This is a genomic window from Pseudobutyrivibrio sp. 49 (genome assembly GCF_900100545.1).
Taxonomy (GTDB): Bacteria; Bacillota; Clostridia; order Lachnospirales; family Lachnospiraceae; genus Pseudobutyrivibrio.
This window is the reverse complement of sequence record NZ_FNDP01000004.1, coordinates 115343-172530: the sequence shown is the minus strand read 5'-3', so window position 1 is coordinate 172530 and position 57188 is coordinate 115343. Positions and strand designations below refer to the sequence as shown.

The window sequence follows — 57188 nt, the reverse complement described above, 5'->3', positions numbered from 1 at the left end:
GATAAGCTTTCACAAGAGATTATAGACTTAGAGCATAATATTGAGATTGAAAAGAATAATATCTCACAATATGACTTACAACTTGAAACTTCTAATTTAGATAAACTTAATGATATCTTGCAGTCTATTGAAATGGTAAAAGAAGCCTTTGACCTAAACAGTGAGATATCTCTTAAGGAATGGCTGCTAGTGTACAATTCTGCTTCCGATAAAATTGATTTAGAGGTTGAAAGATTAGAACGTGCTAGCATGGTTGAATTTGAAGAACAGCAATTACGTGATTATACTGCGGCTGTTAATCGATTGACACCGCAGTTAGAACGTTGTTCTAAAGCAGTTGCTGCATTTGAAAAAATGCCTTCATTATCATCATTTGTTGAGGGAAAGATTAAAGATAATATAAGTAATATAAGTACTTTCTTTACTCAAATGCACCATTCAGACGATTTTAGGGAGCTCGGAGTGGATGAAGAAGGTATATATGCTATTCGTGGTATTAATGACTCCATGGCAAGAACATATGAAATGAGTACAGGTCAAAGAGCTACTATAGCATTTGCTACAATGCTTTCATTGTACATAGCCGCAGATACTGCTCCTAGATTTCTTTTGTTAGATGAACCTCTTGCAACCATGGATAAAGATCAGGTAAGGCATGTACTTAAGATGTTAGCTGATTTTGCTAAAGGTGGTACTCAGATATTCTTTACAACTGCAAACGGCGAGATGATTGCTGAATTTAAAAATGCATTCAGTAAAACTGATTTTGACTATAAAGAGTATGAATTCCAAAAGAGAAGCAACACATCGGTCCGAATTATAGAGCATTCAATTAATGATGTGCCTACTATAGAAGATTTATCTAGAGATGATATCATCTTAGATTTCTCTCAGATGGAAGAAATTAGAAATATTCTTACTAGAAATCAGAAAAAGCTTTTATCTACAGAAGAACTTGAAGAAATGCATTCATTAGCACAAGATAATAATAATCTAAACGATGCTCCAACCGCAGATAATATTTCATCCTTTAAACAAATGTTAATAGGGGATGAGTTAAATGTATTAAATGCTGTTTTAGAAGCAACAACTGTATCATCTGATAAGTTGGGAGCTTTGGCATCTGCATATAATATTCAGGAGATAGTTGATGGCATAAATAGTAAAGCTGTAGATTTTTACGGTGAGACTATTATTGATGATAACAACGATACTCCGGTTATTTATGAGGATTATTTGCAAGACATTAAGAGTTTATTAAAGTAAGGATGGAAGTCTGCTATGGAAAATTCCAGAGGACCTATTAGGACGTACAAAAATATAATGAAATCTTTGGGACAGGGAACTGTTCCTACAGAGGGGCTTGGCTATATAGCTGTTGGAAGAGAAAAGGAATTAGAAACCCTTCTAAGAGATATGGAAGACTTGGCTGATGGAGGAACTTCTTTTAGATTTATAGTTGGTGGTTATGGAAGTGGTAAGACTTTTCTTCTACAAACGATTAAAGAGAACGCTGTAAAGAAGAAAAATATGGTTGTCGCAAATGTAGATTTGTCACCAGAGAGAGGTTTGCTAGGAAATAATACGAGAAAAAAGGGTTTGGCAACCTACAAAACTTTGATGGAAAATGTTTCAAATAAAACTAATCAAAGTGGTCACGCCCTCAGAAAGATTTTAGATGAGTGGGTTTCAAAAACTATAAGTCGAGCAGTTGTAGATTATTCTGAACAACGAATAACTGAACTAAACCCTGAGGAATATTCTTATCAATTCATGCTAAAGGAATGTGATTTATTCCAGGACATGAAAGAAGGATTTGCTTTCTTTGCAGCATTAAAGCTTTATTGGCAGGGAGTACGTGAAAATGATTTTGACAAGAAAGAATGTGCATTAAGATGGTTTTATGGTCAGTATGCAAATAAACAAGAAGTTAAGAAAATGACTGGAATTAGCTCTATGGTCGATGATGAAAATTGGTTTGATATCATCAAATTATGGGCAAAGTTGTTTACGCTTGCTGGGTATAGTGGCTTTTTAGTCCTTATAGATGAGTTGGCCTATGTTTATAATACTTCATCCAAAACAGTTCGTCAGAAAAATTACGAAAAAATCCTGTCGATGTACAATGACTTATTGCAAGGCGGAGCTACAAATCTAGGAATAATAATGTCTGGAATTCCAGATAGTATCTATGATAAAGATAAAGGATTATATAGCTACGAGGCATTACGCTCTCGATTAAGTACAGGGTCATATATTGGTGGCGATGTAGTTAACATGATGACTCCTATTGTAAAGGTTATACCTTTGACAAAAGAAGAAACTTTTATTTTGATGGAGCACTTAGTTTATATTCATTCACAGATATATAATTATACTTCAGATATTTCTGATGATGAGTTGCTTGATTTTATAAAGTATGCTTATATGAAAAGGGAAACTATAGCAATAACCCCAAGAACAATGATACGAGATTTTGTAAATATTCTTGATTCTCATTTGCAAAATAAAAATGAAGATTGGCATAGTCTTATTACTAACTATCAATTTGTGGCAGATGATCAAATTGAGTTTGAAGAGGTATTTGATTAGTTTTTAGGCGATGCTAGGAGGCTTGAAGATGTTTGATTTTATGAAAAAGAATGGCACACAAGAGGATGACCTTTTTCCAGTGGATAATTTTGTTGGAACCATTGAAACTGAATCTGAAACAGCAGTAGAACCTGAGGCTGCAGCAGAAGTGGAAGAGGCTGATGATAAGGTCGATAATGACATTCTTAATGCGAAACTTAGAAGATGTTTTGATGGAAAGATAGTGCGTAAAGATTTAACAAAACACATTAAGGAAGGTGCAAATGTACCAGTTTACGTATTAGAGTACCTTTTAGGTCAGTATTGCAATTCAGAAGATGAGAATATAATTAGTGAGGGAGTGGAAAATGTTAAAAGAATACTTGCTAATAATTATGTGAGACCAGACGAGGCACAAAAAGTATTATCAGCACTTAGAGAACGAGGTGCATATACTGTTATTGACAAAATCTCAGTTAATTTGAATATTAAAAAAGATAGATATGAAGCAGAGTTTTCAAATCTTGGAATAAAAGGAATTCCTATTGAAAATGAGTATCCTAAACTTTATGACCGTTTGTTATGTGGCGGTATTTGGTGTATTGTTCAGCTTGATTATGATTATGTGGAAGAAGATAGAGAGTATGGTCCAATTCAAATAAGAAAACTCACACCTGTTCAGATGCCACATATAGATATGGATGAGCTTAAAGAAGCCCGCAAGTCCTTTACGAAAGATGAATGGATTACTGTGCTTCTTAGATCCACAGGTATGGAAGCAAACAAATTGCCAGATAGAGCTAAGTGGTTGCTTTTAGCTCGTATGTTACCTTTGGTTGAAAATAATCTTAATATGTGTGAGCTAGGACCTCGTTCTACAGGTAAGTCACATTTATATAAAGAAATTTCACCAAACTCTATACTTGTTTCAGGTGGACAAACAACAGTCGCAAACCTTTTCTACAATATGGGAACAAAAACTGTTGGTCTTGTAGGAATGTGGGATTGTGTTGCATTTGATGAGGTGGCCGGAATTACATTTAAGGATAAAGATGGAGTCCAGATAATGAAAGATTACATGGCGTCTGGTTCTTTTGCACGAGGTAAAGAAGAAAAGGCAGCTTCTGCGTCTATGGTTTTTGTTGGTAATATTAACCATGATGTATCTGTGCTTCTTAAGACATCTCATTTATTTGAGCCATTTCCTGATGCAATGGCCTATGATACAGCGTTTCTAGATCGTATGCATGGTTACATTCCAGGTTGGGAAATTCCAAAATATAGACCAGAGCACTTTACAGATGACTATGGTTTTATTACTGACTACCTTTCAGAATTCATGAGGGAGATGAGAAAGGAATCTTACGGTGATTCATTAGATAAGTATTTCCATCTTGGCTCAAATTTAAATCAGCGTGATACTATAGCTGTTAGGCGATTGGTAGATGCATTTGTTAAGCTTTTATATCCTAATGGTGATTATACTAAGGATGATATTGCAGAAATATTAGATATATCTCTTGAGTTACGTCGTAGAGTAAAAGAGCAATTGAAGAAAATTGGTGGAATGGAATTCTACGATGTTAATTTTTCATATATTGATAATGATACATTCGATGAACATTTTGTAGGTGTAAAGGAATCAGGTGGTGGAAAAATTATCCCAGACGGAATCGTTAATGCTGGTCATATTTATACGATAGCTCGTGGTAAAAATGGTATTATCGGCGTCTTCAGACTTGAGAGTCAAATGTTACCTGGAAATGGAAAATTTGAGAAGAAAGGTTTTAGCCTTGATAAGGATAGTAAGAGTTCTGCAGATACAGGTTTTTCTTATTTAAAACTCAATGGTAATAAAATTAGTCATTCAATCAGTACTACCACGAAAGATTATATAATTGATTACCAGGATATTCAGGGATTAGGCATGACAAAAAATATTGCACTGCCAACATTAATTGCTATATCTTCTATAGCCCTTAACAAGCCTACAGTAGCTGGCTTGGTTGTTATTGGCGAAACAACAATCTCTGGAACTATTAATAAAGTCGAAGATTTGGCAGCAATATTACAGGTATGTGTGGATTCAGGAGCGAAGAAGGTGCTTATACCTATTAGTTCCGCCGCAGATTTTGGTGCTGTACCAGCTGATTTATTATCTGCTGTTCAGCCAGTATTTTATAGTACACCGGAAGAAGCAGTATTTAGAGCGTTAGGGGTAGACTAACATGAATAATAATTATCCTGTTATAACATTATGTGGAAGTACCAGGTTTAAAAATGAATTTATAGAAGTTCAAAAGAGGCTTACATTAGAGGGCAACATTGTTATCAGTGTTGGCCTCTTTGGTCATTCTGGGGATCAAGAAGTCTGGGAAAATATGGATGAGGGAACCCTAACTAAGACCAAGGAAATGCTTGATGATATGCATAAGCGTAAGATAGACATGGCTGATTCTATTTATGTTATTAATGTTGGTGGATATATAGGAGAAAGCACCAGATCCGAAATCGAGTATGCAAAAGTTCACGGCAAAAAAGTAATGTATTTGGAGGAAATGTAATGATTGAAGTCGTGACGGATGAACATTCCGAAACTATAACGTCTTTGTTTAAAGAAGCAAAGAAAGAAATAAAGATAATAAGCCCTTTTTTATCAAATAAGACAGCTGACTTTTTATGTGAGGCTGCTAACAAAGGGATAGCATGTTCTTTTATCACAAGATTTTATCTTCAAGATTTTTTAGACGGATCTAATACACTTGATGGTTTGCAAAGTATGTTAGATTCTGGGGTAAAATTATATGCTGTTATTGGTTTACATACAAAGCTATATTTATTTGATGAAGATGACGCAATTGTAGGAAGTGCTAATTTTACCGAAAGTGGCTTGTCCAGAAATATTGAACTATCAATACATTTTAACGAAGAAGCAGCTATTGAAGACTTGCAGGAATATTTTGATGATATTTCTACTAGAGTAAATGTTGCTGAAGATGGATGTATTACACAAGAAATGCTTGATGACTTTAAGTTAAGATACCAAAATCAGAAAGAATCAAAATCAAAACTGGATGGTGGAAAACATATCGTTGCTCTTGTTAAGGGGGCAGCCCTTGATAAAAGAGCAAAACAAATAAAAGAAGATATCAACGAGGCATTTAGGGAAATTGATAATAATACATCAGAACGACTTACAGATCCCGTTTATTCTGCACTGGGTGGAGAAACTTCTATAGTATCGCATAAAAGTCTAAGAAATATAATTTTAAAATTCTCAGCATCAGCAAAAAAAAGAGCGAATGGTGATGAACCTATGTATATGCACGCTTTTGTCGATAATGGAAAATCTGTATATATTTCAAATTTTTCCGTAACAAGATTAAAGAGTGCTAAAACTATAGAAGAAGGTGACGAAACTTTCTTCTGCGTTCACTCTTATGACAAGACAGGCAAAGAATGTCCTGTAATTGTAGGTAAAGGGTATTTTAGAGCGTTTAGTTCAAATAATGATGCACGAAAAAAAGCATGGATTAAGCAATATGATTGGCTTGAGGAATATCCAATTTATTGTGTTATTTCAGAAGCAAAAGTTATAGATGCTCCGGTTAATTGTGGTATTCCTCTTCGTGAAGTGATAGATAATCTAGGATATAAGACATACATGCACACTAGAGATAATCCGGATAAGTATCCAAAAGAAAGAGTAGCAAAAGCTCATGGGCAGCAAGCTATGCTTGCTTTGTCTCCGGAAGCAAAGGAGTACATTGATGAACGTTTAGAAACACTAGGAATGCAATATGGATGGAAAATATATAAATCTGAATAAGTAAAGAATATAGGTACACGAATGGAGGATACTGTTGAGTGTCCTCTTTTTTGTTATTAAAAGATTAGTCACATTAATTTGTTAATATAAATGTATCCGTTACTGAAGGTTAAAATGGGGTAATTGTTGTATGGATACTAATTCTGAAGTTGGATTAATAATTGATAAGTTTAAACGTGATGTATTACGTGAAAAATACTATCTTCAGGAAGAAGGTGGCCGTAGGTATAAGCTTGTCAATGGAAGGCTTATAGGTCAGAAGAACGACTATAGTACATATAGTTTTGAGATGGAGGCTGAATTAAATCTTCCAGATGATGCGCCTATTACATTGACTGTGGGAAAGGAAGTTGTAAAAGGCGTTGTTTTCTTATGTGAAGGATTCCAGATTATTGTTAGTATCACAAAGAATTTTGGAAATGCAATTGGGCAGGCATTCGTTGGTGTTGAGCCTTGGGCATTACTTGAAGGCATAGTAGATCAGCTAGAGACTATAACTACAGCAGATAAATTAGTTATCAAGCTGTTGCAAGAAGGACCAGAGTTGGCAACAAATAAACCTATATCTATGGTTCCCAAGGGACAAGATGCTGCTGTAGAGATGGCAATTGATAACGATATAACTGTTATTTGGGGCCCTCCTGGCACAGGTAAAACCTATACTATGGCACAAATTGCAATTCATTCATTGTTGAACAGGGAAAGAGTTTTAGTTGTTTCGCATAGTAACATTTCAGTGGATGGTATTGTAAAACAAACAGCTTCACTCATTAGAGATTTGCAAGGTGATAAGCTCTTAAAAATGGGTGCTATTCTTAGATATGGTTATGTAAGGGATGAAGAGCTAGCAAAAGATAATGATGTTGTGGCCTACAATTATGCGGTAGAAAATAATCAGACTTTAAAAAATGAATATGAAAAACTAAGGAAAAAACGAGATCATCTGGTTTTATCGGGAAAATATAATACTGCTGAAGGGGTTAAAGTTGAGCAAGAACTAAAGGATATTAGGAAAAAGATTCGAGAAGAAGAAAAGCTTTATGTTAAGAATGCTCTCATGGTAGCGACTACTATTTCAAAAGTCACTATGGATAAGCTATTCGAAGATAACAAGTATTCTGTTGTTATGTTTGATGAGGTGAGTATGGCTTATATGCCTCAGATTCTCATAGCAGCAAAACATGCTTATTCAAGACTAGTCCTCGTTGGAGACTTCAGGCAGTTGGCTCCTATAGTTCAATCTAATGTTAAGGAGACGTTAGGAAAAGATGTATTTTCATATCTTGGGATTGAGGATGACAGATCTATGCATGCGCATCCTTGGCTTGTCATGTTGAATGAGCAGCGACGTATGTACCCTGATATCTCGGCATTTGCCAATGAATATGTTTACAATGACTTGTTAACTGACCATGAGTCTGTAGTAGAGAATAGGCAGGAAATAGTTGATAATCCTCCATTTAACGATGAATCAATAAATCTAATTGATTTAGCTGGAACATATTGTGCCTGCATGAAGAATAATGACAACTCCAGATTCAATATTGTGAGTGCGATTATTTCGTTCCTTTTGGCATTGGAAGCAGAAAAATATAACACAAAGTCAGTTGGTATCATTACTCCTTACGCTGCTCAGACAAGATTAGTTAGAGCAATGATTCAGGATTACAGAGAATCAAAAGAAACAGATATTTCTTGTGCAACTGTACATCAATTTCAAGGATCAGAGCGAGATGTTATTATTTTTGATGCAGTGGAAAGCTATCCGTCTACAAGGGTAGGTTTTTTACTCGGCAAGAGCTTTAATGCGGTTACCAGACTAATTAATGTAGCAGTTACCAGAGCTCGAGGAAAGCTTGTTGTTGTGGCAAACGCAAAATACTGGAACAAGCGCTTCGGAAAATCTGATCATGTTTTATATAAGCTTATAGAGTATTTGCAGAAGAAAGGTAATGTAGTTTCATCTAATGAGCGTAGACTTCAAGATTGCCTAAGTCGATTACCTGAGACTAAGCAGATTCAAAACTATATGGATGCTGTGTATGCCATGGATGATTTATGCACAGATATTGCAAAAGCAAGGAAACAAATCGTTATTTCTATTCCTGATGGTGAGCTTGATATAGAAACTGAGGCAAATATATTTGATGCGCTAATCGATGCAAAGATGAATGGGATTAAAATACTATGTAAATCGAAAGATATTGATTCTTTACCAGATAATTGGAAGAAAATTAGTGTGCCTTCGGATAATGCTGTATTTCCATTGATTCTCATCGATGACAAAGTAATGTGGTATGGATTGCCTAAGTCTAAAGGTACTTTCAGAGATGGTACATCTGAATCTTATGTTGTGTGTCAAACTATTTATAGAATATCAGGAAGTCATACAATTGAATTAATCAAGGCGTTTTCTGATTTAGAATTGCAAGTCTATGATGGATCACGAACTGCTATTCAAAATGCAAAGAGCATTAAGAATACAACAAGTACAGATGGAGTTAATGTAGTATATGTTGAAGACGAAGCGGGTATGGCTGACTATGTACATAATAAGCTTAGATGTGCTAAATGCGGTTCACCTATGAATCTTACTAGAAGCCGTTCAGGTAAATGCTTTTTGAAATGTTCATCTAAGGGATGTGGCGAAACTGCTTTATTAGATAAAGATGTAGCTAATGCTTACTTGAATAAAAATAATGTTAAATGTAGCAAATGTAATTGCATGCTTCAGGCCGGAGTGAGTAAGTATGGTTTGTATGTAAAGTGTAGTAATGGGCATTTCTTCAAGCCAGATGAGGTTTAGTGGAGGTGTATTATGCTTGATTTTTGGGATAGAGCTTGGTTAGTACGTTCATCGTTGATTCATGAATATTACGAACAGAAGAGAAAAGAAGAATCTAGATGGGAAGAATATTGCAGTAAAACTGTACAAGAAATTCTTAGCGACTGCACTATAATGACCAAAAAGTTGGATGATTTATTAAAGCCACAAACGGGTATACATTTGCACCCAGATTTGAAAACGGGGATAATTTGTCTACCATTATATGGATTTTACTTGGTTATGGGCGATGGAAAAAAGCTTACCCAGGATCAAGATTATATAGTTCAAAGTATTTTTAGCAGTTTCAGAAGAGATATACCGTTTTCATATTCAGACTATATGGATGCGATTAATTCGGATAATAAAGCGCGCCAGGAGCTTTTAGATATTGTTGGTGTTTCTGAAGATAAGGCAGGGAAATTCTGGATTCAATTTTTTAAAACTGTGTATCGAACTGATGCTGATGAAAGTGTTTTAAGTGATTTTTTACATCCATTTGATGACTTAACAATGAAATTCTCTGCATTAAGTGGTCAACCGGAGTCTGCGTTAGTTCCTATCTTGCAGTTATTCTATTTAAGACTTCGTTTACAAATTGAGAATTGCAGATCGTTACCAGATGATAAAATAGATTTATATGGTGATAAAACATACAAAGAACATTACCAAATATACAAGCAAGAAATGATGGATGTTCTCAACTTAACAATGGATGAAGACGACGAAGATTTGAACCCAAGGGGGTTCTTTAAGCATTTTACAGCGGGGATAATATATCAGCTTATTTCCAGAAGCACATTTAATAAAGAAAAGAAAATAGAAATCACGCAAGAGACATTTGATGACCTTGAAATAATTTCATTTTATACGGCTAACTTGTATGAGTATCCTAATATTCCTGACGGACAGATGACTATGTTTGAGCTTAATGCACATTTATATACTGATCCTCGACAACCACTTGGCTGGGAAATGCTGTTAAGAGGAGCAAGCACTTTTGCAGAGAAGAAAGGTGATAAGGATAAGGTTGATAAGGTATCTCATGCGGTGGTTAACTTCTTGACTAGTTTAGAAAATCATTTAGTAGATAAATATAAATTTACCGGGCTTGGTTCAGTGGCGCAGATTTATACAGCATATGTATTAAGCCTCGTAGTTAATGAAAAAGTATCGATGCCATTCATAGATGAAAATAATAAGATACTATACACCGAGCCACCACTTTCAGCAGACGTTATGAAACAGCGAAATGGGGTTGGGCTCAATACAAGTATATATTCAAATGAAACAAATGCTAAACAAGCAGATTACGCGAACAAAGTTGATGTTAAAGATAGCTCTTCAAATACTAATAATTCATTTTGGTTATATTTCCTATCTGTAATTGCAATTATTGGTATAGTAATTCTTTTATTTACTTAATTGAGTATAAATGCTTTTAATAATAGTAGTTTTAAGGGGATAGTCAGTACGTTTCCGGAAAGACCAGTAAGAAATGTGGATAAAATGGATTTTGACTTTGATGGTGAGAATGATTTTGACGGAGATGATTGGTAAAATCCAATAAGATCTAGTAAACTCAAGGCTTTGAGCTGTCCGATAAACCGCGCTAAGATTTGATAATCTATAATCACAAAGAAACATCCAATTGATTAAGGAGATTATTCTGGAGGTAGTAACATGAAAAAGACAATTATTAGCGTATTTGTAATCGCATTAGCTCTTACTTTTCTAGCACCTATACCAGCTCAGGCCAAGACAAAGAGTTCCACTAGTTATTCTACATCTAAGTCAAAGTCTACAAGCAAGAGTAAGTCATCTAAGAGTAGCCAGGCTAAAAGTAAGTCTAAAAGTAAATCATCGAGCAAATCTAAGAAGCATGATTCGTATAATAGCAGCCGCTACAAAGATGCAGATAGCTTTGCAGAGGATTATTACGAGGAGTTTTACGACTACGAAGATTACGAAGATGATGACGATGCTTATGATGGCGCAGTAGATTACTGGCACGATATGAATGATTAGTTAGGAGCGATATGAGATATAAAGTTACACAAACAGAAACAGTTGAATATGTGCTTGAAGCAAAAAATGAGGAAGAGGTATGGGAGTTCATGAAATGCTGTACTACTAGAGAGCTAAGAGCATTGAAGCATGACATAAAAACTCAATACAGTGCAGCTATAGTTGAAAAAACTGTCATGCCTGCAGATTTCCATTATGATGATGAAATACCTGAGATTTTGGATGATGTACCAGAAGAACTTTTGAATCATTCTAATGAAGATGAATTGAAATTTTATTTTGAGATACCGTTTAATTGATTTTGGGTAGAGGAGCTTAATCATGGGATTATTTGATGTAGATGAACAAAAACTTCAGGCATTATATCATCGTGCATGGCTTGAGGCAAATCGTGGGTTCGTTGATCCAAGAAAATATCTTTATTTAGACGATGCAATTCAGGTATATGTGATGCAGCATGGCTGTTCATATGACCAAGCTCTACTAATAGCAAAAAGAGGACATTAATTAAAATGTATTGTTGAGGAGGTATCTCTATGTTTCCAGGAAGACCAGTAAGAAATGTAGATGAAATGGCTTTTGATTTCGATGGTGATGATTATCTTGATCCTGCAGAGGAAGCAGAAATGGCGCGTTATCTAGATGATGACGAGGACGACGAAGATGATGACTTTGATGAAGAACTTGAAGATGAGGATGAGGATGATTGGGATTTAGATGACGATGATTTTGACAGCGATGACTGGTAAAATGCAGTAAATTCAAGGCGTTGAGCTGTCCGTTAAAAAGTTAATATCAACTGATAATATACAATCAAGGAACAGGTAAACCATTATTTTGATAGTCGAGGAGGTTCTATTATGTTTGATGATTCAGGATTTGGTGGAAGTTCAATGTTTGATTCTAATCACGATGGACATCTCAATGCATTTGAAAGAGATCATGCAGAGTGTTTTTTACATGATTGTGATTCATATGATCAGGTAATGAAAAAAGAAGGATATAGCAGTTCCAGCGGCGGACATAGAGGTGGTAAAAGCTGGTCACAGACCTGGGAAGAATTAAAGATTCTTTTGATAGGTACAGCTGTTTTGACTGTAATCTTGACATTGATGGGGCTGTAGATATAGGTGGAATGAATGAGATTTTTTACTAAGATTAGATTTTTTACTGTAAATATTACTTGTGGCTGGTGTGGTAAGGAAATTCCTGTTGTGACCACCAGACCAAAGAAATGCCCATATTGTGGCATGACTTTATAACGCTTATTTCTAAACAATCCGTTGATTGTTATTGTTTTCATAATTGTTGCAGATTTCGGAATGGAATGGTCCTTCCCTTGAGTAGTACGTTGTCTGCGAACCATGGTTTTCATGGTATCACCTCAGTTCTGTACGAGGGGAATAGATATACGAGACCAGCAGGATCACTTTCTATGCTAATTATTTATTATATATAGATTTATGGGAGGATATTTTTATGCCTAATAAAGATGATTTTCTGAAAGAAATTCAAAAGCTTTTGAATGGAGCTAAATCTAAGGGCGCAAGTTATATTGATATTAACTCTGGTGAAGTTCATCGTTCATTAGGTGGTTATCCAGGGAAAAAACATGCTATGCCTTCGTGTTGTGATGCTATGTATGAGTTGATGAAGGATAATGATGAGATTATATCAGCTCCTCAAAGTGGTAAAGGGGCATCATTAACCATTAGGTATTATATATAAGATTATTGAGGTGAAGTATGTTTGGTATTGATTGGAATCTTGATGGTGATGTAGACATAATTGACGATATGATTACTCTTGATTTGATAATTAATGATGAGGAAGTCTCAGAGAAAGATGAATCAGATAATTCTGATGAGTAGAGGAATTATATTGTTACGTGCTATTAATTCACATATAATAAAATTGAGATTAGCTGCTAGGAAAAGCCTAGCAGCGTTTTATTGGCAAATAATAAATAGGGAGGTTTTGTAATTATGTTATCAACCGCATATGGTAATAGAAATGAAGAAATTAAAAATTTATTTCATGAGAATGGAATAGAATTTGAAGGAAAAAGTCCGAGAGATATTTCTTTCGGAAGAGGAAAGGTTTATATAGTTGATCAGGTAAATTCTTTTGCTATATATGCCAGAGGAACTGAGACGGAAAAAGATTATTATTTGAAAATTTTTGAGGATTATAATCCTCTTCAAGGCTCTGTCAGAAGAAATCCGGAAGCATCTGCACCTAGAAAATGTTGTGCTAGATGGGAACATTCGTCAAAGGATGAAGATATTATGTTACAGGTTGTGAAATCATTATTAGGTAGATAAAAAATACCAATTTAAAACAATTTTGGGGGGATTTATAATGTCGCCATTTGATATTAAACCAACAGAAGAAAATCTTTTGTTAGCATTGAAGGAAAATGTGCTTGATAGAAATGATGATTTGGAACGTTTTTATAATTTGTTAATTGCACAAGAATCTGCTTGTAGCATTGCTCTTGATGGAAGATGGGGAAGTGGTAAAACCTTTTTTGTTAAGCAGGAAAAATTAATTATTAATGCAATGAATTCTTTATCTAATATGGAAATGGGTAAAAGAAATCAAATACTAGGAAATCTAAAATCGATTCATTATGATGAGTCCAATCAAGAAAACAGTGCATTGGCTATATATTATGATGCGTGGCAAAATGATAATGACTCTGATCCCATTCAATCAATAATTTTTGAAATTATTAGGCAGATAGGTATGCAGTATTCTTTTGCAGATGAAACTAATATCATTGAATGTGCCAAATCTATTTTGAATCATTTTGCTGGTAGAGATATAGCAAATTTTATTGAAATATTAAATAAAGAAGATCCTTTTGATTCATTTAGATATGAGAAAAGTCTAGAAGAAAGATTTAAAGGTTTTTTTTCTGAAATAATAGCGGAAAGAGGTAATAGGTTAGTAATCTTTATTGATGAATTGGATCGTTGCAATCCTACTTATGCAGTGCGATTATTGGAGCGTGTAAAGCATTATTTTGATGACGAAAGAATTACGGTTGTTTATTCTATAAATTCATTAGAATTACAACATACTATAAAACATTATTACGGTATCGATTTTGATGGAAGTAGATACTTGGATCGATTTTTTGATATTCCAGTAGGTCTACCATCGCCTAACTTATCTAAATGGTATTCAAAAATTGGATTTTATTCAGGAGATATACAGGAAGAAATATGTAAAAGGATAATTACTTTTTGGCAATTTGAACTGAGAGATATGTCGCGTTTTTACCAAACTGTAAAGATTGCTACTAAGAATATAAGGCAGGGTAGATTTGAGCGGCCTGAAGAAAATGCAAGATTTGCAATGATAGAATTCCTTGTTCCAACGATGATTGCTTTAAAAATATGTGATGTTAATGCTTATGAAGATTTTAGAAATGGTAGAAGACCAGATATACTAGTTGACTTATTTGAAACAGAATACGTTGCGCGGCATCTGACATCTATATTATTGGAAAATGATGAAAGCTATGAGAATGCTGATGGAAAAATATTAGTTAGTAAAAAAGAAAAGCTTATATCATTCTATAATGCAGTGTTTAATCAAGAGGATACTTCTCGTAATAGATATGGAGAGATAGTAGTGGGAGACTGTTCATTTAACCGGAATTCAAAAAATTTTGTTATTAGTATAGTTAATTCTATATCAATGTTTGCTGAATATAATTAACTTTTTGTGAGGTTAAAGAGTTATGAATAAAAAAGACCAATTAACAGTAGAAAACTTTGTAAGCACAGGTATGGAACTGGAGACTCTGTACACCTGTTTCCCAGATTTTCCTAAGGAAGAAATTGCTGAGATTTACAATAACTACAAGGATAATCAGCCTGTAGATGCTGATGGGCATACAATGAGTATTAACTGCTCATAGGAATAAAATCGGAGGGGGAAATTTAGGATTATATAGAAGCCATTATACCTGTGTGGTATAGTGGCTTTTACAATACAAAAAATAAAAAGTAGAAAGGACACAATTGTGTCCGAAACAGTCACTCTAGTTGTTTATAATCTTTTGGACAATTTATTAAAATTGATGGCGTAGCGCCTCTTTATTGGGGTTAGGAGGTATCGCCATGAATACTGGCAATGATTATGGACGCAAAATTCAATTATTACAAGATATGCATGGGAATATGTCAAATTATGACCTTGCAGAAAAAGCTGGAATATCAAAGTCAGCTATAACTGCAATTAAGAATAAAGACAGAGCTCCAAGAATAGATACCCTGGATGCGATTAGCGCAGCATTTGACATGACTACTCCAGATTTCTTGCTTATGGACACTGTCCCTTGTGAGAAGGAAACACTTACTCCGAGAGAGCGGTTGCTTATTGAAGCAAAGAGGAAGAGTAAAAATAATCCTAGGTTAAAAGAATTATTTGCCTACTTGGATTATTTGATTGATAAAGGTGATTTATAGATAACATTAATTTCTACTTTGAGAGGCGGGCTGGGAAGATTAGACAACATTTTTAGTATTATATATGGGTTTTACATAACTTAATATTTTAGGTAATACAAGAATCAAAGTGGTTTAGGCTGCTTTGATTTTTTTATTATACGGGGGATTTGGGGAAAATATGTTATGAATACGGAGGAACAAGAGGAGAATGAAAAAGAGAATTTCGAAAGATGAGGAAGGTATTAACATCATTTGCGAAGGAATGGGATTTGATCCCAAGGTAGCCTATGAGCTTACCAAAATGATGCTGGAGCAATACAGTCGAAGCGTAGTAGCTGGTAAAATTCTTGCAAGTATGACAAAGCCTGACGATGAAGAAAAGGTAAAACGTCAGATGCGTAAGGACTTTCTTAAAATCATGAAGCAACCCATAGAGGAATCTAGGGAAATTCAAAGGAAGCTTTTATGGCAGGTATCTGAGTGTGATTGGTTGGCTGAGCCAAGAGATTATGTGCTTAAAGGAATGAGTGAGTACGGTAACTCAGGACCTATCTATGTGACTATCATCAACAACTGCTTTTTATCTAAAGTAAAAAAGACAATGGTTGCGCTTGCACAGGAATTGAAGTTTTCAGTTTCTAGTTTGGAAAACAAAAAGAGAGAAGCAATCAAGCTTTTTGGAATCATGATGTATCGTTATGCTCATAAGCAGGATGAAGAGGATACAGAATAGTGTGGTTTATGCCTACGGTTTTTGATGCCGTGGGCATTTTTTTACATGGTTGTTACATGATTGTTCTATGCATTTTACATGATGGTTGTAGTATTGCTGGAACATTATTCTATCCTTTCTGTATGTTTGGTATAGATTGTTTGGATGATTGTTGTGGGAATGTTATATGGTTGTTAGACAATGTTTATGGATTTGTTGTAAGCCACTGACTTTTCTTTATGATATTATACACTTACGCGTAAGATATAAAGGCTATAGCAGTTTAGGGAGTACAATTTATGGAAGGAGAATAATGTATGCGTGAGATAAAAAGGATTAGCTGTCCTGTCTGCGGTAGGGTTTTTATTAAAGGTCTCAGTGGCGTATTGGAATGTAATTGTCCATATTGCAAGATTGGGCTTAAAATAATCGCAGATGAAGGTAACATCACCATTTTTGGTGAATACTAAATATCAATATTGATTACATAATTTCATATATATGAGTCAGTTGTGTTAGCACTGTAGTTGTCAAGAGAGCAGCATGAGCGCAGGCAGCTGGCAAGAGTTTGTGACACAACTATGAACATCAAAGAGTGTTGAAAGGCGGGGCAAAACAGAAGGAAGTATCTAGAAATAGATATTCTGTTTTGCTTCGTCTTTTTTTGTGTGCTTCTTTCTGTAGCTCTGTGAGTGGGGAAGGATGCGCGAGTGGGAGACCTATGTAGGGCGATACCCATGACTTTCGAATTTTGGAACTTATTAATTTTTCAAAATTCGGAGGTCAAAAATGAATACAAACGATGAAAACAAGGAATATGAACTTATAAATTTAGAGATCGAATATCCAGGAATCCAAGGAGGAGTTAAGTGGGCTGTGATAACTGATTTGCCTGAGGAATTAATTAAAGAACGATATGAGGAAGAACTGAAGAAATACTGGCCATATATTGTGCTGCCTGTTGAACAGGGTGTGGCTTTCAAGGAGTTTCATAGGAATGAGCATAAGCATGAGATGAGAAGTATCAGACATCACGATGCATTAGATTTTCAGGATGAAATTCCTTTTGTCCAGGGATATGGAAATCTGGTTGGAAGAAAGTCTAAAGCTAAGCTGGAAGAGGAAGGTATTGTAGATCATGTTTTACTTAAGTATGCTTTGGAGCAGCTTTCGGATAAGCAGCGACGTAGATGCTATATGTACTTTTTCTGTGATATGGGCGAAGAGGAGATTGCAAGGATTGAAGGTGTTAGCCACCAGGCTGTGCATGACACCTTGAGTAGTGCGGTTAGGCTGCTGAGGGAGTTTGTTGAGGGATAGGGATATTTCTTGAAAATGCTTATACATATAGATACACTATATATATAACTATAGTGTATCTATATTATGAGGGAACAATATGGGAGCAACATATACAGCAGCACAGAAAGCTGCAACTCAGAAATATATAAATTCTACAGATCAAATAAGAGTTCGTACTGGTAAAGGTAATCTAGATTTTATTAAGAATCATGCCAAGGATATGGGAGAGACTCTTGGAGAGTTTGTAAATAGAGCAATAATAGAGGCAATCTATCGTGACAGAGGAGATATTCTCGTTGAGAAAACACATAGTGATGAGTACGGTATATCTGGAAATCTCCTTTTATCAAAAGATAATCACTATGAAATTGATTTTTCTGTTAACAATCACAGGTACATAAAAAGATTAGAGCATAAAAAGGGAGATGTTCCAGAACAATTTATTTCTGATTATGCTTGGATGAGTTTAGAAAATGAATATGAAAATGAGTTGTTAGGTGAAGAATAAGTAATATTGTGGAAAAAATATTAAATTAGGTGCAAAACACAATGGAAATGCACCTAATAGGTTCGAAAACTTGACAAATTTATGCTTTTGGATGTAAAATACAATCAGAGTAGTGATATACTATAGCTTACAAATTGGAGGTTTATGATATGGGACAGGCAACTTTTAGTGTTCGTATGGATGAGTCATTAAAAAAGCAATTTGATGGTCTGTGTCAGGAATTTGGCATGAATGCCACTACAGCAATTAATGTATTTGCAAGAGCTGTTGTTAGACAACGTAAAATTCCATTTGAAATAGCATCGCCATCAGCTGAAATTACAAGAGAGGGAGCAATGCAAGCTTTTATGGATCTTCGTAATCAGGCTAAAGCTAATGGTGTTTCTGATATGAGTTTAGAAGAAATAAATAAAGAGATTAGCCTTGCTCGCAAGGAGGCTAATAGTTAATGGGATATTATGTAGTAATTGATACGAATGTATTCGTGTCTGCACTTCTTTCTAGTAGAGATGATTCGGCTACAGTTCAAATTATTTCAAAAATGATTCAGGGTGAGATAGTACCTGTTTATAGTGATGAAATAATGAGTGAATATAGGGAAGTTTTGGCCAGAAAAAAGTTTAAGTTCTCACCTGAGACAGTTAACTACTTATTGGCTGCTGTTGAAAAATATGGTTTGAATGTTACACCATCACCTACAAATACTATACTTCCAGATATGAAAGATCTTCCTTTCTATGAAGTAGTAATGGAAAAGAGAGATGATAATTCGTATTTGGTTACAGGAAATAAAAAGCATTTTCCTATAGAGCCTTTTATTCTAACACCAAGAGAGTTTTTGGATATAATTAAATAACATGACAAAGAGTAGGACTTACAGATTAAAAAACTGTAGGTCCTTTTTTTTTTGAAAAATTTTTGGATTTTACCTTGCAAAACGTCTGACGCCAGTGGGAATTAGTGAAGGGTATTTTTTTCTTCACTAGTAAATTGACAACTTAATAGCATTCATCAGGTACGTTCCTGTATACCGGAGCCTCATAGGTTCGCCTTGCGCGATATAGCCTCACTGAAAAATTGGTAGCACCAATCTGGCCATGATAGATACAGGGATAATGATACTTCCGCTTAGCCACAATTATCAAAATGGGAGCGGCCTGGCGAGAACCGCGGGGAGGGTAGAGCCTATGGAGCTGTGCTGCAGCCGCCTGATGAATGCATTAACTATAAGAGAAGGAAGGGAGGATAATCACTGATGCGGATAAAAAGAGGAGATGTTTATTTAGCTGATTTAGATGATAGATTTGGTTCAGAACAAATTGGTGTTAGACCAGTGGTGATACTACAAAATGATAAAGGGAATAAATATGCGCCAACAGTCACTGTTGCCCCTATAACAACCAAGATTCACAAAAATCTTCCTACACATGTATTGATATGTAATATAGGCGGGATAAAAAGAAAGTCTGTAATACTATGTGAGCAGATTACCACTGTAGACAAGAACCGATTATTAACATATATGGGAAAAATAGATAATCGCACCATGAATACAAAAGTAAGACGTTGCCTGGAGATACAGTTAGATCTTACTTTCCATAAAAACCATAGGGGCAGGTATCGCAGATGAGGCGAGACGTATTATTGTCATATGCAGCTTCCACAGGTATTATTGATATGGATGCCATTGAATTAGCTGTGGAAGAAATGAAAAACAACGAGATTGTTGAAAAATACCACAGCTATGCGATATGGAAAAATGAAAAAGGTCTATGGTGTACTCACATAAGAGATGAGGAGGGGAATGTTAAGATACGACGGCGCAAGACCCAAAGAGAATTGATTAGTTATCTGGCAAAGCATTATAAACATGTGGTCAATATAGTTCGTATCAATAATGTTTTTGAACAGTGGATAAATGAAAAAATCCAGTATGGAGAAATAAGGCGTCAATCCTATGATCGTTATGTAAATGATTATAAAAGATTTTTTCAAAGGATTTAAGTATTACTAAGAAAGAATTCTGCTACATCACAGAGGAAGACTTAGAACACTTTATAAAACGAACCATCTATAATAACAAGCTTACAAGAAAATCATATTCAGGCCTTGTTACTCTATTAAAAGGTATTTTCAGATATGGCAAAAGAGCCGGATATACTGATTTAAGTATCACGAACTTTTTCGGGGACTTAATGCTTTCCAACAGTATATTTGAAAGAAAGTACAAAGATAGAGATAAAGAGGTCTTCAATGAAGATGAAGTGGAATGTATTCTTACCTATTTGAAGTACAATCAAGATATATGGAACCTGGGATTAAAGCTACAGTTTGAAACAGGAGCCAGAATAGGAGAGATTGCTGCCTTAAGATTTGAGGATACTACTGAGGATAGTATTCTGATAAGGCGAACTGAGGTAAAGTATAGAGATGACGATGGCAAGTGGAGGTTGGAAGTTGCTGAAGTACCAAAAACCGAAGCTGGCTACAGAGAAATCTTTTTGCCTGCAGAAGCGCAAAATACTTTAAGAGCCATAAAGGAGCTGAATCCACAAGGAACATTTCTTTTCGAGAACGAAGGCAAGCGAATTCGTTCTGGTACCTTCAATCATAGATTGACCAGAGTATGTGAGAAAGTAGGTATTCCACCAAGATCTACTCACAAAATTAGAAAAACATATGGAACAACTCTTATTGACAATAATGTAGATGACAGTATTGTGGCAGAGCAGATGGGACACAAAGATATTTCTACCACAAGGAAGATTTACTATTATTCAAATAAGAGCAGGGCAAACAAGAGAGAACAGGTTCGAGCGGCTTTGAAAGGCATTTAAATTACAAAAGTCACTGAGGTCACTGATTTACAGTTTTCAGAAAAATCTTGTAAAGCCCATAAAATCAACAATTAACACAATCCAGGAGATGGAGATATATAGTTCGATTCTCTCGTCCCCTGTTTGACTAAGTAGTCTTTAAATAGCGTAAATTCGCTGTTTAAGGGCTATTTAAGAAGCAATTAAAGAGTGACTAATCGTGTTATTAGTCTTAATACAAGAACCAATATGATTTTTTGTAAGCTAAAGATTTAAGGTAGATTGCAAATCAGTCGCTGATATCAAAGATAAAAATAAGCAGTCATACCATGGATTAAGGGAAGAACTGATTAATTATGGCTATAATCCATGTGGTAGATGCCATCCGTAAATACTCGAATATTAGACTTGACTATTTTAAAGAAGAGGACTATAACATAGTCGAACACGAGAAAATACGAAACGCCAATTGAATATCGACATTCCGCAAATTTCCCTGCTCAAATATTTGTATTTTAGGAGGAAGAGACAAATGGATACTTACAGAGTACAAAGACGTGACATGGAAAAGAAAGCAAAGAGGTTGAGAAGAGAAGGCTACGTTACAGGTAACCTGTTCGGTAAGGATATCGAACAATCAATCCCACTCCAGTTCGAGGTTAAAGAGGCTGAAAGCTTAAGAAAGAGTGGACACACTCAAATGACCCTTGATTTGGAAGGAAAGAAGTACAATGTGTTACTTAAGGAGCTACATTATGATGCAGCCAAGCATCAGATTGTAGAGATGGATTTCCAGGAGCTTGTTAAAGGCGAGGTTATCCATGCAACAGCAGAGGTTGTTCTTGAAAACAAGGAAGCAGTTACAGAAGGTGTTTTAGAGCAGCTAGTATCAGAGGTGGCTTACAAAGCAAAGGCCGAAGATGTAGTTGAGAAGATTGAAATAGACTGTAGCTCACTGAGACTTGGTGATACTGTAACGGTTGCAGATCTTGCTATTTCAAAGAATAAGAAAGTTAATGTAACCACAAACGCTGACCAAGTAGTTGTTGAGGTTATTGCAGCAAAGAATCAGGTTGCTGATGCTGAGGATGAGGATTCTGCTCAGGCAGCTTCATAGGGAATAGTGACGTAAGGAGTCTCCAAGTTGGAGGCTCCTTTTTAACTGCTCATTTCAAAAGTTGGCATAGCCTCCACCGCAATGTTAACTTAATGACATTGAGCAAGTGCTGGGGCTCTATTTATGGGAAAAATAATTATGCCATAAGCATTCTAAACATCTCGATTACCTGCTCCTTTGTAGCCTCACGTGGGTTACCTGGATAGCATGCATCGTTAAGTGCATCTGTTGCAAGTGTATCAAGGTCTTCTTCTTTAATCTTATCAAGAGTTGTAGGAATTCCTACATCCTCTGAAAGCTTCTTTACAGCAGCGATAGCTGCATCTCTGTATTCGTCCTGAGTCATGTTGTCTACGCCCTGAACACCCATAGCTCTAGCGACCTCACGTAATCTTTCCCCGGTGAACTCGCGGTTGAACTCCATAGAGATTGGAAGGAACATAGCACATGCAACACCATGTGGTGTGTCATAGTGAGCTGAAAGAGTATGAGCCATAGCGTGATCAATACCAAGACCTACATTTGAGAATCCCATACCAGCAATGTACTGACCAAGAGCCATTCCCTCACGGCCAGACTTCTTGTTTTCTACAGCGTCGCGTAAGTTAGAAGAGATAAGACGGATAGCTTCAAGATGGAACATATCGGTCATTTCCCAAGCAGCGCGTGTTGTGTAGCCTTCGATTGCGTGTGTAAGAGCATCCATTCCTGTTGCAACTGTAAGACCCTTAGGCATTGAAGACATCATTTCAGGATCAACAATAGCTACGATAGGCATATCGTGTGTATCAACGCATACGAACTTTCTTTCCTTCTCAACGTCTGTGATTACGTAGTTGATTGTAACCTCAGCAGCTGTACCAGCTGTAGTTGGAACAGCGATGATAGGTACGCATGGATTCTTTGTAGGAGCAACGCCCTCAAGTGAACGAACATCTTCAAACTCAGGGTTTGTGATGATGATACCGATAGCCTTTGAAGTATCCATTGAAGAACCGCCACCGATTGCAACGATGCAGTCAGCACCTGATTTTTTGAACGCTTCAACACCATTTTTTACGTTTTCGATTGTTGGGTTTGGCTTGATGTCAGAGTAGATTTCATAAGGAATCTTTGCTGCATCAAGAAGATCTGTAACCTTTCCTGTAACACCAAACTTAATAAGATCTGGATCTGATGCTACGAATGCTTTTTTAAAACCGTTATTGTTAATTTCTGTCACTACTTCGCTGATTGCGCCAGCACCATGATAAGATGTGGCATTGAGTGAAATTCTGTTTGCCATGTTTTTATTCTCCTTTTTAAACAGACTATTGTGTTAATTATTTAACACACTTTACAAATATATTTTAGCATTCGTGACATGGAGAATATAAGTTACAAAAGTGAGATTGTGTAACATAGAACAAAAGCCTGTGGAGTGGTTCCACAGGCTCTTTCTTATAGTATGTGTATTTCTTTAAACAGTGATTGTAACATTGGTGGCATGGCGTCTATCATCAAATCTGCAAGGCTTTCCTCTGATTCCTTCATGCCTTTTATTAGCCATTGAACTGTCATGTAAATAGATGACCAGCAGTACATTTCAAGCAGTTTTCTGGTTTTGGTATTCGGAGGTGTGCCGGTTTTTTCTCTTATAAGAGCACAATAAAATTCATAAATCATTATAAAGTCATGTTCTTTAAGATTATTTTGCTCATCCCCCTTGAATCCAGCAGTGAAGAAGAGCTTTTCCAGCTTTATGTACTGAAACTTTTTTATAAGCCCTTCTCTGATGGTTTCACCTTTTCCTATTTCTTTGAATGACTGCTCAAGTAAGCGGTCGAAGTACCAGTTCACCAAGTCATACTTATCTATGAAGTTTCTATAGAAGCTTTGTCTGGAGACGCCTGCTGTTTCTACAATCTGCTTAACGGTAATGTTTTCTACAGATGTAGTCTTCATGCAAGTCTTCATCGCTTCTGCAAGTTTATACTTAATATCCATAATCTATGTACACCCTTTATGAATTTTTCGCGGTAGTAATATTGTGGTTGCACCAGAATATGAGTGAAGCCATTTCAGGCACAGCCATATCAAAATCATTCATTATCCAGGTTCTTAGTACGTTCAAAGAACCATTCATTATAAATACGAAGATGTATTTATCGGATTTCATCTGATTAAAATCAGGAACAGATTCCTTAACGTGATTAGCAATCTTTTCTATTATTGCATTTTGAAAATCGATGGTATCTGACTGGCAAAGCAGGACACCAAAGGTTTCTTTATTTGATTTTACATAATTAAGAAAGTTCTCTATAGATTCTATAGTGTTGAAATCTCCACCCAAATCTTCTAAAGCTTCAAAGGATTTATCTAAAACTTCATTTTCAATATCTTTAAGCAGTTCAAACTGATCCTGATAGTGCAGGTAAAAGGTGGAGCGGCTCATCTCTGAAAGGTCGCAAATCTCCTTTATTGAAATCTTTGTAATAGGCTTTTCTGCCATAAGTGAAAGCAGAGATTCCTTCAAAATTCTTTTGGTCACCAGGGTTCTTCTGTTGTTTTTGACAGCCATTTTATTTCTCCTTAATACTTTTAACAAAATTTTTAGATTTTTAATAGCACATCCATTAAACAAATCATTCTAAACACTACACATTATCAAAAAGTGTAGTAAACAATACGTTCTAAAAAATATTGCAAGTTGTAAACTGTACACCGTGTCTATATTATACAGTCAAGAGCTCACAAAAACAAGCAAATGAAAAAGGAGAAAACCATGAAGCAGGCAATATCAAGCTTTGTTGGGGGAATAAAGGAATGGAAAAGAAGTAAGAAGGTAATCGTTACAATACTGGTTTTAGTATCGCTAATAGCTGTAAAGGTTTTATCAGCTCAGTTCTTTTATACAGAAATAGGATATAAGCCAGTGCAGACAGATGAAGATTTTAGATATGCGTTATCTGTAAGTCCATTTACAGCTACTGGTTTTGAAAAAGGCTATACCTATGAATACGAGGGCAGACAAATAACAAATATCGAAGAGCTTGAACAGCTTTATATAGATAAGGGAGCCACAGAGATGTATGTGCGAATAGCTACAAAGCGTCATGTAACAGATAGGGATGAGACAGATGGTGTGATAGACACAAATGCGAATGTACATACCTTTGATCAGGCAATGGAGTTATGCAAGCTTGCAGCAAAGCTAAATATTCCTATAAATCCTGAAGTGATGTGTGCATACACATACATGGATATGGAAACACAGCAAGCGCCTCGCTTCGATGAGTATCCAGAGATTTACTCATTACAAAATGGTAAGGATTGGAGTGAGCTTTCATTAGAAGAAATTGAAACAGTATTACATGCATATGGCAAGTTTTTGGCAACAGAGATTTTAAATACAGGTTGCACAGTAGATAACTGGAATCTGGGTAACGAGGCAAACTTTGGATTCGCCGGAGTAAGTCTTGGCCTTAAGACAGCAGTTAATCCTAAGCTTGAAAAGGTTGCTGATTTTGCAAGATATGTAACACCTCTTTTTGCGCCATCATGGTTAGAGAAAAATATTTGGCAGTATAACGCAAAGGAGTTTGCAGCTGTTAAGGCAGGAATTCTTGAAGCATATGATGACCTGGGTATTGATTCTACTAATGTAAAATTCTCGACTCATATAGCAACAGTAGTTATGACTCCAAATGCTTGCTCAAGATATTTCAATTGTCTTGCAAAGAATGGATATAAAGTGGACACAGCAGGAATTAGTTATTATCCAAGTGCCCCATCAATGTATAAGGATTCATCGATTTTATTTAAGAAGACTGTAATGACTATCAATAAGAAATGCGGCGTGCCTGTATTTATAGGAGAGTTTTCTTATCCTTCAGGCGAAATGTCCGGAGCATTTGCAGGCTGGAATAAGGCTACAAAGGGCTATGCCAACACAGAAGAAGGACAGGCTTCTATATATAAGGATGTTGTTGAGTGGGGCAAAACCCACGGAGTAATTGGTATTAGATATTGGGCTGCCGATTATGAGGATTGGGGCACAATGCCAATGTTTAATTTTGATGAGAATAAGCATGGCACTCCAAAGGAGAGCTTGCTTATAGATATTAACTAAAAAGGAAGAATTAGAGATGAAAAAAGTATTATTGACAGGAGCTGCTGGTGGAATGGGATATGAGTCTCTCAGACAGATGGCAGAAGATGGATGTGATTACGAGATTGTTGTCTGCGACTTACCAAATGACAAGTCAAAGGAAAGATTACGGGAGTTTGAGGGCAACAAGCGTGTAACGATTATGCTTGGTGATTTAACAAATTACAGATTTGTAGTTGAGGCTGTGAGAGGTTGTGACCTTATTATTCACATAGCTGCCTTTGTATCACCAACTGCAGATTACTTCCCTAAGAAGGCAATGGAAGTAAATTATGGCTCTACAAAGAACTTCGTAAATGCGTTATATGAGTTGGGTCAGCAGGATGCTACAAAGTATGTTTCTATTGGAACTGTTGCTGAAACTGGAGACAGAATGCCTCCTATCCATTGGGGTAGAGTTGGTGATCCAATCAAGCCTAGTATGTATGACTATTATGCAGTGTCTAAGGTTGCGGCAGAGCGTCTTGTTGTAGAGTCTGGTCTTAAATATTGGGTAAGCCTTAGACAGACAGGAATTATGGGAACTGCAATGGCAAAGATTAGAGACTCGATCCAGTTTCACAATTGTCTTGATAATGTACTTGAGTATGTCTCAGATAGAGACAGTGGTCGAGCTATGAGAAATCTTGCTGCCTTTGATAATGATGGAAGCCTTTCAGAGGATTTCTGGGGACATATCTATAATATTGGCGGTGGCGAAGAATGTCGAGTTGTCACAATTGATATGTACAAAATCATGTATGGCGAAATGGGATTTACTTCCTTGGATTCAGTTATCGAGCCAAAGTACAATGCCACAAGAAATTTCCATGGGCAGTATTATTTGGATTCAGATAAATTAGAGGACTATTTACATTTTAGATCAGATTCAATGCAGTATTTTTATGCTGCATATCTGAAAGAGGTGGGAGCGGCAAAACCATTTGCACAGGTTATTAATAAGCTTCCAGGCGGACAAAAGTTCATGGGATGGATTATCCGTCAGACTTTTAAGAAGTATCAGCTAGGCGAGCATGGAACCAGACGATGGATTAATGAAAACGATGAAGCTTGTATCGATGCATACTGGGGCAGCAAGAAAGCCTGGGAAAAGCTTCCTGAAAAGGTAAGTGACGTAGATGGTTTCAAAGATTGGGATACAGTAGTTGCTATCGACCATGGTTATGATGAGACTAAGCCTGAGTCAGAGCTTACTCTCGAAGATATGAAGGGGGCTGCAGAATTTAGAGGTGGTACCTGCGACTCTACAGAAATGACTACAGGTGATTGGAAAACTCCACTTAAGTTCACCTGCCAGTATGGTCATCACTTCACTGGAAGCCCAAGACTTATTCTAGAGGGTGGTCACTGGTGCGACGAGTGCGAGCGCAAATCTTGGAATTATGGCAACAGAGCTAAGAAAGATAAGTTCTTTGCGCAGGTTTGGAATCCACTTCATGACGAGGATGAACTTAGGGAATATCCAAAAATTGTTAATGAATTAGAGGTGTAATGGAATGAAAATATTTATGATTGGCGGTACAGGACTACTAGGTTCTGAGGCAGCAGTACTTCCTCCTGAAATGAAAAAAGAAGAAGGCGCTGAAAAGCTTGGCGTTCAGCCAGATGATATTGAAGGCGCTATTGCTGATTCTATGAAACTTTGCAAAGACATCATGGATAAGAAAGTAAATTCTATTTCAATGCGAGGAGAATAATCTTTGGTTACTAAAGTAAATAAGATTTTTGACAGCCATTTTTTGGCTTCAAGAATTAGCTCGGAAGACACAACAAAAAAAGAAAAGTATCTAGGTTATTTAATAGGACCCACAGGAGCATTGCTCTTAAATGGGGTCCTTGCCTCATACTTAAATGTTTTTTACACGGATGTATTGAATCTTACTGTTGTTGGGGCTGGATTGTTTTTGGCCATTTTCCCAATTGTATCCAGAATCCTTGGGGCTTTTATAAACATCCTAATTGGAAGATGGATTGATAAGACAAAGACTAAAGAAGGTAAGGCGAGACCCTGGCTTCTGATGTCAGCTCCGCTAATAACCTTAAGTGGAATATTGCTTTGTATTGTGCCAAGCAGCAATGTGACTGTGCAGGCAATCTGGGTGGTGGTTTCATTCAATCTGTTTTATGGATTGGCATTTAATCTTTTTAATATGAGTCATAACCTTATGGTTCCTCTTTCTACTAGAAAGATTGAGCAGAGAGGAAATTTATCTGTATTAAACAATATCTCTAATACCATGATGACGGGAATTCTTGCGGCCCTATTTTTCCCAGCAGTGATTTTGCCTGTGATTGGCGCTAATCAAAAGCTTTGGTTGATAACTATCTCTACACTTTCGATTATCGCATTTCCGTTAATTGTTATGGAATACTACTTCACGAGAGAGAGAATTACGTTGGAGAACGCAGGGGCGGCAGCAAGTCCTGAATTACATCAACCTACTGGAAGGCAACAGCTAAAGGCTATTTTTACAGATAAATACTGCCTTATTATTTTTGCCTATTTTGCGATAAATCTAGTTGCAGCTCAGTTGAAAAACACATCTCTCGTTTATTACTGTAATTATGTGCTTGGTACCTATAACGATGGATATACTCAATCACTGGTATCGATATTAGGCGGATTACCAATGGGAATTGGACTATTTGCTGTGTGGCCTATAGCAAAGAAGTTTGGTAAGAAGAATACCACTGTGGCAGGCTTTATTCTTATGGCCATTGGAAGTTTGATTTGTTTTATTGCACCAAAGAGTCTTCCTGTAGTCCTTGGAGGTCAGTTTATTAAGAACATTGGAGCATTGCCTTCAGCTTATATATTCATGGCTTTATTTGCAGATGTATTGGATCATTTGGAGTGGAGACATCACTTTAGATGTGATGGTATGGCCATGTCTGTATATTCAATTATTACGACTGTAGCAGCGGGAGTGGCTACGGGTGTTTTAAATCTTGGACTTAGTTTATCAGGGTATGTAGCCCCAGTGTTTGATGCGGCTACTGGGGTAACTACAGGTGTGGTTCAGAGTGATGCAACACAAAACGTAATTACGATTTTTTTTGTAGGCCTTGAGGCATTCACAGGTTTGGTTTGCGCTGTTTTATTACACTACCTTGATGTTGAAAAGGTAATTGAAAAGGAACAGGAAGAAATTCTTCAGCGAAAACAGTAGCAATCATTGGTGCAATTATTAAAATGGAATTTTTACTTCCAATTATGCATGAAAAGATGGAAAGAAAGATAAGAAGAAAATAGTAGAACACATATATACAATATATTTCACATATCTACAATAAGTCGTCTGTGACAAAAGGTAGAATTCATAGAAAAATGTATCTATAGAAGTGGAGAAGGTAATGAAAGCAATTAACTTAAAAACTGAATACTTAACAAATCCTATTGGGATTGATGTCACAGAACCAAGATTTAGTTGGAACTGTGAGGGTGGAATTAGACAGAGTGCTTACCAGATTATAGCTTATAATTCAGATGGAAATGAAGTGATGAACACAGGAAAGGTTACATCTAACCAGATGCATCTTATCCCGTGGAGCGGAAATAAGCTAAAAAGTCGTGATTATATTCAGTGGCAGGTGCAGCTTTGGGATGAAAATGATGAGGCTGGTGAAGTAAGCGACTTGGCTACTTTTGAAATAGGATTACTTGATGCAGATGACTGGAGAGCAGAGTGGATTACTGGCAATTATGAAGTAGATAAAAAGAAAAGATATCCAGTGGACTGCTTCAAAAAGTCATTTCTGATTTCAAGTGATAAAAAGGTAAAATCTGCAAGAGCATATATGACTGCCTGCGGTATTTATGAAGGTCAGATTAATGGAGAAAAGATTGGTGATTTCTGTCTAGCTCCAGGAATCACAGATTATAGAAAGAGAATCCAGTATCAGACAGTAGATATAACATCGCAAATACGTAGTGGTGAAAACCAGCTGTGCTTTATGTTAGCAGATGGCTGGTACAGAGGCTCTGTAGGTGCATGGGGCATGAAGAACTATTATGGTTCTGAGACAAAACTTATTGCACAGATAGAAATCAGATATACAGATGGAACAGTGGGTTATGTTGTGACTGATGATAAATGGCAGTGGACAAATGAAGGTCCTATTAGATTCGCTGATAACAAAGATGGAGAAATTTACGATGCCCGATTAGATGACTTCGTAAAGACGAATTGGGCATTTGCCAAGATTACAAATCATAATATAACACCTTCTGCGTCAAACAGCTTGTCTCTTACAGAAAACGAGAGATTATCAAATCCTAAGCTGATTAAGACTCCAACAGGAAAAACTGTTCTTGATTTTGGTCAAAATATTGCAGGTTATATAGAATTCAATGTGACAGCCAAGGCAGGACAGCGTATCTTTATGCGTTTTGGAGAAAAGCTTGATAGTGATGGAGAATTTACCCAGAAGAATATTCAATGCGCCAGAAAAGATTTGGTTACTCCTCTTCAGCAGGTAGAGTATTTCTGTAAAGATGGAGCCAATAATTACAAGACTCGTTTCGCAATCTTTGGATTTCAGTATGTGTTAGTAGAGGCTGATTTTGAAATCAATCCTGAAGACTTCACTGCCATTGCAGTTTATTCAAATTTTGAAAGAACCTTCAGATTTGATAGTTCAAACAAGCTTCTAAATCAGTTCGTGGAAAACACATTATGGTCTTTAAAGAACAATTCAGCCGACCTTCCTACTGATTGTCCTACACGTGAGCGTCATGGATGGTCTGGTGATGCACAGCTTTTTGTTAATACCGCAAGTTACATGGTGAATTACGAACCATTTGCACTTAAATATCAGAATGATTTATGTGATTGGCAGACAGAGGATGGCTGCTTCCCTCAGATTGCACCAGAAGGTGGAACAGATTCCTATATGCGTGTTATGAACGGGTCTACTGGCTGGTCTGATGCTGGTATTATGATTCCATACCGTTTGTGGAAAAAGTACGGAGATAAACAGATTATCGAAAAGTACTATGAGAATATGAAAAAGTATGCTCATTACATGATAGGCAGAACTGGCAAAACCAAATTTATGAATTCTGAAAAGGTAAAGCTTAGTAAGGAGGATAGAAAATACCTCTACAACATTGGGCAGCATTATGGTGAGTGGGCTGAGCCAGCAGAGGTTCATTCTATGAGCTGGAAGGATTTCATAAAATCACAGCCTGAGGTTGCTACTGCATATTTATCATATGTAATGTCTCTTATGATAGAAATTGCAGAGGAGCTTGGAAGAGTGGATGACATTCCAAAGTTCAAGGAATATCGAGATGGTGCAAAGCGTACATATCAAAAGCTTGTAGAAACAGATGGCTTTAAGCTTGATACTGAAAGACAGGCGAAGCTTGTTCGTCCATTGTATTTTAATCTTTTAAATGAGGATCAAACCGTATTTGCGAAGCACAGACTAATTAAAGCACTTGAGAAATACAATTGGAGAGTTGGAACCGGATTTTTATCTACACCATTAATTCTCTATGTGCTCCAGCAGATTGATATCGAATATGCCTATAAGCTTCTTGAAAATGAAGAGAAGCCAGGCTGGTTATACATGCCTAAAACTGGCGCTACCACAATCTGGGAGGACTGGGATGGTCCAACATCTGACAATGGTAAGGGTGGCGGAATAGCATCCCTTAATCATTATTCAAAGGGCGCTGTATGCGAATGGGTATTTGACGAGATGTGTGGTGTGAAGATGGATGGAGAGAACCATTTTGTGATTGCACCACATCCAGGCGGAAGCTTTACAAATGCAAGCTTTAGTTATGACAGTATATATGGAACTGTAACCAGCAGCTGGAAAAAGAAGGAGGATGGCACATATGAGTACCACATAGAAATTCCTTCCAATACCACAGCACAGGTTATTCTTCCAGGCAACGAGACTAAAGTTTTAGGATTTGGATCCTATGACCTATAAAGGCTGATTGCGATAGTCCTTAGGAGTAATGCCGTATTTTGCTTTAAATACATTTTGAAAATAGCTCTGTGATGAGAAGCAAAGATACTCACTGATTTCGCTGATAGTTTTGTCAGTGTAATGGAGGAGGCTCTTTGCTTCTTCTAATTTGCGGCGCATGATGTAGGTACTGATGTTAAAGCCAAGCTCACGCTTGAATTTTTTAGATAGAGTACTTCTGTCCACGTGAAGCTCTTCAGCTATTTGCTCTACAGTGATATTCGTATTTACGTGATTAGATATGTATTGAATAACAGAAAAGATTTCCTTTGACATCCCCATAGGAACCTTTGCTTCGGAAACACGTTTTGCGAAATCAATGATGCAGGTCATATTTAAAATATTAATGGCATTAACATCAGACATTTTTTCAGCTTCTAAGATATATGAGTCTGATAACTGGTAAGCTGTTTCTATGTCTAAACCACCGTCTATGGCACGTCTTGTGATAAGAGTAGTAGAGGCAATAAAAATATTTTTAGCCTGACGAACAGAATCTGTAGCAGTTCGCCCAACATTCATATTAGGAATCTTTTTAATGAATTCTTTTAATCCCTCTACATCACCTTTCTCAACATAGGAATAGTATTCCTGCTCGAAGTAGTAGGTGTCATGGTAAAGCTCATTTTCTTTATTTTCCATTAACTGGTCGGAATGATGTTTGCCAATTTTCTTTTCAGTTAATCTGTTGTGTTCTTCAAGATCACTAAGAATTTTATCAAGCATTCCGGCAATATTAAGTTCAATAATTGATGAATCCGATGCCATAGCGCCCTCCGGTTAAACATAGTATTACGACACGATATTACAACATTTTTCACGTGATTACAACAAAATAAGTCTGTCACTCTTTAAAATACAATTACAGTTTAGGGCTAGGGAGAAAAGCCTTGTATTTTAAGGAGGATTGAAAAAATGTCAAAAAAACCATTGGGGAAGGACCATGATGGAGTCCAAAAGGTTATGAGAACAGGGGATTATTTTGCAGATTCCCTCGGTATGTTTGCATTGAATGCTATGTCTGGCCTTGTTGCACAGATTGCTTACTTTTACACTGATAAAGTTGGTGTAGCAGCAGCCACAGTTACTGCGGTATTAATGATTTGCAAGGTGATTGATGCTTTTACAGACATCATCATGGGTAATATTATTGACCATACAAAGCCAGGTAAAGAAAAGTACAGACCTTGGTTGCTTAAGATGGCTATTCCAGCTGCAGTTGTAATTGTTGCGTTGTTTACAGTTCCGGCTAATGCCTCAGAAGGATTAAAGTTAGCATATATGCTTATCACAAATATTCTTCTAACAGCTATCGTTTATACAGCAATTGCAATTCCTTATAGTTCACTGATGGTAGTTAGAACAAACAGCCAGCAGGAGCGTGGAATTATGGGAACATGGAGAGCGGCTGCTGGATATGTTTCAGGAATGATAATTGCTATCGGCATTATCCCAATTACAAATGCTCTTGGTGGAAATCAGAGCGCATGGGTTAAATTTGGTTTTGGCTTCGCTTTGATGGTTATTCTTACACTTTTAATCTGCTATGCCCGTTCTAAGGAAACAGCAGTAGAATCTGGTAAAGAAGCAGATGTAACTATCGTAGAAGATGATGAGGAAGCAGTTCCATTCAAGGAAGCTATTGGAAATCTTTTCAGAAATAAATACTGGGTAATGATTCTTATTATGGGATTCCTTTCACAGTTATCTTACGGAATTACAAGTGGCGCAGGAGCTTATTATTGCAAGTGGATTTATGGTGATGATAACCTTACAGCAATTCTTGGGGGTGTTGGTTTGATTCCAACAGTTATCGGATTTGCGGTAATTGGACCTATGATTAAAAAGCTTGGTGTCACTAAATCTCTTAAGATATCTTTCTTTATCGGAATGGTGACAACAGCTCTTAGAATTATTAATCCTACAGATTTTGTTTATAACACAGCCCTTGGATGCTTTGCTACTTTTGCAAATATTCCAATGATGTGTTTGCTAGGCGTAATGACAGCCATGACAATTGATTATAACGAATATAAATATGGTAAGAGAATTGTGGCAACATCTCAGGCAGCTTCAAGCTTTGGAGGCAAAATTGGCTCAGGTGTTGGTTCGTCAGTTATAGTATTTTGCCTTGCTCTTGCAAATTATGATGGATTTGCAACAGTGCTTACACCAGCAGTAAGACAGGCTATTTATACATTTAGTATCTATATTCCATTAGCACTATTTATTATAATGTTTGTAATAACACTTAAGTTTGACCTTGAGAAAAAGTTGCCAGAATATAGACAAGAAATAGAAAAAAGAAAGAGAGCATAAATTATGCAACAGTATGAAAAGAACCATTTAGATTTTGTACTTAATAACGCAGCAGAGTGTGCTGTACTTCTTAAGTCAAACGGGGACTTTCCAATTGACAAACCGGGAAAGCTTGCAGCCTTTGGTGCAGGTATGCGTTACACAATCAAGGGCGGTACAGGTTCAGGTGAGGTAAATTCCAGATTTACCTACACTATCGAGGAAGGTCTTGAACAGGAAGGCTTTGAGATTACATCAAAAAGCTGGCTTAATCAGTATGATGAAGTTCGTGCAAAGGCCAAAAAGGATTTCTATAAGAGAGTTCGTAAGGAATTAAAGGGCAATTTCCTTGCAATTATGGGCAAGACCATGAGGGAACCTGAACATAATCTTACACTTAGTGGCGAAGGTGATGTTGCTATCTATGTACTTAGTCGTAATTCTGGCGAAGGCTCAGATAGAGAAGTGGTAGAAGGAGAGGTAAAGCTTAACAACTCTGAGATTCGAGATATTTTAGAGCTCAACAAGAGATATCAAAAGTTTATGCTTGTTCTTAATGTTGGCGGTGCTGTAGACCTTACACCAGTTATGGATGTTGATAACATTCTTCTTATTTCTCAGCTTGGTGTAAATATCGGAAGAGTTCTTGCTGATATTTTAGTAGGCAAGCAGAATCCATCAGGTAAGCTTACTACTACATGGGCAGCATGGGACCAGTACAGCAATGAGGGAACCTTCGGAGATTGGAACGAGACAAAATATAAAGAAGGTATTTATGTAGGATATCGTTACTTTGATACCTTTGGAAAGAAAGCTCTTTTCCCATTCGGCTTCGGTCTTTCTTATACTAATTTTGAAGTTGGCGAGACAAAAGTTCAGGCAAAGGCTTCAGAGATTATCGTAAATACGGTAGTAAAGAATACTGGCGTATGTGCTGGTAAGGAAGTAGTTCAGGTTTACTTATCAAAGCCTACTGGCAAGCTTGACCAGCCATATCAGGAGCTTGTTGCTTTTGCAAAGACTAATAATCTTGCAGCAGGTGAGGAGCAGGAGCTTCAGCTCACCTTTGATTTACAGGATGTTGCTTCTTATGATGAGGAGACAGCCAGCTACATTCTTGAAGTAGGCGATTATTTAGTTCGCGTAGGCAATAGTTCAGTAGCTACAAAGATTGCTGCTGTAGTATCACTTGATGCTACTGTTACATGTCTTAAGGCAAAGAACTGCCTTGGAGATCCAGGCTTTAAGGATATTAAGGCACCAGCAAGAAACGCTGAAGCTGTTCCAGCTGAGGCTGCCAGACTTCAGATTCTTGCGGCAGAGCTTCAGAGCCAGTCAGTAAGCTATGACAGTAAATACGATATCGCAGATCAGGCAAAGAAGATGACTGATGAGGAGCTTATCTACATGGGCATCGGTGCTTTCAATCCAGATGCTAAAATGTTTTCAGCAGTTGGAAATGCAGGCTCTCATGTGGCAGGTGCTGCAGGTGAAACTACATCTCAGGTGAAGGGAGTAAAGCCAATAATCATGGCTGATGGCCCTGCAGGTCTTCGTCTTTGCAGAACTTATTTTGAGGATGAAAATGGAGCTCACGACGCATCAGGAAAAGGCAGCATGCCTGAAAGCGTAACTGACGCTATGGGACCTGTTGTTAGATTCATTGCAAATCTTGTGGTTGGAAAGACAAAGGTGCCAAAGGATGCTGTAATTAAAGAGCAGTCATGCACAATGATTCCTATCGGTACAGCCATTGCCCAGAGCTTTAACTATGATTTGGCAAAGAAGTTTGGCGATATTGTTGGAACAGAAATGGAGATGTTTGGAGTTCATTTATGGCTTGCTCCAGCTCTTAACATTCATAGAAGTATACTATGCGGACGTAACTTTGAGTACTATTCAGAAGATCCATTTGTTTCAGGCATGATGGCGGCAGCTATTACAGAAGGTGTGCAGACCCACAAAGGCTGTGGTACCACAATTAAGCATTATGCTGCCAATAATGCAGAGACAAACAGATACAATAATGATAGTAAGGTTAGCGAGCGTGCCATGAGAGAAATCTATTTAAGAGGTTTCGGTCTTTGTGTTAGAAAGACTCAGCCAAAGGCTATCATGACAAGCTACAATCTATTAAATGGAATTCATACCGCTGAGCATAGAGGCTTAATAGAGGATATCTTGAGATGCGAGTATGGCTTTAAGGGTATCGTAATGACGGATTGGATTCTTGAAATGATGGCAGACAAAAACTCCATCAACAGAATTGCTCTTTCAAATGAAGTTGCTAAAGCAGGTGGCGATTTATTTATGCCAGGCTGCAAGGGAGACTTCAATAGGATGAAGGCCGCTCTTGAGGATGGCTCACTTTCAAGAGAGCAGCTTCAGATTAACGCAACTAGAGTACTTAGAATGATTGATACCTTAGTTGGCTAATCTATAATCTCTAGGAGACATGCCATAGGCTTCCTTGAATTTGCGGTAGAAGTAACTACTGTTATCGTACCCAATGTAGGTATAAATATCTTCAATGGTAAGAGTGGTGTGGCTGAGAAGATAGGCCGCCTGTTGAAGACGACGTGTCATCAATTGTTCTTTAAAATTTTTACCAGTGTGCTTTTTAAGCAGTCTACTTATGTAATAGGTAGGCTGCTTTGTTTGTTCAGCAATTGCTTCAAGGGTGCCATGCTTATAGTGAGCATCAATATATTTCAAAACAGTAAGTAAAAGGTTTTGTTCATACTGAGATGGTGTGCCTTGGTTGACCAAAGAAACATATACTGAAAGGGTCTGTAATAGTAGACCCATTGTGGTCTTATTTATATTATTGATAATTGTTTCTGAATCCTGTTTTAGCATAGTGAAAATCATATTTTCCATAAGATTTTGCACAGGAAGAATATCTGCAGTAGGAAAGTGCAGATAAGTAAGGAAGGATGATTCTGGAGACAGTGTGGAAATCAAAAAGTCTCTAAGTAAGTCTCCTTCTGGAATCATTTGTAATGCTTCATCAAAAAACTCAGGAAGCAGGATAAAGTTAATTGCAACATCACCCTCTGATGCTGGAAGAATTTCCTGAGTAGCATTTTGGTTCAAGAATAAAAGTTCACCGGCTTTTAGTGTGATTTCATCAGTTCCATTTAAAATATGATGAGTTTCCCCTGAAACCATATAAACGAATTCAACATAGTTATGGGTGTGCTTTGGAAAGTGCACAAAACGAGTATGAGGACGTATTTCTATGAGACGTCCTTTTTTTAATAGCTTCTCGCTGTCGATGACAAAACTGTTGCCGCTGGAGTACCTATTTTTGTCAATGACACCGCCCTTTAAAATTTCTTGTTCTTCCTCTGTCAGCTGTGATAGCTGCTGTAATAAACTCTTTTCCATAGGTAAATTATAGAATGAATTTAGCTGCAAATAAAGTCCTATTTTTGATTATTTTACGACCTTAAAAGTCAGCTTATCAGGATATATACTCATATCATAAACGAGGTGAAACTATGAGTAACTATTATTTGGCAGTAGACATTGGGGCCTCAAGTGGCCGTCATATGCTATTTACAATTGAAGACGGTAATATTCAGATGGAAGAAATCTACCGTTTCGAAAATGCCATGACAAATGTAGGGGGAAAGCTTCTTTGGGATACAAAAAAGCTTTTTAACGAAATCAAAAATGGCATGAAGGAATGCAAAAGACTTGGTAAGATTCCATGTTCAATGTCCATTGATACTTGGGGCGTTGATTACGTGCTCCTAGATGAAGAGGGACAGGTTCTTGGTGATACATACGGTTATCGTGATCACAGAACTGATGGAATGGATGAGGAAGTTTATAAAATCATTTCTGAAGAAGAATTGTATAAGCGAGTTGGAATTCAAAAAGCAATTTTCAACACAATATATCAATTGACAGCAGATAAGCTTCAAAGACCAGAGGTGTTAAAAGAAGCAAAGATTTTGCTTATGATTCCGGATTATCTAAATTTCCTTCTTACAGGTGTTAGAGCATCAGAGTATACCAACGCGACAACAACAGGTCTTGTTAATCCTCACACCAAGCAGTGGGATTATCAGTTAATAGAAATGCTTGGTCTTCCTAGAGAAATCTTCTTAGAGCTTAAGCTTCCTGGTAATGAAGTGGGTAATCTAAGAGATGAAATCAAAGAGGAAGTAGGCTTTGATTTAAAGGTGCTTCAGTGTGCCAGCCATGATACAGCTTCTGCTGTAATGGCAATGCCTCATTTAGGAGATGAAGGACTTTACATCAGCTCTGGCACCTGGTCGCTTATGGGGGTGGAAAATGCAGAAGCTCTTACCCGTGATTGCGACAGAAAGAGTAATTTCACAAATGAGGGTGGTTACGATTATAGATACAGATATTTGAAAAATATCATGGGTCTTTGGATGATTCAGCAGGTTCGCCATGAAGCAAACGATGCGCTTAGCTTTGCAGAATATGCGGACCTTGCAGCAAGAGCAAACAGCTTCCCATCTCTGGTGGATGCCAACGATGAGCGTTTCCTTTCGCCAAAGAACATGACAGAGGAAATCAAGCAGGCCTGCGCTGACACTAGACAACAGATTCCAACAACCTCAGGAGAGCTTGCTGCAGTTATCTACAAGAGTTTGGCAGCTTGCTACGGAAATACAATAAAAGAGATTAGCGCAAATACAGGCAAACAGTACGAGGTGCTTCATATTATCGGTGGAGGTTGTAAAAACAGATATTTAAATAAGCTTACAGCCGATGCCACAGGACTTACAGTCCTTGCAGGCCCATCAGAAGCAACAGCCATCGGAAATGCAATGGTGCAGATGATTGAAGATGGTGCGTTGGCAGATCTTTTGGCAGCTCGCGAGGCGGTACATAAGTCATTTGATATAGAGGTTTTTAATCCAAAAGGAGGAGAAAGATGTTAGTAAATACAAAAGCTAAGGTGGGAGTTTTTTCAATTGCTCTTGGAGCGTATCTTCCACAGTTCCCAAGCTTAGTTCCAGAGTTTAATAAACAGTTTGAGGATTTCAAAGCGTCAATCCCTGATACAGTTGAAATCATTGATGGTGGTGTGGTTACCACAAAGGAGCAGTCACAGGCTGCAGGAGATTTGTTCAGGGCAGCAGATGTTGATTTAGTATTCATGCAGCTTCTTACTTATGCTACATCTTACAACATGCTTCCAGCGGTAAAGGATTTAGATGTACCAGTTGTACTTGTAAATCTTCAGAAGCTTAAGGCTCTTGATTACGATACAGCAGGCACAGCAGAGTGGCTTGGTGAAGCATATGCATGTGGTGCTGTTGGTGAGATGGTAGCAGACTTAAATCGTTACGGAAAGCGCTCAGCTGTTATCACAGGTGTAGTAGAAGGCGGCGATGCAGCTGTTGCAAAGGAAATTGATCAGTGGTGCCGTGCAGCACAGTGTCGTAGAAGATTTAGAGAGACAAATCTTGCTCAGATTGGTCGACCATATCCTGGTATGATGGACCTCTACATCGATGAATCAAATCTTTACAGAAGAATGCACGTATATACAAAGCAGTTCGACTGGGAAAAGATTTGGGCTATTGCAGATGATATTACAGATGAGGCTGTTATCAAGGCTAAGGCTGAGGATATCTTAGATACTTTTGAAATCGTTGGCGGTGTTGATGAAGAGAAGCTTCATGAGATGGCTAAGTATGTAGTTGCATTTGAGCAGTGGGTTAAGGATGAAAAGCTTGGCTTTGTAGCATCTCACTATGATGGTTATGCAAAGGGGCAGGCTGGAGTTGTTGATAGTCTTCTTATCCCAGCATTCTCGATGTTAATAAAGCAAGGTACAGCTTGTGCTGTTGAAGGCGATATCAAGGTTGCCATGGCAATGAGCATCCTTAAGACAATCGCAGGTTCTGGCCAGCTTTCAGAAATGTACACGATCGATTTCAATGATGGAGTAACTCTCATAGGACACAGCGGTTCTGGTGATGCAGATTTCTCTCAGGCTAAGAAGCCTACTATGAAGATTGTAGATGTATTCCACGGCAAGACAGGTGGTGGATACCTTACACAGTTCTATCCACCAGAAGGAGATATTACATATCTTGCAATTACTCAGGATGGTGAAGGTCACTTCAAGTTTGTATGTGCTGAGGGTGTAAATGTACCAGGAAAGATTCTTCAGAATGGTGACACAATGATGCGTACAGAATTCGCAATTTCACCAGGTGAGTTCGTAACAAAGTGGAGCGAAGCAGGTCCTACGCATCACTTTGCAGCGGCAATCGGTCGTCACATCGATGTAATTGAAAAGGTAGCAAAGATTTTTGATGTACCAGTGGAAATCATCACAAGATAAGGAGATATAGAAATGAAGATAACAGAAGTAAAGTTTGTTGAAGGTTTTATTAGAATGGCAAATGATGGATGGGAGCAGGGCTGGCATGAGCGTAACGGCGGTAACCTCTCATATAGAATGAAGGATGAGGATGTTGCAGCTGTTAATGAATTCCTTTCAGAAGATGGCCAGTGGAAGGAAATCGGCACAGAGGTTCCAGGTCTTGCAAATGAGTACTTCATGGTAACAGGTAGTGGAAAGTATTTCCGCAACGTTATCATTGATCCAGAGGATTCTATCGGTATCATCAAGGTAGATGAGACTGGTACAAAGTATCAGATTCAGTGGGGCTTCGTAAATGGTGGAAGACCAACATCAGAGCTTCCTTCACACCTTATGAATCTTGAAGTAAAGAAGCGTGTTACAAATGGTAAGTACAGAGTTGTTTACCACGCTCACACTACAAATACAATCGCTCTTACATTTGTACTTCCTCTTAAGGACGAAGTATTTACAAGAGAGCTTTGGGAGATGGCTACAGAGTGTCCTGTAGTATTCCCTTCAGGTATTGGCGTTGTTGATTGGATGGTTCCAGGTGGAAAGGATATTGCAGTTGCAACCTCTAAGCTTATGGAACAATATGATGTAGCTATTTGGGCTCATCATGGTATGTTCGCTTCAGGTGAAGATTTTGATCTTACATTTGGTCTTATGCACACTGTAGAAAAGGCTGCAGAGATTCTTGTAAAGGTTCTTTCTATTACACCTAACAAGCTTCAGACAATTACACCAGATCAGTTTAGACACTTAGCAAATGATTTCAAAGTAGAGCTTCCAGAGAAGTTCCTCTATGAAAAATAATCCTAATCAAGGAAAAAACGAGATTGAAGCATATCACTTCAATCTCGTTTTCTTCATCGTAGCCTCCAGAGCGCAGAGGACTTCGAGCAATCGAGGTCCTTTTATTTATAGAAAAATATTGCTAAAACTGTCATAATTGAAAGCAAATGAAGAAGTGACATCAATTAGAGGAGGCAACCAGAATGAAAATCATGGTTAGTGCTTGCCTGCTAGGGCAGAATTGCAAATACAATGGTGGCAACAACTACAGTGAGAAGGTTGCTGAGTACATAAAAGGGCATGAGGTTGTTCCGGTTTGTCCTGAGGTAGCAGGAGGCTTGCCTACTCCCAGAATACCTTGTGAGATTGTGAATGGAGTTGTTACTAATAAAAATGGTGAAAACAAAGATAAGGAATTCAGAACAGGAGCTCAGATTAGTTTGAAGAAAGCACTTGATGAGAAAGTGGATTTGGTGATTCTTCAATCAAGAAGTCCTTCCTGCGGCGTGAAGCAAATTTATGATGGAAGTTTTACCGGAAAGCTCATTGATGGCCATGGAGTGTTTGCAGAGCTGCTGATTAAGAATGGGATTAAGGTGTTGGATGTGGAGGATGTTTAAGAGGAGAGGTAAATTAGCATGTACAAAATCGAAACATTCATACCAAAAGAATCACTGCAGGAACTTCGCCAGGCATTGCGTGAAGTGGATGCAGGTCATATAGGAGGTTCATCCTTATGAAGAGCCAGTGATTAATGCGATAAAGCTTAGTTAGTGATGGGAGAATTATTTTGAAAAAGGGAATAAGTGCATAATGACAGAAGAGATTTTTGACATCGTAGATGAAAAGGGGCAGCCTACAGGAGAGACAGTGACTAGATCGCAGGCTCACGCTGAAGGTGTTAGACACAGAACTGCTCATATATGGGTGGTTCGTGACAATGGAGACAAAACAGAGGTACTTTTGCAGAAGAGAGCTTTAAACAAGGACTCTTTTCCAGGCAGATATGATACTTCATCAGCTGGACATATCCAGGCGGGTGATGAGCCGTTGGAATCTGCAATTAGGGAGCTTTCTGAGGAGCTTGGTATTCAGGCTGATGCAGATGATTTGAATTTTGCAGGAACATTTCCTATTCAGTATGAGAAGGAATTTCACGGCAAGATGTTCAGGGACAATGAGATTGCATTTGTATATGTGTATGATGAAGATGTAGACATTGATAAACTTACTATCCAGAAGGAAGAACTGGATAGCGTGGAATGGTTTGACCTGGAGGAAGTGTATCAGGCTTGCCAGCCACCGAGGGATGAGAAGTTCTGCGTTCCTATGGGTGGGCTGGAGATAGTTCGTAAATATGTTAGTAATCAAGAGAATGTGGCCAAGCATATATCTGAGATGGAAGCGATTCCGAGTTCCACAGACCACTCGCTGACGCGAGCGTAGTATAAGCAAATCGAGTTGGTATTAGGTGATAAATTGCCTAACACATTGATTATCGCCTAAAATGTGATATAATTTAGGCGATAAGGAGAAAGATTATGCGAGAATTTAATTACAGTAAGTATAAAGACTACAAATGGGATAGTGAAATATTAGGTCTGGTCTCGGGTATCCATGAATACAGAGGAAAGCAGGAGTTATATTTGACTCAAAAACCAGCTGTTTTAGATAAGCTAGTCGAAGTTGCCAAAGTTCAAAGTACTGAGAGTTCAAATGCTATTGAGGGCATTTTTACTTCAAACGCAAGATTGAATCAATTGATGCAGTCAAAAACTACTCCAAAGAATTGTGATGAAGAGGAGATTGCTGGCTATCGCTATGTATTGGATATGATTCATGAAAGTTATGAGTATATTCCAATTTCTGCAAATTATATTCTCCAGCTGCATCAGAATCTTTATCGTTTTACAAATAGAAGTATAGGCGGACATTTTAAAAACAGTGATAATCATATAGTTGCTAGAGATAAAAATGGTGTTGAGTATGTAATATTTGAGCCGCTTAGTCCGTTAGAGACACCTATTGCTATTGATAGAATATGTGAGGAGTTTAATAGATTGTCAGTTACCGAAGAAGTAGACACATTATTATTAATACCTATATTTATTCACGATTTTTTATGTGTGCATCCTTTTAATGACGGCAATGGTCGAATGAGTAGATTGTTAACGACACTGTTACTTTATAGAGCTGGCTATGTTGTTGGTAGATATGTTTCTTTGGAAAAAAAGATAGCTGAATTAAAAGATTTATATTATGACTCGCTCAACATGAGTCAGAAGGGTTGGCATGAAGGAGAAGATGATCCGACTCCATTCATAAAGTATATACTAAAGACCATTATTGCTGCTTATAAAGATTTTGAGGAGCGAATTGAAATTATCGATATAAAGGAACCAGCCATTGAACAGGTAAGAGCTGCCGTTTATAAAAAAATAGGTAAGTTTACCAAGAGTGAAATAATGGAAATGTGCCCAAAGTTAGGACGTGCATCCGTGGAAAATTCGTTAACAGCACTTGTTAATGAGGAAGTACTTGAACGTCGAGGAAGTGGTAGGGGCACTTATTATGTAAGGAAAGATGCACTTGTTTGATAAGTGGGACTTATGGGCTTGGGAAATAGCTAAAAATCGGCCTTATAGCAGTATGAAAAATTATGCTGCTATAGGGCTATTTTTATATACAGAAATAAGATATAGTAGATAAAAATGATTTTGGGAGGAATGGATTTTGAAAAAGATAACTAATTTGATGTTAATTATACTGAATTTATGTGCTGTTTGCTTGGGATTAGTGGTTTGTTATTGGAATATAGGCTAAAGAGCATAGACAATCGGAGTTTTTCGAAATCTTTCTATAAGATATAAGACAAGAAATCATTGGAGCTGGAAAAATATGGATACTAAGCATATATCTGAGATGGAAAAGAGAGATGATAATTCGTATTTGGTTACAGGAAATAAAAAGCATTTTCCTATAGAGCCTTTTATTCTAACACCAAGAGAGTTTTTGGATATAATTAAATAACATGACAAAGAGTAGGACTTACAGATTAAAAATCTGTAGGTCCTTATTTTTTGAATAATTTTTGGATTTTACCTTGCACGATATAGCCTCACTGGAAAATTGGTAGCACCAATGCATTAACTATAAGAGAAGGAAGGGATAATAATGACTTATGGTAGTGCAAATTCGCACCAAAAACACATAACTTGACAAGAAACCAATCTATTCTGTGCAAATTTGCATTAATATGAACTTTCGGAAGCATCAACTTTGGTTGGTGCTTTCTTTTTTGAAAAGAAGTACAATACCCTTATACAAAACATAAGTAAGGGGGCACTAATGACAGAAAAGATTAAAGTGTTTAAGCACAACAGTATTTGCATTGATGTTGGAGACAGGGCGGTTTATGTAGATCCATTTGAGATGGATGAAACACCACGTGATGCTGCATTTATATTAGTTACCCATGACCATTATGATCACTTTTCGCCAGAAGCCATTGAAAAGGTCGCTAATAAGAATACAGTGTTAGTTGTTCCCGAAAAAATGAAAAGCAAGGCAGCGGAAGTTGCAGCAGTGGTGGGAAAGATTGAATATGTTAATCCTGGTGCAAGCTATGAAGTAGAAGGATTACAGTTTGAAACTGTTGCTGCGTATAATATTTTAAAACCATTTCATCCAAAGAGTGCTGGTTGGGTTGGTTATATCGTTTCTGTAGACGGAAAACGTATTTACGTAGCGGGAGATACTGATGCTACTAAAGAGGCTAAAGCTGTAAAGTGCGATATTGCCCTAGTGCCAGTTGGCGGAACTTATACTATGGATGCAAAGAAGGCAGCTGAACTAATCAATACAATTGCACCAGAAGTGGCTATTCCTGTCCATTATGGTCTGATAACTGGAACTTCTAAGAATGCGGGAGAAGAGTTTTCTAGGTTAGTAAAGTCGCCTGTAAAGGTTGAAGTAAGGATATAGTAGAGGGGAAAATAAGTTAGAAAGAAGGAATTAGCTTGAAGTATATAGTAAAAAGAATCCAGGAAGCAGACTATGGCTGCGAGGAGCGCCCAGAGAGATACCAGTTTCAGGTGTTGCTCCGATTACGTGACGAGACAGGACAGGAGATTGATATGGAAGTGGCAGATGCAGAGCTGCTGGCCAAGGATATCAATGAAGGCGACTGGATATTCTTTGATAAGGATAATAAGATTTTTAAGGTAGAGTAGTTTATCTATGGGGAGGCGATGGTATGTGGCTTTTATTTGCGATATTGTCATCAATATTTGCAGCATTGACATCAATCTTAGCGAAGGTTGGCATTGAAGGTGTCAATTCTAATCTTGCAACGGCTATACGAACAGCTGTGGTTCTGATAATGGCATGGGGGATGGTTTTCCTGACGAATGCTCAAAGGGGACTTAGTGAGATAAGCACAAAGAGCTGGATATTTTTGATTTTATCGGGGCTTGCTACTGGCGCATCGTGGCTTTGTTATTATAAAGCACTGCAGATGGGAGAAGCTTCAAAGGTTGTTCCAATAGATAAGCTGAGTGTAGTGATTACACTTGTATTGGCATTCATATTCCTTCATGAGCAGGTCACACCTAAGTCTATTGTTGGGTGCGTTCTCATTGGAGCAGGAACACTGTTTTTAGTAATGTAAAGGCTGAGAAGAGGATGCATGCCATAGGTAAGGATGGAGAATATTGTTTAGAGGTAGCTTATAGATTATAGATGAGATTTATAACTAGCAATAGAAATCTTTTATTTCCTGCTAATAGCATTGCTTCGCTATAATTGAATTTAACATGGAGGTATAGCGATGATTAATGAGAAGGTAAAAGCATTCCTAGATGAGAAGTCTCTGGGGGGACAGGCTCACAGAGCATACAGAGACTATTGATACGGTGGAGCATGCTGCTCAGCAGATTGGTTGTAGCGAGCCAGAGATTGCGAAGACATTGTCATTTGTAGTGGATGAAAAGCCTGTTGTGGTTGTTATGGCTGGCGATGGGAAGGTAAACAGTTCTAAGTTTAAAACGTATTTTCATACCAAGCCTCATATGATTCCACGTGATCAGGTGCAGGAGATTACAGGCTTTCAGCCTGGTGGAGTTTGTCCTTTTGCTGTGCCTGAGGATATTCCAATCTGGCTGGATGTTTCTATGAAGCGATTCGAATATGTTCATCCTGCAGGAGGCAACGAGTATACATCCGTAAAGATTACTCCAGCAGAGCTTGAGAAAGCATCTGGAGCTGAAGGATGGGTAGATATTTGTAAAGGCTGGGAAGAAGATGTATAGGATTTGCCAGGTTTGAACCTATGAAGTGAAAAATTTTTATTGGGTCATGATGACCCAATAAATGACCCAATAAATTTGGAGTAGGAGAAGAACATGTTTGAACTTACATTTTTTGTCCCGGTATTGATAGTTGCCGGTGTCTGGGGATTTTTTCTTTTGAATTTTGCAGGAAATAACCGAAGAATTCTGGATGATGACATCCTAAGCGCAAATGAAAAGCAGCGTAAAGAAGCTGAGAGCAGCATGCGAGTAATTCGACTGATGACACCTGTATTAGTAATCGTGGTGGCTATAGCTGTTATTTTTCTGGTGAATGCATATCATCCATTTATAAAAGTCAGTGTAGAAGGTGTAGCGCTGATTGCAGGGGGACTTTTCGCCACTTACCTGGGCTGGGCACTTGGGATGATTTTCAGAGGACTCAAGGATCAGATGAGTGAAAAAGATTCCAAACTCTGTTCAAGAGTATTTATGATTTCTTTTATGGGCACAGGGATTATTTTGATTGTGAGTGGTGTCATAGCTTGCATTCCTCAGCTTGCAGCATATTTTTAAAGCATTGTTCTGATTCAGTCAGTATGAATAAAAGGAAGGTCTATTCAGCATCAGATTGACCACTGTAATGGGATAGTTATGCAGGGCATGATGGAGAAAGAAAAGGTATATTTCTTCACTGATTATATCAACCACATAAGCTATAAGAAGTTTGTGGCTATTGTAAGAGAAAAGAACATTCCATTTGGATATATAGGCAGCAGAAATATTGAGAGCGTGATAAGGCAGATATATCAGGAGATGTGTAAATAAAGCAAATTTCGCATTTGAGGAGTTTATGGATGTTAAGTCGGCAAAGCAAGGTAAGTTTGGTGGATTTGAGGAATTGAAGTATAGTGCGAAATAGTAACAATTGTGGTCTCGCCTGCAACAATGCAGGTGGGACTTTTTTGTTGTATTAATGTAAAGCTTATAAAAAATTTATTTGCCACCAGAATAAAAACGGTACTTATATATTATAGAAGATGAAAAAGGGTAACTGCTGTAGAAAAACTATCTCGTACTACAAATCGGAAACCTTCTCCCCAAAGTAATGTTAGTAAGAAAATAATTATATCCAAAGTACCTTCAGCACAGGAAACAATTAATGTTGCCGGTTACGACTTTATGTTTCTGCAGATTATTGATGTAGAGCGTGATTCCAATGGACTAGTAATCGAAGATGCTCCACAGTCGAGATATCAGAATATGCATAATCTAAAATTGCATGGCTATGGTGGAGGAACATTCTGTAAGTTTAAGATTTCTGCCGATGAGGTACCGGGTGTATATCTATGGATAGTAGACGATGAGATTATCTATATTGGTGAAACTGCGAATCTAAGAAATCGCTTCAATACAGGATATGGTGTCATATCAGCTAGGAATTGTTTTGAAGGTGGACAGACTACTAACTGCAAAATGAATAAAGTAGTATTAGAATGCGCAAAGCAAAACAAAGAGATTAAGCTGTATTTCTATCAGACTGAAAAATTTAAAGAGGTTGAGCTTGAATTATTACGTTCAATAAATACCAAATATAACGTTAAGGATAATTAGTAGGTAGAGAACCTATCGGAGGTATGTATGGATTGGAATAACGATGGTAACATTGGTATGGATGATATACTTCTTACAGAGATTATTCTAGAAGAAGACGAGGAAGATAAAGGTGGTGGAAGTGGTGGTAATAAGCCTAATGGTAGTTGCCTTTCAAGCTTGTTATTAATGATGATTCCGCCAGTAGCATTGGTTGTTACCATATTCAATTTAATATGTTAGTTGAGAATGGAGCCTACAATTGTAGACTCCATTTTTAACTGCTTATTTCAAATGTAGGCATAGCATCTATGACATCCTGGAGAGGTGTCCATGTCATTGGGTCGAAGTCTTCGGACTCTGATGAATCTGATAGGTTGTTGAAGTCATCATCTTGATCTTCGTTGGATGGTAACTTGGTTGATTTTTTATGATTCATGGCCTCTTCATTTGTGTCAGGGAGCTTTTGGAAAGCATCGGAGTGCTGGAAGTCTTTGACAACCTCATTTAGTGCATTGACGATAGCTTCTTTGTATTCGTCTTTGTCAGAAATACTGTTAAATGCGTGGAAGATGATGTCATTTACTTCCTCTTTAGACTTAGCATGCTTGAGCTGATTTTCCAAGCATTGGGCCATTTTTCTAATGCGAAGATACTGCATATATAATTCAGGGTTGTGTTTCTTAAGGTAGGTTTCTTCCTTAGAAGTGAGCTTCTTGCCACTTTTGATTTTAGTCTGGATTTTTGACATCATTTTCTCATCATAACCTTTTTTGATTGTTCTGCGTCTTCTTGGACTTTTCTGATGGTGTTAGAAATCTGCTGGCTTATAGATTGGTTTGTATCCGGGTTAGAGAAAGTATTGGTTGTTATAGAATATGTCATGTTAATTTTGATATCTTGCATAGCATTCACCTCACTAAAAAAGCACTTTCCTTTGGATTCAATCCATTGAAAAGTGCTATCCGTACAAATATTATATCGGTTAATTAATGACTATTATTTACCAATCATCCTCGTTATTCCAACTATTTGATGTGTTATCATCTGTGAGATGAAGATCTCCAGTCTCAAGATCTAAAGCCATTCCAGAGCCCATACTTTGCATAAGGTGTCCATCGGTATCCATCAGCATACCGCCTCCCATATCCATACAATAATCACCATCGTTAAAATCAAAAATACTCATAGTCTAACTTTCATTTACTACAATTCATATTCCTATTACTCTTCCGGATGCATTTAATATTAAACTGCACATTTTCTGACAGCTAAGGCTGCATCCGTCAGATATCCAGTCACTTATCATTTTGACACTTCCGTGTAAAACATAGGAGGACAGATATTTTTTTTCATATTCTGTGATAGATGAATTACGCATAGATGCCAGCACAATTTTATTAAAATCTGGTAGTAATGAGCTTATATCTGATATAGGATTTAAGTTATCTTTTCCCAGAAATAAGATAAAAAAATCCGCATTGTCTTTTATGAACTGAAGTGCATTTACCAAATCATCAGCTATTTTCCGATCCTCGGCTAAATTCTCCATAAGCAGAGCGGTTGTTTTAGATATATATATTGAAGCAATTTCGTTTAACACGTCATATTGACTGCCATAATATTTATAAAAAGTTGTCCTGTTTATGCCGGCTGTCATACATAATTCTTTTATAGTTATCTTTTCTATAGTGACATTTCCAAGCATTTGTATAAGGGAATTTCTTATACGCTCTTTTGTATGTAAAATCTTGGTCTCTCCGGAGGCTGTCATTGATACTCCTTTCCTGAAATCAACAGAAGTTAAATATTTGTCGGTTGAAATCAACACATGATGATTATATTATAAGCAAAAATAAACCGAAAGGAAATATAAGTATCTAAAATGAGAAAGTTAAAGGAAAAAAAGCCGCTGATATTCACCGTCTTAATTGTCGTGTTGTGCATGATTATTGCCTTTTTGATAAGAAATATATATCTAAATGCCACTGCAGGACCTTATGAAGTTACAAGAAAAGAAATAGCTGATTATTTCAGTGCACAGCTTAATACTCAGGACAATACTGTAAAAAAAGGCGTACAGCAGATTATGCTCGGTACATTATCAGATAATTACGACACTACGCTTGACGCTTTGAAACATGTTAAAGCTGCCGGATATGATTATATAGAGATAAATGATTTCATGATAGAAAAATCTCCTTTTATAGTAAAGCTTTTGACAAAATTTGGTGGAATGGACATAGGAAACAGCTGTAATCAGGATTGGCATACGCTTATTTATGAGAGCGGGCTCAAGGTAAGCAGTATGCATTCAAATCTCGGTGCAATAGAAGCAGATCCTGAGAAAGTTGCGAATCTTGCAAAAAGCTATGGCACAGACGTAGTTGTTATAACAGGAATGTACAGATTTGATTATAGCGATTTAAACGAGGTTGAGAGTCTGGCAGAGCGGTTAAATGCTGCAGGAAAAGCTCTGAAAGAACACGGCGTAAAGCTTTTATATCATAATCACAACTGTGAATTGCAGAAGGTTTCAACGGATAAGACAGCTTATGATGTGATTATAGAAAACACTGATGATGAATATGTGAATTTTGAGCTGGACACATATTGGATGACTGACGGAGGCGCTGACGTCTATCCAATAATAGAAAAGCTCGGCTCACGTCTTAAGTACTGGCATATTAATGACAGAGGAAACACTCAAAAAGGACCATATATGACACCCATCCTTAAAGAAAAGGCCACAGAGCTTGGAAAAGGCAATATGAATCTTAAGGGTCTTTCTGAAGTCATAAATGAAAATGGTGTTATGGCAGTTATTTTGGAAACTCACATGAACTGGATTGACAATGATCCGGTAAAGAGTATCGAAGTGAGTTCCGAATTCATGAATAAATATTTTTAAACGTGGCTGAGATGAGGAAGATAATGCCATGCGCAAGATTCATAAAGAAGGCGGCTACAAGGCTGCGTTATCTCTCTAATATCATAATGGGGCTGTCGCACTAGTTTAGTGTGGCAGCCCCTTCTTACGTTTTGAGATTATATATTTTTAAGGATATCAATATAGTTATTGAGCTCAGCTCTTGTAATGCTATAGTCTGTAGGCTCGACGCCTCTCCACCAGGCGTTGTATTGATATAGGCAATATAGAAGACAAAGGATAAAGTTCTCGATAGATGAGTGTCGCATTTTCTTCGAGACCTCAATGATGCATTCGTCTTCGTGCCCTTCTGGGATTTCTGCATACGGATAGAATTTGGCAGTATTAACTTCTTTGGGGTCAACAAAGATGATTGAGTATGGGTATGGGTTGCCGAAGGCTTCATTTGAGAGTGTGTTTGTGATTGCTTGAAGCTTGTTGTTTGATAAATACTTTAGTGTCATGTTTATTACCTCCATTTTTGGTTTTCTAACAGGTAAAAAGAAATATTTCTTGGTTTTGTAAACCTGTATATTGAAATAATGGAGAAAATAAATATAATGCTCTGTTTTTAAGGTATAAATTTTGTATTTTTATGTTTTTTTTGTAATAAAAAGCCCCTGTTTTACCAGGGGCGGTGTTGCAATGGTGGATGTTACATTGTTTCTAAGGAAAATTCTAAATCGAATGGGTCAGAGAGTAAGTAGCTTACTTCTACGTACATATAGAAGTCTCCATCTGTTAATACATAATAGCGATTAGCTGAATTTGTTGTATTGTGATAATAGGTCTCTACATATCCATCAAATCCGCTGTTAGAGGAGTCACTATTGGCTTAATTGTTATCTATGCTTTTTTTCTGAATTATTATTTGTCTCTTTAGAATTTCTATATGCTCTAAGTGAAGGAAGTCTTTGTTCTTTCAAATCATATCTGATTTGTATTTCATCAGATCCATATGTTTTCAAAAGACTTTGAAAAGTAACAACTGAGCCTGCTTTAGTAATACGTTGTCTATCAATATACACATTATATGTTGTATATAGTGTACCATTTAAAATCAAGTAAGCAATTCCTTTAGAGTCTGAGTATGTACCATTTTTTACTCCCTTTTCAAAGGTATAAATATCCATGATTTTCGATATCGCTGGGTTTAAGTTTTCTTCTGCCATAGCTTCCCTCTATTAATAAAAACTTTATTTGTATTATATCACTTTTGGGGGAAAATCCTGCTGTCCAATAAAATGTCAATTTGGTTGCTACAATATAATTAACAAAGGAAAATAGATGAACCGGTTGGGCGGATGAGTACTTTCGAGGAGGTAAATGATGTTTATGAAGCGACTGATATTTTGGTTACAGAAAAAGAAGCGAATAGAGAAGCGAAGCTGTGGACAATGTTGTTTGAAATGTCCTTATTTCGGGGGTTGTGTGAAGGATGGAAAGTTTTAAACACATAAACTATGCGTATGGATTAGTTGATGTGCTATACTAATTAATATATGAGGTCAAGGGGGATATATGAGTGGAAAACTTGTAAGAGATAAAATTCCAGAAATTATTCGAGCTGATGGTAAGACTCCAATTACTAGGATTCTTTCTGATGAGGAGTATCTGCAGGAATTAGATAGAAAACTTAATGAAGAAGTAGCTGAATATCAGGCTGATAAATCCATCGAGGAGATGGCTGATGTTCTGGAAGTCTTGTTTGCTATATGTGAAGCAAGAGGGCATTCCATCGAGGAACTGATGGAAGTGAAGCAGGCCAAGCAAGATAAACGTGGTGGATTTAGAGATAAAATTTTCTGGGAAGGCAATAACCAATGGGGGCGTTATGAGTAATTCTTTTGATAATCAGTCAATCTTGAAGATTAATCAGGAATACTATAATAATCTAGATATCGAGGGTTTTTCATTGATGATGAAAGATCCTTCATACTGTTATAAATTCTATTGGCTGGAGGCTATAGTCAAGCTTATTTCCCAAGACGTAAAAACAACTACATTTAACGACATCATTGATGAGATGATATGTAATGCATGGTATACCGTGCTTGAATTTCATGTTCATCTTAGTGGCATGATGGAGGGTGAAGTAAGAGACGGTTTGGAACGAGCTGTTTTATTGCTTGCGCAATTAAGTGATTTGCCAGCTAATGCTAGCAAGGTTGAGATTAAGAATGAAATTCGTAAATACGATAATAAACTGAAAGTATATAAGGACCAGCTTACAAAAAATGTTCCTTATAGAGCATTAGCTGGTTTTTTCGATAACGCAAATGCGGTAATTAATTGGAATAGAATAAATGTTTTAATTACCTATGCTGAGGTATTGAATACATCACGACCTTTACCATACACTTTAGGGCATGCTTCTGGATTAAAACGTGAAGTCTTTTTTAATGAAAACTGGATAAGACTAATCAATGACAATGCAGTTTCTATCCTAGGTTGGATTCAATTTGAAAAGGTTAGGTGGTTACAGAATAATAACCCTGAGGTACCAAGTCTTGTTTATAAATTGGCACCTATGGATGAAAAGATGCGAAAGTTGAAGTATGTGAGAGAACTGTGGGAGGCCATACTTCATGAAAAACAGATTATTGATGTGTTTAAGAATGAGCCAATAAAACAAGGTAAATATGATATTGACCATTTCATTCCATGGTCATTTGTTATGAATGATGAGCTTTGGAATCTGATGCCTATGGACTCATCACTTAATTCTGCAAAGAATAATAGGCTTCCAAGGTGGAATGATTATTTCCCAGCATTTGCGCGTAATCAATTCATTCTCTATGGAATGATTCATGATACAAGCAAGCCTGTGATTAGGCATAGATATGAGAAATGCCTCAAGGATAATTTGCATTCCATTTGGGCTAATCAGGAGCTTTATCGTAAGGGGAATACTGAGGAAGAATTTTATAATATTCTGCAGAAAAATATGCAGCCTGTTTATGATAGCGCGAGAAGGCAAGGGTACCAGGTGTGGTGATTATATGTTTAAAATTATAGATGGGGATTTTAAAAAGAATATATATAGTGATGATGCATTTCTAGATAATTGGCCGATGCTTTATATACTTGAAAATGGAAAACAGGCATATATAGGCGAATCTAATCATGCCAAAACTAGGATGACTCAACATGCTTCTAATGAAGAAAAGAAGATATTTGATAAGGTACACTTTATTTATTCGAAGTTGTTTAATCAATCCGTCACCTTTGATTATGAGTCTAAGCTAATTCAATATATTGTTGCTGATGAATTGTTTCAAGTGACAAATAAGAATTCTGGCATCGCTGATAAACAATACTACAATAAAAAAGAATATGATGAGCAGTTTGAAAAACTTTGGAGGAAACTTCAGAAGGAGAAACTTGTAAAACATTCGCTTGAGGAGATTCAGAACTCTGATCTTTTCAAGTACTCACCATATAAGGAACTTAATGACAGCCAAAGAACAGCCGTTGAGGATATTCTTAAGAAGCTTGAATCAGGGAATACAAAAAGAGTTGTGGTTAACGGAATGCCAGGTAGTGGAAAGACTATCGTTGCCATATACTTGATGAAATATCTTTCTGATGATGAATTATTTAAAGATAAAACTATTGGTTTTGTTGTTCCACAGGTGTCGTTAAGAAAGACAATGAAACAAATATTCAAAAGTATTTATGGGTTGAAGCCTTCACAAATTTTGTCCCCTTCTGATGTTACAAAAAGGAAATATGATATTTTGCTTGTAGATGAAGCTCATAGATTGCATCAGTATAAGAATATTTCTTATATGGGCGCATTTAAAAAGAATTGTGAAAAACTTGGATTGTCAACGGAATCAGATGAACTCGATTGGATTTTAAAGCAATCAGATTGTTCAGTTCTTTTCTACGATAGCATGCAGGTGGTAGGACCATCTGGTATTGATATTGAACGATTTGATCAGAAAATGGATAACACTGTGCCTAAAAGGCTTATAGCTTATTACACTTTGTTTACTCAGATGAGAGTGCAAGGTGGGAACGACTATATTGAGTTTGTAAAACAATTGCTGAATGGTAGTTGTAGTCGAAAATATCATTCTGAAAAATATGAACTGAAAATGTATATGAGTTTCTCCGAATTTGAGAAAGATATGTATCTCAAGGAAAATCATTATTCATTGACACGAATGATAGCCGGCTATGCATGGCCTTGGATTAGCCAAAGTGATAAGACAAAGACAGATATTTCTATCCAAGATATTTCTAGAAAATGGAATCATTGCACAGAAGGATGGGTTCACACTAAAGAAGCAATTGATGAAGTAGGGTGTATTCATTCGATACAAGGATATGATTTAAATTACGCCTTTGTTGTTTTAGGCAATGATATTGGTTACGATAAGGATAAACAAGAAATCATCATAAGAGCTGAAAATTATTATGATCAAAATGGCAAGAAGACTGCTGATTATGATGAATTATTGAATTACATCAAGAATATTTATTATGTTCTTATGACTAGAGGTATAAAAGGAACATATCTCTTTGTATGTGATGATGATTTGAGAGAGTATTTTGGGGAGTACGTAGAAATAGCAGGAGAATAATTCTATGAAACAAGAGACAATCAAAAGAATACGAAAATTTACTGACGATAGAGATTGGGACCAGTTTCATTCGCCAGTCAACCTTGCAAAATCCATTGTTATTGAAGCAGCAGAGCTTCTTGAGTGTTTTCAGTGGGATAACGACAAGTATGATGAAGAACATGTAAAAGAAGAATTAGCGGATGTAATGGTTTATTGCCAGAACCTTGCAGATAAGCTAGGTGTTGATCCTGATGAGATTATCAACAAGAAGATGGATCAGAATGAAGCTAAGTATCCAGTGGAGAAGGCTAGGGGGAAGGCTGATAAGTATAATCAATTATAAATTATTCATGTGGAGGCATTATGAAACCGGGGTTATATGAGCAAATTATAAATGGACAACTTAATAGTGAACTGGAACTGATTCCGGAAGAATGCAAGTATCAAGAAAAAGTTGATTCAGCAGAAGCCTCAAGAGTTTTGTCTACATATGTAGCGGAACTTTTAAAGAAAAAATTGGACGATATATATGAGAACCTAGGGGATGGTGCTCTCGGTAATCAAATTGAGTACATCAATAAAGTTATTGAAATGGTTGATTCAGAGTCAAAAAAACAGCTTATGATTGATTCGACAGGAGACCAATTATTGTCCGTGCTAAATGATAAAGATGAGAGATTATTGCTAGGAAAGAAAGCGAAAGATATTAATCGACCTGAAACGTCTATAGCATATAGTAGTTTGTTTACAGGTGCAGTACGAGAACCTCAAATGCTTGCTGAACTAAAAAAAGAAATAATATCGGCAAATAAAATTGATATGTTGGTCTCGTTTATCAAGTGGAGTGGCTTGAGAGAACTTCTTGAGGAATTAAAGGAATTTACAACTAATGGAGGTCTTTTGCGAGTTATTTGTACCTCATACATGGGTGCAACCGATGTAAAAGCAATTGAGGAGTTATCTAAATTAACCAATACTGAGATTAAAATTTCATATGACACAAAGAGAACGCGCCTTCACGCTAAGTCGTATATATTCTACA

Annotated in this window: 67 protein-coding genes (2 of these 67 running past the window's edge); 57 read left to right on the top strand and 10 right to left on the bottom strand. The window is 37.1% G+C overall.

Translation table 11 applies throughout. The features are described from left to right. From BLP54_RS06075 to BLP54_RS05955, 29 genes are all read left to right on the top strand, one after another. Window positions 1–1266 carry the final stretch of an AAA family ATPase gene (locus tag BLP54_RS06075; RefSeq protein ID WP_090167790.1) on the top strand. The gene continues 3336 nt to the left of window position 1, outside the view, so only the last 1266 of its 4602 coding nucleotides appear in the window; the start codon falls outside the window, past its left edge; the stop codon is at window positions 1264–1266. A 15-nt stretch (window positions 1267–1281) separates the two neighbouring features. Further along, the gene (locus BLP54_RS06070; RefSeq protein WP_090167788.1) at window positions 1282–2592 is read left to right on the top strand and encodes an ATP-binding protein; all 1311 of its coding nucleotides are present in this window, start codon (window positions 1282–1284) and stop codon (window positions 2590–2592) included. Window positions 2593–2620: 28 nt separating this feature from the next. Further along, window positions 2621–4798, top strand: coding sequence for a protease Lon-related BREX system protein BrxL (brxL, locus tag BLP54_RS06065; protein ID WP_242870642.1), 2178 nt, complete (start codon window positions 2621–2623; stop codon window positions 4796–4798). Between the two features lies 1 nt (window position 4799). Next, on the top strand, window positions 4800–5135 hold the full coding sequence (locus BLP54_RS06060) for a hypothetical protein (RefSeq protein WP_090167787.1): 336 nt from the start codon (window positions 4800–4802) through the stop codon (window positions 5133–5135). Then, window positions 5135–6400: a phospholipase D family protein gene (locus BLP54_RS06055; RefSeq protein ID WP_090167784.1), complete on the top strand. Its 1266-nt coding sequence runs from the start codon at window positions 5135–5137 to the stop codon at window positions 6398–6400. Before BLP54_RS06060 ends, BLP54_RS06055 begins: the two co-directional genes overlap by 1 nt. A gap of 130 nt (window positions 6401–6530) precedes the next feature. Beyond that, window positions 6531–9206, top strand: a complete 2676-nt coding sequence (locus BLP54_RS06050; RefSeq protein ID WP_090167782.1) for an AAA domain-containing protein — start codon at window positions 6531–6533, stop codon at window positions 9204–9206. Between the two features lie 12 nt (window positions 9207–9218). Beyond that, window positions 9219–10649, top strand: a complete 1431-nt coding sequence (locus tag BLP54_RS06045; RefSeq protein WP_090167780.1) for a hypothetical protein — start codon at window positions 9219–9221, stop codon at window positions 10647–10649. A gap of 258 nt (window positions 10650–10907) precedes the next feature. Beyond that, on the top strand, window positions 10908–11252 hold the full coding sequence (locus BLP54_RS06040) for a hypothetical protein (RefSeq protein ID WP_090167778.1): 345 nt from the start codon (window positions 10908–10910) through the stop codon (window positions 11250–11252). Window positions 11253–11263: 11 nt separating this feature from the next. Continuing rightward, on the top strand, window positions 11264–11551 hold the full coding sequence (locus tag BLP54_RS06035) for a hypothetical protein (RefSeq protein WP_090167774.1): 288 nt from the start codon (window positions 11264–11266) through the stop codon (window positions 11549–11551). Between the two features lie 22 nt (window positions 11552–11573). Beyond that, window positions 11574–11759, top strand: coding sequence for a hypothetical protein (locus BLP54_RS06030; protein ID WP_090167772.1), 186 nt, complete (start codon window positions 11574–11576; stop codon window positions 11757–11759). 29 nt (window positions 11760–11788) lie between these two features. Next, entirely contained in the window at window positions 11789–12001 is a 213-nt protein-coding gene (locus BLP54_RS06025; protein WP_090167769.1) for a hypothetical protein, read from the top strand. A gap of 111 nt (window positions 12002–12112) precedes the next feature. After that, window positions 12113–12376 (top strand): hypothetical protein, encoded by a 264-nt coding sequence (locus BLP54_RS06020; RefSeq protein ID WP_090167768.1) that lies wholly within the window; start codon window positions 12113–12115, stop codon window positions 12374–12376. A 15-nt stretch (window positions 12377–12391) separates the two neighbouring features. Beyond that, on the top strand, window positions 12392–12514 hold the full coding sequence (locus tag BLP54_RS16230; protein ID WP_278335358.1) for a hypothetical protein: 123 nt from the start codon (window positions 12392–12394) through the stop codon (window positions 12512–12514). A gap of 217 nt (window positions 12515–12731) precedes the next feature. Continuing rightward, window positions 12732–12980: a hypothetical protein gene (locus BLP54_RS06015; RefSeq protein ID WP_090167766.1), complete on the top strand. Its 249-nt coding sequence runs from the start codon at window positions 12732–12734 to the stop codon at window positions 12978–12980. A gap of 17 nt (window positions 12981–12997) precedes the next feature. After that, window positions 12998–13123 (top strand): hypothetical protein, encoded by a 126-nt coding sequence (locus tag BLP54_RS16225; protein WP_278335357.1) that lies wholly within the window; start codon window positions 12998–13000, stop codon window positions 13121–13123. Window positions 13124–13237: 114 nt separating this feature from the next. Next, the gene (locus BLP54_RS06010) at window positions 13238–13576 is read left to right on the top strand and encodes a hypothetical protein (protein ID WP_090167764.1); all 339 of its coding nucleotides are present in this window, start codon (window positions 13238–13240) and stop codon (window positions 13574–13576) included. 37 nt (window positions 13577–13613) lie between these two features. Beyond that, the gene (locus BLP54_RS06005; RefSeq protein WP_090167762.1) at window positions 13614–14981 is read left to right on the top strand and encodes a KAP family P-loop NTPase fold protein; all 1368 of its coding nucleotides are present in this window, start codon (window positions 13614–13616) and stop codon (window positions 14979–14981) included. Between the two features lie 22 nt (window positions 14982–15003). Next, window positions 15004–15183, top strand: coding sequence for a hypothetical protein (locus BLP54_RS06000; protein ID WP_090167759.1), 180 nt, complete (start codon window positions 15004–15006; stop codon window positions 15181–15183). A gap of 202 nt (window positions 15184–15385) precedes the next feature. Continuing rightward, complete coding sequence (locus BLP54_RS05995; protein WP_090167757.1) at window positions 15386–15733, top strand: helix-turn-helix domain-containing protein; 348 nt, start codon at window positions 15386–15388, stop codon at window positions 15731–15733. Window positions 15734–15923: 190 nt separating this feature from the next. After that, window positions 15924–16448 (top strand): hypothetical protein, encoded by a 525-nt coding sequence (locus BLP54_RS05990; protein ID WP_090167755.1) that lies wholly within the window; start codon window positions 15924–15926, stop codon window positions 16446–16448. Between the two features lie 296 nt (window positions 16449–16744). Then, complete coding sequence (locus BLP54_RS15800) at window positions 16745–16897, top strand: hypothetical protein (RefSeq protein ID WP_176754485.1); 153 nt, start codon at window positions 16745–16747, stop codon at window positions 16895–16897. Window positions 16898–17216: 319 nt separating this feature from the next. Next, the gene (locus tag BLP54_RS05985; RefSeq protein WP_090167753.1) at window positions 17217–17747 is read left to right on the top strand and encodes an RNA polymerase sigma factor; all 531 of its coding nucleotides are present in this window, start codon (window positions 17217–17219) and stop codon (window positions 17745–17747) included. A gap of 79 nt (window positions 17748–17826) precedes the next feature. Continuing rightward, on the top strand, window positions 17827–18237 hold the full coding sequence (locus BLP54_RS05980) for a hypothetical protein (protein ID WP_090167751.1): 411 nt from the start codon (window positions 17827–17829) through the stop codon (window positions 18235–18237). 149 nt (window positions 18238–18386) lie between these two features. Further along, on the top strand, window positions 18387–18686 hold the full coding sequence (locus BLP54_RS05975) for a type II toxin-antitoxin system RelB/DinJ family antitoxin (RefSeq protein ID WP_072919487.1): 300 nt from the start codon (window positions 18387–18389) through the stop codon (window positions 18684–18686). Then, window positions 18686–19093 carry a putative toxin-antitoxin system toxin component, PIN family gene (locus BLP54_RS05970; protein WP_090167749.1) on the top strand — a complete coding sequence of 136 codons (408 nt, stop codon included), beginning with the start codon at window positions 18686–18688 and terminating at the stop codon, window positions 19091–19093. The genes BLP54_RS05975 and BLP54_RS05970 overlap by 1 nt, the downstream gene beginning before the upstream one ends. Before the next feature lie 399 nt (window positions 19094–19492). Then, window positions 19493–19867: a type II toxin-antitoxin system PemK/MazF family toxin gene (locus tag BLP54_RS05965; protein WP_090167747.1), complete on the top strand. Its 375-nt coding sequence runs from the start codon at window positions 19493–19495 to the stop codon at window positions 19865–19867. Next, window positions 19864–20241: a hypothetical protein gene (locus BLP54_RS16055; protein WP_242870641.1), complete on the top strand. Its 378-nt coding sequence runs from the start codon at window positions 19864–19866 to the stop codon at window positions 20239–20241. Before BLP54_RS05965 ends, BLP54_RS16055 begins: the two co-directional genes overlap by 4 nt. A 191-nt stretch (window positions 20242–20432) precedes the next feature. Further along, window positions 20433–21074: a site-specific integrase gene (locus BLP54_RS16050; RefSeq protein ID WP_242870640.1), complete on the top strand. Its 642-nt coding sequence runs from the start codon at window positions 20433–20435 to the stop codon at window positions 21072–21074. A 511-nt stretch (window positions 21075–21585) separates the two neighbouring features. Next, window positions 21586–22170, top strand: coding sequence for a 50S ribosomal protein L25 (locus tag BLP54_RS05955; RefSeq protein WP_090167745.1), 585 nt, complete (start codon window positions 21586–21588; stop codon window positions 22168–22170). 136 nt (window positions 22171–22306) lie between these two features. On the opposite strand, the gene fucO is transcribed toward BLP54_RS05955, so the two are convergent. The 3 genes from fucO to BLP54_RS05940 form a co-directional block, all read right to left on the bottom strand. Continuing rightward, window positions 22307–23455: a lactaldehyde reductase gene (gene fucO, locus BLP54_RS05950; RefSeq protein WP_090167743.1), complete on the bottom strand. Its 1149-nt coding sequence runs from the start codon at window positions 23453–23455 to the stop codon at window positions 22307–22309. Window positions 23456–23610: 155 nt separating this feature from the next. Then, on the bottom strand, window positions 23611–24156 hold the full coding sequence (locus tag BLP54_RS05945; protein ID WP_090167740.1) for a TetR/AcrR family transcriptional regulator: 546 nt from the start codon (window positions 24154–24156) through the stop codon (window positions 23611–23613). A 16-nt stretch (window positions 24157–24172) separates the two neighbouring features. Beyond that, window positions 24173–24730, bottom strand: coding sequence for a TetR/AcrR family transcriptional regulator (locus BLP54_RS05940; RefSeq protein ID WP_090167738.1), 558 nt, complete (start codon window positions 24728–24730; stop codon window positions 24173–24175). A 204-nt stretch (window positions 24731–24934) separates the two neighbouring features. On the opposite strand from BLP54_RS05940, the gene BLP54_RS05935 reads away from it, so the two are divergent. The 5 genes from BLP54_RS05935 to BLP54_RS05915 all read left to right on the top strand — a co-directional run bounded on the left by BLP54_RS05935 (window position 24935) and on the right by BLP54_RS05915 (window position 32266). Continuing rightward, complete coding sequence (locus BLP54_RS05935) at window positions 24935–26281, top strand: glycosyl hydrolase 53 family protein (protein ID WP_090167736.1); 1347 nt, start codon at window positions 24935–24937, stop codon at window positions 26279–26281. A 16-nt stretch (window positions 26282–26297) separates the two neighbouring features. After that, window positions 26298–27812 (top strand): NAD-dependent epimerase/dehydratase family protein, encoded by a 1515-nt coding sequence (locus BLP54_RS05930; RefSeq protein ID WP_090167734.1) that lies wholly within the window; start codon window positions 26298–26300, stop codon window positions 27810–27812. A 4-nt stretch (window positions 27813–27816) separates the two neighbouring features. After that, on the top strand, window positions 27817–28017 hold the full coding sequence (locus BLP54_RS05925) for a hypothetical protein (protein WP_090167732.1): 201 nt from the start codon (window positions 27817–27819) through the stop codon (window positions 28015–28017). Between the two features lie 3 nt (window positions 28018–28020). Beyond that, window positions 28021–29490, top strand: a complete 1470-nt coding sequence (locus BLP54_RS05920; RefSeq protein WP_242870639.1) for an MFS transporter — start codon at window positions 28021–28023, stop codon at window positions 29488–29490. Between the two features lie 184 nt (window positions 29491–29674). Beyond that, window positions 29675–32266, top strand: coding sequence for an alpha-L-rhamnosidase (locus BLP54_RS05915; RefSeq protein WP_090167730.1), 2592 nt, complete (start codon window positions 29675–29677; stop codon window positions 32264–32266). Here BLP54_RS05915 and BLP54_RS05910 read toward each other — a convergent pair. Further along, window positions 32261–33073, bottom strand: coding sequence for an AraC family transcriptional regulator (locus BLP54_RS05910; protein WP_090167729.1), 813 nt, complete (start codon window positions 33071–33073; stop codon window positions 32261–32263). The genes BLP54_RS05915 and BLP54_RS05910 overlap by 6 nt on opposite strands. Window positions 33074–33220: 147 nt before the next feature. Between BLP54_RS05910 and BLP54_RS05905 the strand changes: the two genes are divergently transcribed. Further along, complete coding sequence (locus BLP54_RS05905; RefSeq protein ID WP_090167727.1) at window positions 33221–34624, top strand: MFS transporter; 1404 nt, start codon at window positions 33221–33223, stop codon at window positions 34622–34624. 3 nt (window positions 34625–34627) lie between these two features. Next, complete coding sequence (locus tag BLP54_RS05900; RefSeq protein WP_090167726.1) at window positions 34628–37039, top strand: glycoside hydrolase family 3 N-terminal domain-containing protein; 2412 nt, start codon at window positions 34628–34630, stop codon at window positions 37037–37039. Here BLP54_RS05900 and BLP54_RS05895 read toward each other — a convergent pair. Next, complete coding sequence (locus tag BLP54_RS05895) at window positions 37028–37993, bottom strand: AraC family transcriptional regulator (protein WP_028246695.1); 966 nt, start codon at window positions 37991–37993, stop codon at window positions 37028–37030. The genes BLP54_RS05900 and BLP54_RS05895 overlap by 12 nt on opposite strands. Before the next feature lie 113 nt (window positions 37994–38106). On the opposite strand from BLP54_RS05895, the gene rhaB reads away from it, so the two are divergent. From rhaB to BLP54_RS05820, 15 genes are all read left to right on the top strand, one after another. Continuing rightward, window positions 38107–39528: a rhamnulokinase gene (gene rhaB, locus BLP54_RS05890; protein WP_090167724.1), complete on the top strand. Its 1422-nt coding sequence runs from the start codon at window positions 38107–38109 to the stop codon at window positions 39526–39528. Further along, on the top strand, window positions 39522–40943 hold the full coding sequence (locus BLP54_RS05885; protein ID WP_090167722.1) for an arabinose isomerase: 1422 nt from the start codon (window positions 39522–39524) through the stop codon (window positions 40941–40943). Before rhaB ends, BLP54_RS05885 begins: the two co-directional genes overlap by 7 nt. Before the next feature lie 12 nt (window positions 40944–40955). After that, window positions 40956–41783: a rhamnulose-1-phosphate aldolase gene (gene rhaD / locus BLP54_RS05880; protein ID WP_090167720.1), complete on the top strand. Its 828-nt coding sequence runs from the start codon at window positions 40956–40958 to the stop codon at window positions 41781–41783. A gap of 182 nt (window positions 41784–41965) precedes the next feature. Further along, window positions 41966–42382, top strand: coding sequence for a 2-thiouracil desulfurase family protein (locus BLP54_RS05875; RefSeq protein WP_090167718.1), 417 nt, complete (start codon window positions 41966–41968; stop codon window positions 42380–42382). A gap of 193 nt (window positions 42383–42575) precedes the next feature. Next, window positions 42576–43208, top strand: a complete 633-nt coding sequence (locus BLP54_RS05865; protein WP_242870638.1) for an NUDIX hydrolase — start codon at window positions 42576–42578, stop codon at window positions 43206–43208. Between the two features lie 95 nt (window positions 43209–43303). Continuing rightward, the gene (locus tag BLP54_RS05860) at window positions 43304–44359 is read left to right on the top strand and encodes a Fic family protein (RefSeq protein ID WP_090167716.1); all 1056 of its coding nucleotides are present in this window, start codon (window positions 43304–43306) and stop codon (window positions 44357–44359) included. Between the two features lie 301 nt (window positions 44360–44660). Then, window positions 44661–44792, top strand: coding sequence for a hypothetical protein (locus tag BLP54_RS16220; protein WP_255405326.1), 132 nt, complete (start codon window positions 44661–44663; stop codon window positions 44790–44792). Window positions 44793–45110: 318 nt separating this feature from the next. Next, window positions 45111–45746 (top strand): MBL fold metallo-hydrolase, encoded by a 636-nt coding sequence (locus BLP54_RS05850; RefSeq protein ID WP_090167714.1) that lies wholly within the window; start codon window positions 45111–45113, stop codon window positions 45744–45746. Window positions 45747–45781: 35 nt separating this feature from the next. After that, complete coding sequence (locus BLP54_RS05845; RefSeq protein WP_090167712.1) at window positions 45782–45994, top strand: hypothetical protein; 213 nt, start codon at window positions 45782–45784, stop codon at window positions 45992–45994. Window positions 45995–46017: 23 nt separating this feature from the next. After that, a complete protein-coding gene (locus tag BLP54_RS05840; protein ID WP_090167710.1) occupies window positions 46018–46431 on the top strand; it encodes an EamA family transporter in 414 nt (137 codons plus the stop codon). A gap of 190 nt (window positions 46432–46621) precedes the next feature. After that, on the top strand, window positions 46622–47071 hold the full coding sequence (locus BLP54_RS05835) for a YbaK/EbsC family protein (protein ID WP_242870637.1): 450 nt from the start codon (window positions 46622–46624) through the stop codon (window positions 47069–47071). 93 nt (window positions 47072–47164) lie between these two features. Further along, window positions 47165–47626 (top strand): hypothetical protein, encoded by a 462-nt coding sequence (locus tag BLP54_RS05830; protein WP_090167708.1) that lies wholly within the window; start codon window positions 47165–47167, stop codon window positions 47624–47626. A gap of 87 nt (window positions 47627–47713) precedes the next feature. Further along, window positions 47714–47878, top strand: a complete 165-nt coding sequence (locus BLP54_RS15795) for a hypothetical protein (RefSeq protein WP_176754484.1) — start codon at window positions 47714–47716, stop codon at window positions 47876–47878. A gap of 354 nt (window positions 47879–48232) precedes the next feature. Beyond that, window positions 48233–48664 carry a GIY-YIG nuclease family protein gene (locus BLP54_RS05825; RefSeq protein ID WP_090167706.1) on the top strand — a complete coding sequence of 144 codons (432 nt, stop codon included), beginning with the start codon at window positions 48233–48235 and terminating at the stop codon, window positions 48662–48664. Window positions 48665–48691: 27 nt separating this feature from the next. Continuing rightward, window positions 48692–48886, top strand: coding sequence for a hypothetical protein (locus BLP54_RS05820; RefSeq protein ID WP_090167704.1), 195 nt, complete (start codon window positions 48692–48694; stop codon window positions 48884–48886). A gap of 34 nt (window positions 48887–48920) precedes the next feature. Here the strand turns inward: BLP54_RS05820 and BLP54_RS05815 are convergent, their stop codons facing one another. The 3 genes from BLP54_RS05815 to BLP54_RS05805 form a co-directional block, all read right to left on the bottom strand. Then, on the bottom strand, window positions 48921–49397 hold the full coding sequence (locus tag BLP54_RS05815) for a hypothetical protein (protein WP_143001996.1): 477 nt from the start codon (window positions 49395–49397) through the stop codon (window positions 48921–48923). Window positions 49398–49646: 249 nt separating this feature from the next. Beyond that, on the bottom strand, window positions 49647–49832 hold the full coding sequence (locus tag BLP54_RS05810; RefSeq protein WP_090167701.1) for a hypothetical protein: 186 nt from the start codon (window positions 49830–49832) through the stop codon (window positions 49647–49649). A gap of 24 nt (window positions 49833–49856) precedes the next feature. Beyond that, window positions 49857–50417, bottom strand: coding sequence for a TetR/AcrR family transcriptional regulator (locus tag BLP54_RS05805; protein WP_090167699.1), 561 nt, complete (start codon window positions 50415–50417; stop codon window positions 49857–49859). Between the two features lie 111 nt (window positions 50418–50528). Here BLP54_RS05805 and BLP54_RS05800 point away from each other — a divergent pair, with 111 nt between their 5' ends. Beyond that, window positions 50529–51554: a sugar phosphate isomerase/epimerase family protein gene (locus BLP54_RS05800; RefSeq protein ID WP_090167697.1), complete on the top strand. Its 1026-nt coding sequence runs from the start codon at window positions 50529–50531 to the stop codon at window positions 51552–51554. 137 nt (window positions 51555–51691) lie between these two features. On the opposite strand, the gene BLP54_RS05795 is transcribed toward BLP54_RS05800, so the two are convergent. Further along, a complete protein-coding gene (locus tag BLP54_RS05795) occupies window positions 51692–52036 on the bottom strand; it encodes a hypothetical protein (RefSeq protein ID WP_090167696.1) in 345 nt (114 codons plus the stop codon). A 378-nt stretch (window positions 52037–52414) separates the two neighbouring features. Next, window positions 52415–52744, bottom strand: coding sequence for a hypothetical protein (locus BLP54_RS05790; protein ID WP_090167694.1), 330 nt, complete (start codon window positions 52742–52744; stop codon window positions 52415–52417). A 349-nt stretch (window positions 52745–53093) separates the two neighbouring features. Here BLP54_RS05790 and BLP54_RS05785 point away from each other — a divergent pair, with 349 nt between their 5' ends. The 5 genes in view from BLP54_RS05785 to BLP54_RS05765 are tightly spaced (at most 20 nt apart) and all read left to right on the top strand, a layout consistent with a single transcriptional unit that may run on beyond the window. Then, a complete protein-coding gene (locus BLP54_RS05785; RefSeq protein ID WP_090167692.1) occupies window positions 53094–53414 on the top strand; it encodes a nucleoside triphosphate pyrophosphohydrolase in 321 nt (106 codons plus the stop codon). Further along, on the top strand, window positions 53407–54570 hold the full coding sequence (locus tag BLP54_RS05780; protein WP_242870636.1) for an HNH endonuclease domain-containing protein: 1164 nt from the start codon (window positions 53407–53409) through the stop codon (window positions 54568–54570). The genes BLP54_RS05785 and BLP54_RS05780 overlap by 8 nt, the downstream gene beginning before the upstream one ends. Window positions 54571–54574: 4 nt before the next feature. Then, the gene (locus tag BLP54_RS05775; RefSeq protein ID WP_090167690.1) at window positions 54575–56164 is read left to right on the top strand and encodes a DUF2075 domain-containing protein; all 1590 of its coding nucleotides are present in this window, start codon (window positions 54575–54577) and stop codon (window positions 56162–56164) included. 4 nt (window positions 56165–56168) lie between these two features. Then, window positions 56169–56489 carry a nucleotide pyrophosphohydrolase gene (locus BLP54_RS05770; protein WP_090167688.1) on the top strand — a complete coding sequence of 107 codons (321 nt, stop codon included), beginning with the start codon at window positions 56169–56171 and terminating at the stop codon, window positions 56487–56489. Between the two features lie 20 nt (window positions 56490–56509). Next, window positions 56510–57188, top strand: the 5' portion of a protein-coding gene (locus BLP54_RS05765; protein WP_242870635.1) for a DEAD/DEAH box helicase. 2465 nt of this gene lie beyond the right edge of the window; the window shows 679 of its 3144 coding nt (coding positions 1–679); the start codon lies at window positions 56510–56512; its stop codon lies off the right edge, out of view.

Coding starts and splice junctions, on each gene's coding strand:
- BLP54_RS05980 (WP_090167751.1), top strand. CDS start 17,827: ATGGGAGCAACATATACAGCAGCACAGAAAGCTGCAACTCAGAAATAT.
- BLP54_RS05970 (WP_090167749.1), top strand. CDS start 18,686: ATGGGATATTATGTAGTAATTGATACGAATGTATTCGTGTCTGCACTT.
- BLP54_RS15800 (WP_176754485.1), top strand. CDS start 16,745: ATGCGTGAGATAAAAAGGATTAGCTGTCCTGTCTGCGGTAGGGTTTTT.
- BLP54_RS06020 (WP_090167768.1), top strand. CDS start 12,113: ATGTTTGATGATTCAGGATTTGGTGGAAGTTCAATGTTTGATTCTAAT.
- BLP54_RS05840 (WP_090167710.1), top strand. CDS start 46,018: ATGTGGCTTTTATTTGCGATATTGTCATCAATATTTGCAGCATTGACA.
- BLP54_RS05955 (WP_090167745.1), top strand. CDS start 21,586: ATGGATACTTACAGAGTACAAAGACGTGACATGGAAAAGAAAGCAAAG.
- BLP54_RS05885 (WP_090167722.1), top strand. CDS start 39,522: ATGTTAGTAAATACAAAAGCTAAGGTGGGAGTTTTTTCAATTGCTCTT.
- BLP54_RS06055 (WP_090167784.1), top strand. CDS start 5,135: ATGATTGAAGTCGTGACGGATGAACATTCCGAAACTATAACGTCTTTG.
- BLP54_RS05965 (WP_090167747.1), top strand. CDS start 19,493: ATGCGGATAAAAAGAGGAGATGTTTATTTAGCTGATTTAGATGATAGA.
- BLP54_RS05930 (WP_090167734.1), top strand. CDS start 26,298: ATGAAAAAAGTATTATTGACAGGAGCTGCTGGTGGAATGGGATATGAG.
- BLP54_RS06010 (WP_090167764.1), top strand. CDS start 13,238: ATGTTATCAACCGCATATGGTAATAGAAATGAAGAAATTAAAAATTTA.
- BLP54_RS05775 (WP_090167690.1), top strand. CDS start 54,575: ATGTTTAAAATTATAGATGGGGATTTTAAAAAGAATATATATAGTGAT.
- fucO (WP_090167743.1), bottom strand. CDS start 23,455: ATGGCAAACAGAATTTCACTCAATGCCACATCTTATCATGGTGCTGGC.
- BLP54_RS16225 (WP_278335357.1), top strand. CDS start 12,998: ATGTTTGGTATTGATTGGAATCTTGATGGTGATGTAGACATAATTGAC.
- BLP54_RS05935 (WP_090167736.1), top strand. CDS start 24,935: ATGAAGCAGGCAATATCAAGCTTTGTTGGGGGAATAAAGGAATGGAAA.
- BLP54_RS05940 (WP_090167738.1), bottom strand. CDS start 24,730: ATGGCTGTCAAAAACAACAGAAGAACCCTGGTGACCAAAAGAATTTTG.
- BLP54_RS06000 (WP_090167759.1), top strand. CDS start 15,004: ATGAATAAAAAAGACCAATTAACAGTAGAAAACTTTGTAAGCACAGGT.
- BLP54_RS05975 (WP_072919487.1), top strand. CDS start 18,387: ATGGGACAGGCAACTTTTAGTGTTCGTATGGATGAGTCATTAAAAAAG.
- BLP54_RS05865 (WP_242870638.1), top strand. CDS start 42,576: ATGACAGAAGAGATTTTTGACATCGTAGATGAAAAGGGGCAGCCTACA.
- BLP54_RS05770 (WP_090167688.1), top strand. CDS start 56,169: ATGAAACAAGAGACAATCAAAAGAATACGAAAATTTACTGACGATAGA.
- brxL (WP_242870642.1), top strand. CDS start 2,621: ATGTTTGATTTTATGAAAAAGAATGGCACACAAGAGGATGACCTTTTT.
- BLP54_RS05795 (WP_090167696.1), bottom strand. CDS start 52,036: ATGACACTAAAGTATTTATCAAACAACAAGCTTCAAGCAATCACAAAC.
- BLP54_RS15795 (WP_176754484.1), top strand. CDS start 47,714: ATGATGGAGAAAGAAAAGGTATATTTCTTCACTGATTATATCAACCAC.
- BLP54_RS05875 (WP_090167718.1), top strand. CDS start 41,966: ATGAAAATCATGGTTAGTGCTTGCCTGCTAGGGCAGAATTGCAAATAC.
- BLP54_RS05830 (WP_090167708.1), top strand. CDS start 47,165: ATGTTTGAACTTACATTTTTTGTCCCGGTATTGATAGTTGCCGGTGTC.
- BLP54_RS16230 (WP_278335358.1), top strand. CDS start 12,392: ATGAGATTTTTTACTAAGATTAGATTTTTTACTGTAAATATTACTTGT.
- BLP54_RS06040 (WP_090167778.1), top strand. CDS start 10,908: ATGAAAAAGACAATTATTAGCGTATTTGTAATCGCATTAGCTCTTACT.
- BLP54_RS06035 (WP_090167774.1), top strand. CDS start 11,264: ATGAGATATAAAGTTACACAAACAGAAACAGTTGAATATGTGCTTGAA.
- BLP54_RS06005 (WP_090167762.1), top strand. CDS start 13,614: ATGTCGCCATTTGATATTAAACCAACAGAAGAAAATCTTTTGTTAGCA.
- BLP54_RS06070 (WP_090167788.1), top strand. CDS start 1,282: ATGGAAAATTCCAGAGGACCTATTAGGACGTACAAAAATATAATGAAA.
- BLP54_RS05790 (WP_090167694.1), bottom strand. CDS start 52,744: ATGGCAGAAGAAAACTTAAACCCAGCGATATCGAAAATCATGGATATT.
- BLP54_RS06060 (WP_090167787.1), top strand. CDS start 4,800: ATGAATAATAATTATCCTGTTATAACATTATGTGGAAGTACCAGGTTT.
- BLP54_RS05835 (WP_242870637.1), top strand. CDS start 46,622: ATGAGAAGTCTCTGGGGGGACAGGCTCACAGAGCATACAGAGACTATT.
- rhaB (WP_090167724.1), top strand. CDS start 38,107: ATGAGTAACTATTATTTGGCAGTAGACATTGGGGCCTCAAGTGGCCGT.
- BLP54_RS05905 (WP_090167727.1), top strand. CDS start 33,221: ATGTCAAAAAAACCATTGGGGAAGGACCATGATGGAGTCCAAAAGGTT.
- BLP54_RS05910 (WP_090167729.1), bottom strand. CDS start 33,073: ATGGCATCGGATTCATCAATTATTGAACTTAATATTGCCGGAATGCTT.
- BLP54_RS05815 (WP_143001996.1), bottom strand. CDS start 49,397: ATGATGTCAAAAATCCAGACTAAAATCAAAAGTGGCAAGAAGCTCACT.
- BLP54_RS16050 (WP_242870640.1), top strand. CDS start 20,433: ATGCTTTCCAACAGTATATTTGAAAGAAAGTACAAAGATAGAGATAAA.
- BLP54_RS05945 (WP_090167740.1), bottom strand. CDS start 24,156: ATGGATATTAAGTATAAACTTGCAGAAGCGATGAAGACTTGCATGAAG.
- BLP54_RS06050 (WP_090167782.1), top strand. CDS start 6,531: ATGGATACTAATTCTGAAGTTGGATTAATAATTGATAAGTTTAAACGT.
- BLP54_RS05900 (WP_090167726.1), top strand. CDS start 34,628: ATGCAACAGTATGAAAAGAACCATTTAGATTTTGTACTTAATAACGCA.
- BLP54_RS05860 (WP_090167716.1), top strand. CDS start 43,304: ATGCGAGAATTTAATTACAGTAAGTATAAAGACTACAAATGGGATAGT.
- BLP54_RS05810 (WP_090167701.1), bottom strand. CDS start 49,832: ATGAGTATTTTTGATTTTAACGATGGTGATTATTGTATGGATATGGGA.
- BLP54_RS16055 (WP_242870641.1), top strand. CDS start 19,864: ATGAGGCGAGACGTATTATTGTCATATGCAGCTTCCACAGGTATTATT.
- BLP54_RS05805 (WP_090167699.1), bottom strand. CDS start 50,417: ATGACAGCCTCCGGAGAGACCAAGATTTTACATACAAAAGAGCGTATA.
- BLP54_RS06045 (WP_090167780.1), top strand. CDS start 9,219: ATGCTTGATTTTTGGGATAGAGCTTGGTTAGTACGTTCATCGTTGATT.
- BLP54_RS05785 (WP_090167692.1), top strand. CDS start 53,094: ATGAGTGGAAAACTTGTAAGAGATAAAATTCCAGAAATTATTCGAGCT.
- BLP54_RS05995 (WP_090167757.1), top strand. CDS start 15,386: ATGAATACTGGCAATGATTATGGACGCAAAATTCAATTATTACAAGAT.
- rhaD (WP_090167720.1), top strand. CDS start 40,956: ATGAAGATAACAGAAGTAAAGTTTGTTGAAGGTTTTATTAGAATGGCA.
- BLP54_RS05820 (WP_090167704.1), top strand. CDS start 48,692: ATGGATTGGAATAACGATGGTAACATTGGTATGGATGATATACTTCTT.
- BLP54_RS05825 (WP_090167706.1), top strand. CDS start 48,233: ATGTTTCTGCAGATTATTGATGTAGAGCGTGATTCCAATGGACTAGTA.
- BLP54_RS05850 (WP_090167714.1), top strand. CDS start 45,111: ATGACAGAAAAGATTAAAGTGTTTAAGCACAACAGTATTTGCATTGAT.
- BLP54_RS05800 (WP_090167697.1), top strand. CDS start 50,529: ATGAGAAAGTTAAAGGAAAAAAAGCCGCTGATATTCACCGTCTTAATT.
- BLP54_RS05925 (WP_090167732.1), top strand. CDS start 27,817: ATGAAAATATTTATGATTGGCGGTACAGGACTACTAGGTTCTGAGGCA.
- BLP54_RS05895 (WP_028246695.1), bottom strand. CDS start 37,993: ATGGAAAAGAGTTTATTACAGCAGCTATCACAGCTGACAGAGGAAGAA.
- BLP54_RS05915 (WP_090167730.1), top strand. CDS start 29,675: ATGAAAGCAATTAACTTAAAAACTGAATACTTAACAAATCCTATTGGG.
- BLP54_RS06015 (WP_090167766.1), top strand. CDS start 12,732: ATGCCTAATAAAGATGATTTTCTGAAAGAAATTCAAAAGCTTTTGAAT.
- BLP54_RS06025 (WP_090167769.1), top strand. CDS start 11,789: ATGTTTCCAGGAAGACCAGTAAGAAATGTAGATGAAATGGCTTTTGAT.
- BLP54_RS16220 (WP_255405326.1), top strand. CDS start 44,661: ATGGATACTAAGCATATATCTGAGATGGAAAAGAGAGATGATAATTCG.
- BLP54_RS05780 (WP_242870636.1), top strand. CDS start 53,407: ATGAGTAATTCTTTTGATAATCAGTCAATCTTGAAGATTAATCAGGAA.
- BLP54_RS05985 (WP_090167753.1), top strand. CDS start 17,217: ATGAATACAAACGATGAAAACAAGGAATATGAACTTATAAATTTAGAG.
- BLP54_RS06030 (WP_090167772.1), top strand. CDS start 11,574: ATGGGATTATTTGATGTAGATGAACAAAAACTTCAGGCATTATATCAT.
- BLP54_RS05990 (WP_090167755.1), top strand. CDS start 15,924: ATGAAAAAGAGAATTTCGAAAGATGAGGAAGGTATTAACATCATTTGC.